Origin of the sequence: Variovorax sp. N23, assembly GCF_025486315.1 — a bacterium.
Lineage (GTDB): Bacteria > Pseudomonadota > Gammaproteobacteria > Burkholderiales > Burkholderiaceae_C > Variovorax.
In genome coordinates, this window is sequence record NZ_JAOOPY010000018.1 from 55,786 (window position 1) to 112,049 (window position 56,264).

Annotated in this window: 56 protein-coding genes, 2 tRNA genes and 1 pseudogene (2 of these 59 only partly in view); 32 read left to right on the plus strand and 27 right to left on the minus strand. The window is 66.7% G+C overall.

Going from position 1 to position 56,264, the window contains the following annotated elements:
* Both N8A90_RS22210 and N8A90_RS22215 read left to right on the plus strand, forming a co-directional pair.
* Positions 1–249: the 3' portion of a VOC family protein gene (locus tag N8A90_RS22210; protein WP_262077399.1), read on the plus strand. Its footprint begins 120 nt before the window's first position; only the last 249 of its 369 coding nucleotides appear in the window; the start codon falls outside the window, past its left edge; the stop codon is at positions 247–249.
* A 59-nt stretch (positions 250–308) separates the two neighbouring features.
* Positions 309–1,010 carry a helix-turn-helix transcriptional regulator gene (locus N8A90_RS22215; RefSeq protein ID WP_262077400.1) on the plus strand — a complete coding sequence of 234 codons (702 nt, stop codon included), beginning with the start codon at positions 309–311 and terminating at the stop codon, positions 1,008–1,010.
* Here the strand turns inward: N8A90_RS22215 and dnaB are convergent.
* The 7 genes from dnaB to ppsA form a co-directional block, all read right to left on the minus strand.
* Entirely contained in the window at positions 1,004–2,413 is a 1,410-nt protein-coding gene (gene dnaB / locus N8A90_RS22220) for a replicative DNA helicase (RefSeq protein WP_262077401.1), read from the minus strand. The two genes, N8A90_RS22215 and dnaB, sit on opposite strands and share 7 nt — an antisense overlap.
* Before the next feature lie 163 nt (positions 2,414–2,576).
* Positions 2,577–3,029, minus strand: a complete 453-nt coding sequence (gene rplI, locus N8A90_RS22225; protein WP_262077402.1) for a 50S ribosomal protein L9 — start codon at positions 3,027–3,029, stop codon at positions 2,577–2,579.
* Between the two features lie 12 nt (positions 3,030–3,041).
* Positions 3,042–3,323, minus strand: coding sequence for a 30S ribosomal protein S18 (rpsR, locus tag N8A90_RS22230; protein WP_007830781.1), 282 nt, complete (start codon positions 3,321–3,323; stop codon positions 3,042–3,044).
* Between the two features lie 21 nt (positions 3,324–3,344).
* Entirely contained in the window at positions 3,345–3,650 is a 306-nt protein-coding gene (priB, locus tag N8A90_RS22235) for a primosomal replication protein N (protein WP_262077403.1), read from the minus strand.
* Between the two features lie 4 nt (positions 3,651–3,654).
* Positions 3,655–4,029, minus strand: coding sequence for a 30S ribosomal protein S6 (gene rpsF / locus N8A90_RS22240; RefSeq protein WP_153285067.1), 375 nt, complete (start codon positions 4,027–4,029; stop codon positions 3,655–3,657).
* A 126-nt stretch (positions 4,030–4,155) separates the two neighbouring features.
* On the minus strand, positions 4,156–4,638 hold the full coding sequence (locus tag N8A90_RS22245; RefSeq protein ID WP_262077404.1) for a hypothetical protein: 483 nt from the start codon (positions 4,636–4,638) through the stop codon (positions 4,156–4,158).
* Positions 4,639–4,797: 159 nt separating this feature from the next.
* Positions 4,798–7,191, minus strand: a complete 2,394-nt coding sequence (gene ppsA, locus N8A90_RS22250; protein WP_262077405.1) for a phosphoenolpyruvate synthase — start codon at positions 7,189–7,191, stop codon at positions 4,798–4,800.
* A 200-nt stretch (positions 7,192–7,391) separates the two neighbouring features.
* Between ppsA and N8A90_RS22255 the strand changes: the two genes are divergently transcribed.
* Positions 7,392–8,213, plus strand: coding sequence for a pyruvate, water dikinase regulatory protein (locus N8A90_RS22255; RefSeq protein WP_262077406.1), 822 nt, complete (start codon positions 7,392–7,394; stop codon positions 8,211–8,213).
* A gap of 56 nt (positions 8,214–8,269) precedes the next feature.
* On the opposite strand, the gene ahpF is transcribed toward N8A90_RS22255, so the two are convergent.
* Together ahpF and ahpC are read right to left on the minus strand one after the other, a co-directional pair.
* On the minus strand, positions 8,270–9,868 hold the full coding sequence (gene ahpF / locus N8A90_RS22260; RefSeq protein ID WP_262077407.1) for an alkyl hydroperoxide reductase subunit F: 1,599 nt from the start codon (positions 9,866–9,868) through the stop codon (positions 8,270–8,272).
* Between the two features lie 92 nt (positions 9,869–9,960).
* Entirely contained in the window at positions 9,961–10,524 is a 564-nt protein-coding gene (ahpC, locus tag N8A90_RS22265; RefSeq protein ID WP_262077408.1) for an alkyl hydroperoxide reductase subunit C, read from the minus strand.
* Between the two features lie 247 nt (positions 10,525–10,771).
* Between ahpC and bfr the strand changes: the two genes are divergently transcribed.
* The 13 genes and pseudogenes from bfr to hemP all read left to right on the plus strand — a co-directional run bounded on the left by bfr (position 10,772) and on the right by hemP (position 21,938).
* A complete protein-coding gene (gene bfr / locus N8A90_RS22270) occupies positions 10,772–11,248 on the plus strand; it encodes a bacterioferritin (RefSeq protein WP_262077409.1) in 477 nt (158 codons plus the stop codon).
* A 190-nt stretch (positions 11,249–11,438) separates the two neighbouring features.
* A pseudogene (locus N8A90_RS22275) lies at positions 11,439–12,088 on the plus strand (PepSY-associated TM helix domain-containing protein).
* 22 nt (positions 12,089–12,110) lie between these two features.
* Positions 12,111–12,638: a DUF2271 domain-containing protein gene (locus tag N8A90_RS22280; RefSeq protein ID WP_262077410.1), complete on the plus strand. Its 528-nt coding sequence runs from the start codon at positions 12,111–12,113 to the stop codon at positions 12,636–12,638.
* Between the two features lie 35 nt (positions 12,639–12,673).
* The gene (locus N8A90_RS22285; RefSeq protein ID WP_262077411.1) at positions 12,674–13,480 is read left to right on the plus strand and encodes a DUF4198 domain-containing protein; all 807 of its coding nucleotides are present in this window, start codon (positions 12,674–12,676) and stop codon (positions 13,478–13,480) included.
* 74 nt (positions 13,481–13,554) lie between these two features.
* Positions 13,555–14,511 (plus strand): FAD:protein FMN transferase, encoded by a 957-nt coding sequence (locus tag N8A90_RS22290; protein ID WP_410087731.1) that lies wholly within the window; start codon positions 13,555–13,557, stop codon positions 14,509–14,511.
* A gap of 41 nt (positions 14,512–14,552) precedes the next feature.
* On the plus strand, positions 14,553–15,902 hold the full coding sequence (locus N8A90_RS22295) for a sulfite reductase subunit alpha (protein ID WP_262077413.1): 1,350 nt from the start codon (positions 14,553–14,555) through the stop codon (positions 15,900–15,902).
* Positions 15,903–16,168: 266 nt separating this feature from the next.
* On the plus strand, positions 16,169–18,499 hold the full coding sequence (locus tag N8A90_RS22300; RefSeq protein ID WP_262077414.1) for a catecholate siderophore receptor Fiu: 2,331 nt from the start codon (positions 16,169–16,171) through the stop codon (positions 18,497–18,499).
* An 88-nt stretch (positions 18,500–18,587) separates the two neighbouring features.
* A complete protein-coding gene (locus tag N8A90_RS22305) occupies positions 18,588–19,268 on the plus strand; it encodes a Fe2+-dependent dioxygenase (RefSeq protein WP_262077415.1) in 681 nt (226 codons plus the stop codon).
* Positions 19,269–19,379: 111 nt separating this feature from the next.
* Entirely contained in the window at positions 19,380–19,652 is a 273-nt protein-coding gene (locus N8A90_RS22310; protein ID WP_262077416.1) for a bacterioferritin-associated ferredoxin, read from the plus strand.
* Between the two features lie 97 nt (positions 19,653–19,749).
* A complete protein-coding gene (locus N8A90_RS22315; RefSeq protein ID WP_410087732.1) occupies positions 19,750–20,472 on the plus strand; it encodes an energy transducer TonB in 723 nt (240 codons plus the stop codon).
* 18 nt (positions 20,473–20,490) lie between these two features.
* A complete protein-coding gene (locus N8A90_RS22320) occupies positions 20,491–21,201 on the plus strand; it encodes a MotA/TolQ/ExbB proton channel family protein (RefSeq protein WP_262077418.1) in 711 nt (236 codons plus the stop codon).
* 5 nt (positions 21,202–21,206) lie between these two features.
* Entirely contained in the window at positions 21,207–21,623 is a 417-nt protein-coding gene (locus N8A90_RS22325; protein WP_262077419.1) for an ExbD/TolR family protein, read from the plus strand.
* 102 nt (positions 21,624–21,725) lie between these two features.
* Positions 21,726–21,938 (plus strand): hemin uptake protein HemP, encoded by a 213-nt coding sequence (gene hemP, locus N8A90_RS22330; RefSeq protein ID WP_262077420.1) that lies wholly within the window; start codon positions 21,726–21,728, stop codon positions 21,936–21,938.
* A gap of 189 nt (positions 21,939–22,127) precedes the next feature.
* Here hemP and N8A90_RS22335 read toward each other — a convergent pair whose 3' ends face one another.
* Positions 22,128–22,535, minus strand: coding sequence for a GlcG/HbpS family heme-binding protein (locus N8A90_RS22335; RefSeq protein WP_262077421.1), 408 nt, complete (start codon positions 22,533–22,535; stop codon positions 22,128–22,130).
* A 167-nt stretch (positions 22,536–22,702) separates the two neighbouring features.
* Between N8A90_RS22335 and N8A90_RS22340 the strand changes: the two genes are divergently transcribed.
* On the plus strand, positions 22,703–23,404 hold the full coding sequence (locus N8A90_RS22340) for a Bax inhibitor-1/YccA family protein (protein WP_262077422.1): 702 nt from the start codon (positions 22,703–22,705) through the stop codon (positions 23,402–23,404).
* Between the two features lie 46 nt (positions 23,405–23,450).
* Here N8A90_RS22340 and rlmD read toward each other — a convergent pair whose 3' ends face one another.
* The 4 genes from rlmD to surE form a co-directional block, all read right to left on the minus strand.
* Positions 23,451–24,896, minus strand: coding sequence for a 23S rRNA (uracil(1939)-C(5))-methyltransferase RlmD (gene rlmD, locus N8A90_RS22345; protein WP_262077423.1), 1,446 nt, complete (start codon positions 24,894–24,896; stop codon positions 23,451–23,453).
* 74 nt (positions 24,897–24,970) lie between these two features.
* Entirely contained in the window at positions 24,971–25,861 is an 891-nt protein-coding gene (locus N8A90_RS22350) for a peptidoglycan DD-metalloendopeptidase family protein (RefSeq protein WP_262077424.1), read from the minus strand.
* A gap of 11 nt (positions 25,862–25,872) precedes the next feature.
* Positions 25,873–26,655, minus strand: a complete 783-nt coding sequence (locus N8A90_RS22355; RefSeq protein WP_410087730.1) for a protein-L-isoaspartate(D-aspartate) O-methyltransferase — start codon at positions 26,653–26,655, stop codon at positions 25,873–25,875.
* 37 nt (positions 26,656–26,692) lie between these two features.
* Positions 26,693–27,451: a 5'/3'-nucleotidase SurE gene (gene surE, locus N8A90_RS22360; protein ID WP_262077426.1), complete on the minus strand. Its 759-nt coding sequence runs from the start codon at positions 27,449–27,451 to the stop codon at positions 26,693–26,695.
* A 124-nt stretch (positions 27,452–27,575) separates the two neighbouring features.
* Between surE and N8A90_RS22365 the strand changes: the two genes are divergently transcribed.
* The gene (locus tag N8A90_RS22365) at positions 27,576–28,562 is read left to right on the plus strand and encodes an NADPH:quinone oxidoreductase family protein (protein ID WP_262077427.1); all 987 of its coding nucleotides are present in this window, start codon (positions 27,576–27,578) and stop codon (positions 28,560–28,562) included.
* 76 nt (positions 28,563–28,638) lie between these two features.
* Here the strand turns inward: N8A90_RS22365 and N8A90_RS22370 are convergent, their stop codons facing one another.
* The 7 genes from N8A90_RS22370 to N8A90_RS22400 all read right to left on the minus strand — a co-directional run bounded on the left by N8A90_RS22370 (position 28,639) and on the right by N8A90_RS22400 (position 33,713).
* Positions 28,639–28,974, minus strand: coding sequence for an H-NS histone family protein (locus tag N8A90_RS22370; protein WP_262077428.1), 336 nt, complete (start codon positions 28,972–28,974; stop codon positions 28,639–28,641).
* A 121-nt stretch (positions 28,975–29,095) separates the two neighbouring features.
* A tRNA-His gene (locus N8A90_RS22375) sits at positions 29,096–29,171 on the minus strand.
* A gap of 29 nt (positions 29,172–29,200) precedes the next feature.
* Positions 29,201–31,111, minus strand: coding sequence for a SurA N-terminal domain-containing protein (locus N8A90_RS22380; protein ID WP_262077429.1), 1,911 nt, complete (start codon positions 31,109–31,111; stop codon positions 29,201–29,203).
* Positions 31,112–31,186: 75 nt separating this feature from the next.
* Positions 31,187–31,262, minus strand: a tRNA-Val gene (locus tag N8A90_RS22385).
* Between the two features lie 16 nt (positions 31,263–31,278).
* Entirely contained in the window at positions 31,279–31,551 is a 273-nt protein-coding gene (locus tag N8A90_RS22390; RefSeq protein ID WP_140842779.1) for an HU family DNA-binding protein, read from the minus strand.
* A gap of 216 nt (positions 31,552–31,767) precedes the next feature.
* Entirely contained in the window at positions 31,768–32,853 is a 1,086-nt protein-coding gene (locus N8A90_RS22395; protein ID WP_262077430.1) for a tartrate dehydrogenase, read from the minus strand.
* Between the two features lie 26 nt (positions 32,854–32,879).
* A complete protein-coding gene (locus N8A90_RS22400; RefSeq protein WP_262077454.1) occupies positions 32,880–33,713 on the minus strand; it encodes an alpha/beta fold hydrolase in 834 nt (277 codons plus the stop codon).
* Between the two features lie 119 nt (positions 33,714–33,832).
* Here N8A90_RS22400 and N8A90_RS22405 point away from each other — a divergent pair, with 119 nt between their 5' ends.
* Positions 33,833–34,759: a LysR family transcriptional regulator gene (locus N8A90_RS22405; protein ID WP_262077431.1), complete on the plus strand. Its 927-nt coding sequence runs from the start codon at positions 33,833–33,835 to the stop codon at positions 34,757–34,759.
* Here N8A90_RS22405 and N8A90_RS22410 read toward each other — a convergent pair.
* The 3 genes from N8A90_RS22410 to uvrC are packed head-to-tail and all read right to left on the minus strand — an operon-like array spanning position 34,756 to position 38,208.
* On the minus strand, positions 34,756–35,640 hold the full coding sequence (locus tag N8A90_RS22410; protein ID WP_262077432.1) for a DMT family transporter: 885 nt from the start codon (positions 35,638–35,640) through the stop codon (positions 34,756–34,758). The two genes, N8A90_RS22405 and N8A90_RS22410, sit on opposite strands and share 4 nt — an antisense overlap.
* Positions 35,637–36,203 carry a CDP-diacylglycerol--glycerol-3-phosphate 3-phosphatidyltransferase gene (pgsA, locus tag N8A90_RS22415; RefSeq protein WP_262077433.1) on the minus strand — a complete coding sequence of 189 codons (567 nt, stop codon included), beginning with the start codon at positions 36,201–36,203 and terminating at the stop codon, positions 35,637–35,639. Before pgsA ends, N8A90_RS22410 begins: the two co-directional genes overlap by 4 nt.
* Positions 36,204–36,255: 52 nt before the next feature.
* On the minus strand, positions 36,256–38,208 hold the full coding sequence (uvrC, locus tag N8A90_RS22420; RefSeq protein WP_262077434.1) for an excinuclease ABC subunit UvrC: 1,953 nt from the start codon (positions 38,206–38,208) through the stop codon (positions 36,256–36,258).
* 139 nt (positions 38,209–38,347) lie between these two features.
* Between uvrC and N8A90_RS22425 the strand changes: the two genes are divergently transcribed.
* Both N8A90_RS22425 and earP read left to right on the plus strand, forming a co-directional pair.
* Positions 38,348–40,342, plus strand: coding sequence for a gamma-glutamyltransferase family protein (locus N8A90_RS22425; protein WP_262077435.1), 1,995 nt, complete (start codon positions 38,348–38,350; stop codon positions 40,340–40,342).
* Positions 40,343–40,418: 76 nt separating this feature from the next.
* Positions 40,419–41,516, plus strand: coding sequence for an elongation factor P maturation arginine rhamnosyltransferase EarP (earP, locus tag N8A90_RS22430; protein ID WP_262077436.1), 1,098 nt, complete (start codon positions 40,419–40,421; stop codon positions 41,514–41,516).
* Here the strand turns inward: earP and N8A90_RS22435 are convergent.
* The 3 genes from N8A90_RS22435 to N8A90_RS22445 are packed head-to-tail and all read right to left on the minus strand — an operon-like array spanning position 41,479 to position 44,340.
* The gene (locus N8A90_RS22435) at positions 41,479–42,252 is read right to left on the minus strand and encodes an HpcH/HpaI aldolase family protein (RefSeq protein WP_262077437.1); all 774 of its coding nucleotides are present in this window, start codon (positions 42,250–42,252) and stop codon (positions 41,479–41,481) included. The two genes, earP and N8A90_RS22435, sit on opposite strands and share 38 nt — an antisense overlap.
* The gene (locus N8A90_RS22440; protein ID WP_262077438.1) at positions 42,249–43,670 is read right to left on the minus strand and encodes an FAD-binding oxidoreductase; all 1,422 of its coding nucleotides are present in this window, start codon (positions 43,668–43,670) and stop codon (positions 42,249–42,251) included. The genes N8A90_RS22435 and N8A90_RS22440 overlap by 4 nt, the downstream gene beginning before the upstream one ends.
* A gap of 1 nt (position 43,671) precedes the next feature.
* Positions 43,672–44,340, minus strand: coding sequence for an aspartate/glutamate racemase family protein (locus N8A90_RS22445; protein ID WP_262077439.1), 669 nt, complete (start codon positions 44,338–44,340; stop codon positions 43,672–43,674).
* Positions 44,341–44,472: 132 nt separating this feature from the next.
* On the opposite strand from N8A90_RS22445, the gene N8A90_RS22450 reads away from it, so the two are divergent.
* From N8A90_RS22450 to hydA, 11 genes are all read left to right on the plus strand, one after another.
* Positions 44,473–45,426 (plus strand): LysR family transcriptional regulator, encoded by a 954-nt coding sequence (locus N8A90_RS22450; RefSeq protein ID WP_262077440.1) that lies wholly within the window; start codon positions 44,473–44,475, stop codon positions 45,424–45,426.
* A gap of 196 nt (positions 45,427–45,622) precedes the next feature.
* A complete protein-coding gene (locus N8A90_RS22455) occupies positions 45,623–46,558 on the plus strand; it encodes a dihydrodipicolinate synthase family protein (RefSeq protein ID WP_262077441.1) in 936 nt (311 codons plus the stop codon).
* A gap of 62 nt (positions 46,559–46,620) precedes the next feature.
* Positions 46,621–48,213 carry an ABC transporter substrate-binding protein gene (locus tag N8A90_RS22460; protein ID WP_262077442.1) on the plus strand — a complete coding sequence of 531 codons (1,593 nt, stop codon included), beginning with the start codon at positions 46,621–46,623 and terminating at the stop codon, positions 48,211–48,213.
* Between the two features lies 1 nt (position 48,214).
* A complete protein-coding gene (locus tag N8A90_RS22465) occupies positions 48,215–49,246 on the plus strand; it encodes an ABC transporter permease (RefSeq protein ID WP_262077443.1) in 1,032 nt (343 codons plus the stop codon).
* Positions 49,243–50,091, plus strand: coding sequence for an ABC transporter permease (locus N8A90_RS22470; RefSeq protein WP_262077444.1), 849 nt, complete (start codon positions 49,243–49,245; stop codon positions 50,089–50,091). Before N8A90_RS22465 ends, N8A90_RS22470 begins: the two co-directional genes overlap by 4 nt.
* Entirely contained in the window at positions 50,088–51,785 is a 1,698-nt protein-coding gene (locus tag N8A90_RS22475) for a dipeptide ABC transporter ATP-binding protein (protein WP_262077445.1), read from the plus strand. The genes N8A90_RS22470 and N8A90_RS22475 overlap by 4 nt, the downstream gene beginning before the upstream one ends.
* Entirely contained in the window at positions 51,782–52,774 is a 993-nt protein-coding gene (locus N8A90_RS22480; protein ID WP_262077446.1) for an NAD-dependent epimerase/dehydratase family protein, read from the plus strand. The genes N8A90_RS22475 and N8A90_RS22480 overlap by 4 nt, the downstream gene beginning before the upstream one ends.
* Positions 52,775–52,776: 2 nt before the next feature.
* Entirely contained in the window at positions 52,777–53,532 is a 756-nt protein-coding gene (locus N8A90_RS22485) for an SDR family oxidoreductase (protein WP_262077447.1), read from the plus strand.
* Positions 53,529–54,956 (plus strand): NAD(P)-binding domain-containing protein, encoded by a 1,428-nt coding sequence (locus N8A90_RS22490; RefSeq protein WP_262077448.1) that lies wholly within the window; start codon positions 53,529–53,531, stop codon positions 54,954–54,956. The genes N8A90_RS22485 and N8A90_RS22490 overlap by 4 nt, the downstream gene beginning before the upstream one ends.
* Before the next feature lie 5 nt (positions 54,957–54,961).
* Positions 54,962–55,741 carry an SDR family oxidoreductase gene (locus N8A90_RS22495; RefSeq protein WP_262077449.1) on the plus strand — a complete coding sequence of 260 codons (780 nt, stop codon included), beginning with the start codon at positions 54,962–54,964 and terminating at the stop codon, positions 55,739–55,741.
* 11 nt (positions 55,742–55,752) lie between these two features.
* Positions 55,753–56,264, plus strand: the beginning of a protein-coding gene (gene hydA, locus N8A90_RS22500) for a dihydropyrimidinase (RefSeq protein ID WP_262077450.1). 949 nt of this gene lie beyond the right edge of the window; 512 of the gene's 1,461 nt are visible here — the first part of the coding sequence; its start codon is at positions 55,753–55,755; its stop codon lies off the right edge, out of view.

The following is a 56,264-nucleotide window of genomic DNA, read 5'->3' on the forward strand; positions in this document are numbered from 1 at the left end:
GCCGTGTTCAAGTACGAGCGGCCCGGCGTCGGCGGCGCGCTGCAGGCCAACGCCAAGGGAAGCGCTCCGCTGGGCTGCGGCATTCGCATCTATCTGAGCTGCACGCAGTTGGATGCCGTGCTCGAGCGCATCGCACCCGCCGGAGGCGCCATCGTCTCCCCCAAGGAAGCGCTGCCGCAGGGGATGGGCTTCATCGCCCACTTGCGCGACACCGAGGGCAACGCCGTCGGCCTGCACTCGCTCGATTGACGGCCAAGACACATGCAGCCCTGACACACCCAAAGCTCTAGACCAAGAAAATCGATCTGATGCGCCGCGCCGACCGCCTGTTCCATATCGTGCAGCTCATTCGCGGACGACGGCTCACCACGGCGGCGTTCCTGGCGCAGCGGCTCGAAATCTCGGAGCGCACGGTGTACCGCGACGTGGCCGACCTGCAGCACCAGGGCGTGCCCATCGAGGGCGAAGCGGGTGTCGGCTATCGCTTGGGCGACGGCTTCGAATTGCCGCCGCTGATGTTCACCCAGGAAGAAGCGACGGCCCTCGTCGCCGCAGCGCGCGTGGCACAGACATGGGTCGACCCGGCGATGGCACGCGCCATCGAGACCGGACTTGGCAAGATCCTGTCGGTGCTGCCCCCGGCCGCGCGTGTGTCGGCCGAGGCGCTCACGATGTATGCGCCCGCCATGGCCCTCGACGATTCCACTCGCAGGCAATTGCAGACACTGCGTGAAGCGGTGCAGGCGCGCAGCAAGCTGCGCATGTCTTACCGCGACCTGGCGGGCGGCGCGACCGAGCGCACCGTGCGGCCGCTCGGCTGCCTCTACTGGGGCAAGGTGTGGACGCTGTCGGCCTGGTCCGAATTGCGCGGTGACTTCCGCGGCTTTCGTGTCGACCGCATGAGCAGCGTCACGGTGCTCGACGAACGTTTTCGCGACGAGCCCGGCAAGACGATGGCCGACATGCTGCGCCGGGTCGAGGCCGAGCGGCGAGAACGCCCCGCTCAATAGTCGTCGCTGCCTCCGAAGCTCGCCAGGTTCTCGAACTTGGTGAGCGGCTTGAGGAAGGCCAGCTTCACCGTGCCGGTGGGGCCGTTGCGGTGCTTGCTGATGATCACCTCCGCCACGCCCGGTTCCTTGCTGTTCTTGTCGTAGTAGTCATCGCGATAGATGAACATGATCAGGTCCGCGTCCTGCTCGATCGCACCGGACTCGCGCAGGTCGCTCATCATCGGCCGCTTGTCGGTGCGGCTTTCCACGCCGCGGCTGAGCTGCGACAGTGCGATCACCGGGCACTTGAGTTCCTTGGCCAGCATCTTCAGGCCACGCGAAATTTCGCCGACTGCCGTCGCGCGGTTCTCGTCGTTCATGCTGCTCGACACGCTCATGAGCTGCAGGTAGTCGACCACGATCAGGCCGAGCTTGCCGTACTGACGCGCCAGGCGGCGCGCATTGGCGCGCAGTTCGCTCGTGGTCAGGCCCGGCGTCTCGTCGATGTGCAGCGAGATCGTTCGCAGCTTCTCGATGGCCTCCGTCAGGCGTGGCCATTCTTCGTCGGTCAGCTTGCCGGTGCGCAGGTGGCCCTGGTCAATGCGGCCGATGGAGCCCACGATACGCACCGCCAACTGCGAAGCCCCCATTTCCATCGAGAACACCGCCACGGGCAGACCTTCGTTCAGCGCCACGTGCTCGGCGATGTTGATCGCCAGCGAGGTCTTGCCCATCGACGGACGCGCCGCCAGCACGATCATGTCGCCGGCCTGCAGGCCGGAGGTCATCTTGTCGAACTCGTAGAAGCCGGTGCGGATGCCGGTGATGTCGTTCGGGTTGTCCGCCATCTCCGTCACACGATCGAGAAGTTCGACCACCAGCGAGTCCATGCTCTGGAAGCCCTGCTTCATCCGCGAGCCTTCCTCGCCGATGTTGAAGATCTTCTGCTCGGCCTCGTCGAGGATCTTGTCGACGGCCTTGCCCTGCGGATTGAAGGCGTTCGTCGCAATTTCGTCGGCCGCGCTCACCAGCTTGCGCAGAATGGAGCGCTCACGCACGATCTCCGCGTAGCGGCGGATGTTGCTCGCACTCGGCACGTACTGCGCCAGCGAGTTCAGGTAGACCAGGCCACCCATCTCGTCGGCCTTGCCCAGGTTCTGCAACTGCTCGTAGACGGTGATCACGTCCGCGGGCTTCGAGGCATTGATCAGCGTGCCGATCGCCGCATAGATGAGCTTGTGCTCATACCGGTAGAAGTCGGCGTCGACCAGCAGGTCGCCCATGCGGTCCCAGGCGCCGTTGTCGAGCAGCAGGCCGCCGAGCACGCTCGATTCCGCCTCGATCGAATGGGGCGGAATGCGCAACTGGGCGATCTGGCGGTCGGGCGACGGGTCGTTTTCGGCGTAGGAGAAGACAGCGGACATGGATTTCCTGAAGGAGCGCCCATGCTACGGCGCAGACGCTGCGCCGTCATGGGATAAGGCTGTGGATAAGCAGTGGCTTGCCGGTGCAGCAACAGGGACAACACCAAAAAGAAAAAGCCGCCCGAAGGCGGCTTTCGCGACGCGCCGAGGCGCGCGGGCAGACTTAGGCGCTTTCGCCGTAGACCGTCACGGTGATGTCGACCACCACATCGGTGTGCAGTGCAACGCTCACCGTGCTGTCGCCGACGACCTTGATCTGGCCGTTGGGCATGCGCACTTGCGACTTCACGATCTTGTAGCCTTGCTTGTTGAGCTCTTCAGCGATGTCGCTGTTGGTGACCGAACCGAACAGGCGGCCGTCGACGCCGGCCTTCTGCGTGATCTTGACCGCCGTGCCAGCGAGCTTCTCGCCCTGGGCTTGCGATTCGGCCAGCTTGGCGGCCGCAGCCTTTTCGAGTTCGACGCGCTTGGCTTCGAATTCGGCCTTGTTGGCTTCGGTGGCGCGGCGGGCGCGGCCCGAGGGAATCAGGAAGTTGCGTGCGTAACCGTCCTTGACCTTGACGATTTCGCCGAGGGTGCCGAGGTTGACGACCTTGTCCAGAAGAATGACTTGCATGGTGTCTGCTCCTTAGACGCGGTGCTGGTCGCTGTACGGGACCATGGCCAGGAAGCGCGCGCGCTTGATGGCGGTGTTGAGTTGGCGCTGATAGATCGCGCGCGTGCCGGTCAGGCGTGCGGGAATGATCTTGCCGTTTTCGCTGATGAAGTCACGCAGCGTGTCGATGTCCTTGTAGTCGATCTCTTCGACGCCAGCGACGGTGAAGCGGCAGAAGCGCTTGCGCTTGAACAGCAGCGACTGGGTGTTGCGCTTCGGGCGCTTGTCTTTGTTGAATTTCTTGAACGTGGCCATTTCGGGACCTCTCTTCGAAAATTAATCTTGCTGAAAATCCTGGATGTGCAGCACCGGATGCTTCGCCGTCCCCGGCGTCGCCAGGAAGCCCCTGAACAACCAGAGACTGCCCAACGCCTGCTTCGCGAGCCGCTCGGCCACTGCGCCGAAGGCCACGGCCTTGAGGGCCGCCTTCACCTGACGGGGCTTGCCGGCTTCGTCGACCGTCGACTCGTGTTCGAGTCGCAGATCGAGGGCAGGCAGACCGGCAGGCGTGAAGCGCAAGGCGCCGAGTTCGGCAACGCAGGCCGTCAGCAACAGCTGATTGGCCGCGGCAGCCGGGCTCACACCATCAGTTGTTGTTGGCGGCGTATTCGGCCTGCTGAGCCTTGCGGGCTTCTTCGCGCTCGACCGTCTTCATCATCGACGAAGGACCGGTGTCGGCCTTCTTCTTCTGAACGGTCAGGTGGCGCAGCACAGCGTCGTTGAACTTGAACGCGTGTTCCAGCTCGGCCATCACGGCTTGTTCAGCCTCGATGTTCACGCACAGGTAGTGCGCCTTGTTGAGCTTGTTGATCTGGTAGGCCAGCTGACGACGGCCCCAGTCTTCAACGCGGTGGACCTTGCCGCCGCCGGCCGTGATCAGGCCCTTGTAGCGTTCCAGCATGGCCGGAACCTGCTCGCTCTGATCCGGATGGATCAGCAAAATGATTTCGTAATGACGCATGGCACTCCTTGTGGATCTTCCGTAGAAGGGATAAAGCCACCCGCAGCGTCGGCGCAGTGTGGCAAGGCAAAGCCGGCGATTATAGCAGTGCCGCTGGCTCGACCCACAAGTGCGCAGACCAAAAGCTCAGATGCCCAACGCGCGATCCAGCACGGCGGCCTTCTCGGGGCCGACTGAAGCGCGAATCTTGGGTGCGAGGGCGAGGAGATCCTCGTAGGAACTCGTCCCCTCGACTGCAAGGTTGAGCCGGAATCCTCGCAACCCCAAGCTGCCGGTCAACTGCGTGGCGACCGGGTACGCATCCTTGTAACGCTGCTGCAAGGATCGGCCGGCATCCGAGGCGCCGACCTCAAGCGCAGGCGCAGCCACGGCGACCGACTGCGGCGCCGATGGCACGGCCTGCCCGGTTGTTTGGCCCGTTTGGCCCAGCAACCCCAGTTCGATCATCTGATCGACGTCCTGCGCTGTCACGCCCTCGCAGGCTGTCAGGATGTCGCCGACCGAGCGGCGGCCGTCGAAGAGGATGAAGGCGGAGCGTTGCCGCGGTGTCAGCCGGATCGAACGGTCTTTGAAGACCTGTTGGCCGGTCTCTGTCTTGACAAGAATCATGGCGCCCTCGACAGGAGTGTCTCGATCGGCCAGTTTGACAGCAAAAACGCAATTTGTTGCAAATATAACCGGCTGACGCAGGAATTACGCCGAACATCAAGCCCGTGCGCGCGTTGCGCAGATTCGACATCTGCGCAACGCCCTGCCCAGCCCGGCCGCTCAGCGATTGGCCAGCTGCTGCCAGGTGTCGATCACGCTGTCGGGATTCAGAGAGATCGACTCGATGCCCTCGTTGGCCAACCACAGCGCAAAGTCCGGATGATCGCTGGGCCCCTGGCCGCAGATGCCGACGTACTTGCCTTGCGCCTTGCAGGCCTTGATGGCGCGGCTGAGCATGGCCTTCACCGCCGGGTCGCGCTCGTCGAAGTCGGCCGCCAGCAGTTCGAGACCCGAGTCGCGGTCCAGGCCCAGCGTGAGTTGGGTCAGGTCGTTCGATCCGATCGAGAAGCCGTCGAAGAACTGCAGGAATTCGTCGGCCAGGATGGCGTTGCTCGGCACCTCGCACATCATGATGATCTTGAGTTCGTTGTCACCGCGCTTGAGGCCTTCCGCAGCCAGAAGATCGGTCACGCGCTCTGCCTGCTTCAAGGTGCGCACGAAGGGCACCATGATCTGCACGTTGGTCAGCCCCATGTCGTTGCGCACCCGCTTGAGCGCCTCGCACTCCATCAGGAACGCCTCGCGAAATTCCTCGCTCACGTAGCGCGCCGCGCCGCGGAAACCGAGCATCGGGTTCTCTTCTTCCGGCTCGTAGCGGCTGCCGCCGATCAGCTTGCGGTACTCGTTCGACTTGAAGTCCGACAGGCGCACGATCACCGGCTTGGGCCAGAAGGCGGCGGCGATGGTCGCAATGCCTTCGGCCACCTTGTCGACATAGAACGCCCGCGGCGACGCATGGCCGCGCGCCACCGATTCGACCGCCTTCTTCAGATCCGCATCGACGTTCGGGTAGTCGAGGATCGCCTTGGGATGCACCCCGATGTTGTTGTTGATGATGAACTCGAGCCGCGCCAGGCCCACGCCGTGGTTGGGCAACTGCGCGAAGTCGAAGGCGAGCTGCGGATTGCCGACGTTCATCATGACCTTCAGGTCGATCTCGGGCATGGCGCCGCGCTTGACCTCGGTCACCTCGGTTTCGAGCAGCCCGTCGTAGATGAAGCCGGTGTCGCCCTCGGCGCAGCTCACGGTCACCAGCGTGCCGTCCTTCAGCCGATCGGTGGCATCGCCGCAGCCGACCACGGCCGGAATGCCCAGTTCGCGCGCGATGATCGCCGCGTGGCAGGTCCGGCCGCCGCGGTTGGTGACGATGGCGCTGGCGCGCTTCATCACGGGCTCCCAGTTCGGGTCGGTCATGTCGGTCACCAGCACGTCGCCGGCCTGGACGGTGTCCATTTCGCTGATGTTGTAGACCAGGCGGACCGGACCGGTGCCGATCTTCTGACCGATGGCGCGGCCTTCGGCCAGCACCGCACCGCGCCCGAGCAGCTTGTAGCGCTGCTCGGCCTTGCCCTGCTGCTGGCTCTTCACCGTTTCGGGACGCGCCTGCAGGATGTAGAGGTGGCCGTCGGTGCCGTCCTTGCCCCATTCGATGTCCATCGGGCGGCCATAGTGTTCCTCGATGACCAGGGCGTATTTGGCCAATTGCTCGACATCGGCATCGCTCAGCGAATAGCGGTTGCGCAGTTCGGTCTTGACGTCGGTGGTCTTCACCAGCTTGCCGGTGGCGGCTTTTTCCTCGGGCGAGGAGAACTCCATCTGGATCAGCTTGGAGCCCAGGTTGCGGCGGATCAGCGCGCGCTTGCCGGCCTTGAGCATCGGCTTGTGCACGTAGAACTCGTCGGGGTTGACGGCGCCCTGCACCACCGTTTCGCCCAGGCCGTAGCTGGACGTGATGAACACGACGTCTTCGAAGCCGGACTCGGTGTCGATGGTGAACATCACGCCGGCCGCGCCCAGGTCGGAGCGCACCATGCGCTGCACGCCAGCCGACAGCGCGACAACGTCATGTGCGAAGCCCTTGTGCACGCGGTAGCTGATGGCGCGGTCGTTGTAGAGGGAGGCGAACACCTCCTTCATCTTGTGCAGCACCTCGTCGATGCCGACCACATTCAGGAAGGTCTCCTGCTGCCCGGCGAAAGAGGCGTCGGGCAGGTCTTCGGCCGTGGCCGAGGAACGCACGGCGAAACTCGCCTGCGGGTTGCCCGCGCTCAGGGTGGCGAAGGCGTCGCCGATGGCTTTCTGCAGATCGGCCGGAAACGGCTGGGCTTCGACCATGGCACGGATTTCGGCACCGGCGGCGGCCAGGGCGCGCACGTCGTCGGTGTCGAGCGCGGCCAGGCGCTTGCTGATCTTGTCGGCCAGGCCGTCGTGCGCCAGGAACTGGCGGAAGGCATGCGCCGTGGTGGCGAAGCCCGTGGGCACCCGCACACCCTGCGGCAACTGGGAAATCATCTCGCCGAGGCTGGCGTTCTTGCCGCCGACCGACTCGACGTCGGTCATCCTCAGGTTTTCAAACGGTACGACCAGGGCGGTCGCGTCGAAAAGTGCAGACATGGGAAAGCTCCAGAAGTTAAAACTTGCGGCCCATGCGGACGGCGCTGCACGATCGTTCTCGTTGCTGTGGGTGCGGGCGCGGTGGGCATGGGGAAATTCGGGGTGCGAGAAATGCGGTTGGTGGGGGCCGGAATCTCGATAATGGCCCGGATTGTAGGCGCGCACCCGCCGGGCGTGCCGAAGGACAAAACCGCCAAACCATGACCACACGCTCCGTTTTCTTCGTCTCCGACGGCACCGGAATCACCGCCGAAACCTTCGGCAACGCCGTGCTGGCGCAGTTCGAGATCAAGCCGCGCCACATCCGGCTGCCCTTCACCGACACGGTGGACAAGGCCCACCAGGCGGTCCGGCAGATCAACCACACGGCCGAGATCGAGGGGCGGCGTCCCATCGTCTTCACCACCCTGGCCAACATGGACGTGCTGGAGGTGATCGAGACCGGCTGCAAAGGCATGCTGCTCGATATGTTCGGCACCTTCGTGCGGCCGCTCGAGATCGAGCTGGCGATGAAGTCGAACCACCGCATCGGCCGTTTCAGCGATGTCAGCAAGAGCAAGCAATACAACGACCGGATCGCGGCAATCGACTTCAGCCTGCAGCATGACGACGGCCAGAGCAACCGCGACCTGCAGGGCGCCGATGTGATCCTGGTGGGCGTCAGCCGCAGCGGCAAGACGCCGACGTCGCTGTATCTGGCGATGCAGCATGGACTGAAGGCGGCGAATTACCCGCTGATTCCGGAAGACTTCGAGCGCCTCCAGCTGCCGCCCGCGTTGCTGCCCCATCGCAAGAAGATCTTCGGCCTGACCATCCTGCCGGAGCGTCTGAGCGAAATCCGCAACGAACGTCGCCCCAATTCGCGCTATGCCAGTCTCGAGAACTGCCGCCACGAGGTGAGCCAGGCCGAGGCGATGATGCGCCGCGCCGGCATTCGCTGGCTCAGCACCACGACCAAATCGATCGAAGAAATCGCCACGACCATCCTGCAGGAGCTGCAGCCGCAGCGGCTGACCTACTGACAAAAAAAGAGCCACCGCAAGCGGTGGCCTTTTCGTCGGATGCGTGTCGCGTGCCCTCAGGCGGCCACAGCTTCCGCGTCGATCTTCGCAGTGTCGACGGCAGGCGCTGGCGTGCGGATCAGGTGGTCGAAGGCGCTCAGCGCAGCCTTGGCGCCGTCGCCCGCGGCGATGATGATCTGCTTGTACGGCACGGTCGTCGCGTCACCGGCCGCGAACACGCCCGGCACCGAGGTCTGCCCCCGCGCATCGATCACGATCTCACCGTGCTTCGACAATTCGACCGTGCCCTTGAGCCAGTCGGTGTTGGGCACCAGGCCGATCTGGATGAACACGCCTTCGAGCGGCACGGTGCGGCTCTCGCCGGTCGCGCGGTCCTTGTAGACGAGACCATTGACCTTCTGCTGATCGCCGGTGATCTCGGTCGTCTGCGCGTTGGTGTGGATGGTCACGTTCGGCAGGCTCTGAAGCTTGCGCTGGAGCACCGCGTCGGCACGCAACTGCGTGTCGAACTCGATGAGCGTCACATGGCCAACGATGCCGGCCAGGTCGATCGCCGCCTCCACGCCGGAGTTGCCGCCGCCGATGACAGCGACGCGCTTGCCCTTGAAGAGCGGGCCATCGCAGTGCGGGCAGTAGGCGACGCCCTTGTTCTTGTACTCCTGTTCGCCGGGCACGTTGATGTTTCGCCAGCGCGCACCGGTCGAGATGATCACGGTGCGGCTCTTCAGCGACGCGCCGCTCTCCAGCTTGACCTCGACATAGTCCTTGCCGGGCACCAGCGCGGCGGCGCGCTGAAGGTTCATGATGTCCACGTCGTAGGCGCGTACGTGCTCTTCGAGCGCCATCGCGAACTTCGGCCCCTCGGTTTCCTTGACCGAGATGAAGTTCTCGATGCCCATGGTGTCGAGCACCTGACCGCCGAAGCGCTCCGAGGCGACGCCGGTCCGGATGCCCTTGCGTGCGGCGTACACGGCCGCCGCCGCACCGGCGGGGCCGCCACCGATGATCAACACGTCGAACGGGGCCTTGGCGGCGATCTTCCTGGCTTCGCGCTCCACACCGCTGGTGTCGATCTTCGCGAGGATCTCTTCGAGGCTCATGCGGCCCTGGCCGAACTCGGTACCGTTGAGGAACACGGTGGGCACCGCCATGATCTGGCGTTCCTTGACCTCGTCCTGGAAGGTACCGCCCTCGATCATCGTGGTGCGGATGCGCGGGTTCTGTACCGCCATCAGGTTCAGCGCCTGCACGACGTCCGGGCAGTTGTGGCAGGTCAGCGAGACATAGATCTCGAACTCGAAGTCGCCGTCGAGTGCGCGGATCTGGTCGAGCACTTCTTGCTCGACCTTCGGGGGATAGCCGCCGATCTGCAGCAGGGCGAGGATCAGCGACGTGAATTCATGGCCCATCGGCAGGCCGGCGAAGCGCGGGCCATGGTTTTCACCCGGGCGATTGACCGAGAACGAAGGCTTGCGATGGTTGTCGTCGCGGCTTTCGGTCAGCTTGACCAGTGGCGATGACTCGGCGACGTCCTTCAGCAGCGACAGCAGCTCGCCGGAGGCCTGGCTGTCGTCGAGCGACGCGACGATCTCGATCGGCTGCGTGGCGCGTTCGAGGTAACTCTTCAGTTGGGCTTTAGTGGCTGCGTCGAGCATGGCGGACTCACTTTCGATATTCAAAAACTATCAAACAGGGATAAAAAGACCCGGGGCCTCGTGAGCGCCCGGGGCCTTCTGGCGCAGGGCGCTTAGATCTTGCCGACGAGGTCGAACGACGGGGCAATGGTCTTGTCGCCATCGTTCCACTTGGCCGGGCAGACCTCGTTAGGGTGCGCGGCGGTGTACACAGCGGCCTTGAGCTTGCGCAAGGTTTCCTTGACGTCACGCGCGATCTCGTTGGAGTGCACTTCCATCGTCTTAATGATGCCGTCGGGGTTGATCACGAACGTGCCGCGCAGCGCCAGACCTTCTTCGGGGATGTGCACGCCGAAGGCGTTGGTCAGCGTGTGGGTCGGGTCGCCCACCAGCGGGAACTTGGCCTTGCCGACGGCAGGCGACGTGTCGTGCCACACCTTGTGGGAGAAGTGCGTGTCGGTGGTCACGATGTAGACCTCGGCACCCAGCTTCTGGAACTCGGGGTAGTTGTCGGCCGCGTCTTCGACTTCGGTCGGGCAGTTGAAGGTGAAGGCCGCCGGCATGAAGATCAGGACAGACCACTTGCCCTTGAGTGTTTCGTCGGAAACCTCGATGAACTTGCCATTGAGGTAGGCCTGGGTCTTGAACGGTTGGACTTGGGTGTTGATCAGGGTCATGGTGCTTCCTTGGCGGTGCAGATGAAGAAAAGGGTGAGCCATGATTATAGCTACCAAATTTTGCTAATCGATAGCAAAGAACTATCAATTGCATCGGGTCCACCTATGAATCCACGAGCGGTACAGCCCCCATCGAACACGAACGCCTATCACCCTCACCCGCATACAGACCGGCTGCGCATGGGATTGCTTGCGTGCCCCTGCGAGCCACACAGACAATCGTTGTTTCAAGAACAAGGAAGAACACATGAAGGGCGACCCACAGGTCATCGAACACCTCCAGGCGCAGCTCAAGAACGAGCTCACCGCGATCAACCAGTACTTCCTGCATTACCGCATGCTGAAGCATTGGGGCTTGGACAAGCTGGCCAAGAAGGAATACGCGGAGTCGATCGGCGAAATGAAGCACGCCGACTGGCTGATGGACCGCATCTTCATGCTGGACGGTCTGCCCAACCTGCAAGACCTCGCCAAACTGAACGTGGGCGAGGACGTCCCCGAACTCCTGGCCTGCGACCTCAAGGCGGAATATGGCGCGCAGGCCACCATCAAGGCCGGCATGGCCCACTGCGAGACGGTGCGTGATTACGTGTCGCGCGACCTGCTGCAGAAGATCCTCGACGACACCGAGGAACACATCGACTTCCTGGAGACGCAGATCGATCTGGTCGGCAAGGTGGGTCTGCAGAACTACTTGCAGTCGCAGATGGGCGAGTTCGAGTAAATCAGCACGCGGCGAATCCAAGAGCGGGACTTCGGTCCCGCTTTTTTTGCACTTTACGCAACTTCACATGCTATCGAATATATAGCATGAGAATGCCACGCAACGGTCCTTTCGGACATTTCATGCGGTGAAGGGCACCAACGCAAATAGCAGTGATTCTCATTTGTAAGGCTAGAATTCTCGCCTTCAAATGACCTCCACCGCCTCCCCCGACAACCGCCGCCGCGCCTATTGGCTCAAGACCCTGCACGAATGGCATTGGGTGAGTTCGGCGCTTTGCCTGATCGGCATGGTCCTTTTCAGCGTCACGGGCCTCACGCTGAACCACGCCTCGCAGATCGAAGCCAGGCCTGAGGTCACCACCCTGCGCGGCGAGGTCGACGACAGGCTGCGCGCACACCTCGAACAACAGGCCGTCGAAGTCCGAACGAGCCGCAAGGGCAAGGCGGCGCTGCCGTCCGAGCTTCGGGCCTGGGTCGACAAGACCTGGCAGATCGACACCGGCGACGGCGAAGCCGAATGGTCGGAAGACGAGGTCTATCTCTCGCTCCCCGCCCTGGTGGCGATGCCTGGCTGCGGGTAAGCCTCGGCGATGGGGACATCGAATACGAACGCACCGACCGCGGCTGGATTTCCTATCTGAACGACCTGCACAAGGGCCGCCACACGGGCGCGGCCTGGAGCTGGTTCATCGACATCTTTGCAGCTGCGGCGCTGGTGTTCTCTATCACCGGCCTCTTCATTCTGAAGATGCACGCCGGCAACCGCCCCTTCACCTGGCCAATGGTCGGCATGGGTCTGGTCATCCCGGTGCTGCTCGCGCTGCTGTTCATTCACTAGTTCGTCCCAAGAAAGGTTTCCCGTGCAAGTCCGCTACTCCCTGGCCATTCCCGCGCTCGCGGCCCTGTTCGGCGTTCCCGCCGTCGCCGCCGGCCTCGGCGCGAGCATCGAGGTGCCGCGCCTGAACGCCTCCGAATACCACCGCCCCTACGTGGCCGCATGGATCGAACGGGCGGACAACAGCGTCGCCGCCACCGTGGCTGTCTGGTACGACGTTCGCACGCGGACGAACAACCCCGAAGGTGAAGGCACCAAGTGGCTCAAGGACCTGCGCCAATGGTGGCGCCGCACGGGCCGCGAACTGCAGGTACCGATCGACGGCGTGACCAGTGCGACCAAACCCGCCGGCACCCATGCGGTCAGTCTCCCCGACGCCGCCGCCGCGAAGCTCGCACCGGGGGCCTACAAGTTCGTGGTCGAGGCCGCACGAGAAGTCGGCGGTCGCGAGGTCGTGTCCGTCCCCTTCCAATGGCCGCCCACCAAGGCCGACCAGCAGCGCGCCAGCGGCAGCACCGAGCTGGGTGACATCAAGCTCGACCTCAAGCCCTGAGCGTCCACCCGATCCCCCTCACCGGAAAGTCCATCATGACCTTGTCTCTCCGCACCCTCGCTTTCGCCACCGCCTTGACGGCCGTCGGCATGGCCCACGCGCACAACGCCTGGCTGCTGCCTTCGACAACGGTACTGTCCAAGCCCGACACCATCTCGGTCGACGCCGCCGTCTCGAACGACCTCTTCGTCGCCAACCACGCCGCGATGCGTCTGGACAACCTGCTGATCACCGCACCCGACGGCAGCACGGTCAAGCCCGAGTCGGAGGCCAAGCTCAAGCACCGCAGCGTGTTCGACGTGAACGTCGGCGCACCGGGCACCTACCGCATCGCGGTCGTCAATGCCGGTGGCTTCGCGAGCTGGAAGGACAAGGCCACCGGTCAGCAGAAACGCGCCCGCGGCACACCCGAGTCGCTCGCCAAGGAGATCCCGGCCGATGCGCAGGACGTGACGGTCACGCAATCGGTGGGCCGCATCGAGACCTTCGTGACGGTGGGCAAGCCCTCGGCACCGAAGCCGATCGGCCAGGGCCTCGAGATGGTGTCGACCGGCGGCGCGTTCACCGATCTCGCCAAGGGCGAGAAGGCCACCTTCGCGCTGCACATCGACGGTCAGCCCGCCAAGGACCTCGAAGTGACCGTGACGGCCGGCAACACGCAATACCGCGACCAGCTCGCAGAAACGAAGGTCAAGACCGACGACAAGGGCCAGTTCAGCGTGACCTGGCCCACCGCCGGCATGTACTGGATCGACGCCAGCACCATGGACAACAAGACGACGATGCCGCAGGCCAAGGAGCGCCGCCTGAGCTATGCGGCGACCGTGGAAGTGATGCCCTGAGCCTGCCGGCAGTGCGTTCGCAGGTACCTCTCTCCTTCGCCACCTGGCGCGCCGGCGGCTATGCGAACGCGGCCATGCCGCGCGTGGCCGACCCTTCCCGCCTCCAGTCGCTGGCCGGCCGTACCATGGGCACCATCTGGTCGCTCCGGTTCGACAACCCGTCGATGCGGTCGCACGACGCGGTCCGCGCCGCCGTGACCGACGCGCTCGACCGGGTGGTCGCGCAGATGAGTACCTGGGAGCCGGCGTCCGACATCAGCCGCTACAACGCGGCCGCAGCCGGCACCCGCCAGGCGCTGCCCGCTGCGTTCGCCGATGTGCTGGCCTGTGCGCTGTACTGGGCCGAGGCAAGCGGCGGCGCCATCGACCCGACGGTTGGCCCGTTGGTCGCGTTGTGGGGCTTCGGCGCGCAGGCCGCGAATGATCACCGTCCCCCTGCCCGGGCCGCCCTGGCCGGCGCCCGCGCACGCACGGGCTGGCAACGACTGGCCTTCGATGCGGCCGACAGGCACATCACCCAACCCGGCGGCCTGCAACTGGATCTGTCCGGCGTCGCCAAGGGCTTCGCCGTGGACCAGGTGGCCGACGCTCTCGCCGCGATCGGTCTGCAGGACTTCCTGGTGGAGGTCGGCGGCGAATTGCGGGCCGCGGGCCGACGCCCCGACGGCCAACCTTGGCGCGTGCGGCTCGATACGCCGATCGACACCCTGCCTCCCGTGACACTGACCGACCTATCCATCGCCACCTCCGGCGACCGCTGGCACGCGCATGAACACGCCGGCCGTCGCTGGTCGCACACCATCGACCCGCGCAGCGGCAAGCCGGCCTCGCAGGCACTGACCTCGGTCACGGTGCTGCATGCGCACTGCATGCACGCGGACGCCCTCGCGACCGCCCTCACCGTGCTCGGACCGAGCGACGGCGCCGACTTCGCGGCGCGCCACGACGTCGCGGCGCTCTTCGTCTGCCGCACAGCCAACGCGGGTCACCGCGCCATCGCCACCCCCGCCTGGACGGCGCGTGTTTCATGACCGACCTCCCGCCGACGCGACGCCCTTTTCGCAGCTGATCGATGACAGCGCCTCTCCATCGCATCGGGGCTGCGGGCCTTCTCGTGCTCGCGTACGCGGCCATGTGCCTGGCGATCTGGTGGCGCCAGCGCCGTCGCCGTGCCGCGGCCGCCAGTGCCGCCGCGGTGCTGGCCTGCGACGGCGCGCCATCGACGGTGCTGGTCGTCTTCGCCACGCAGACCGGGCAGGCCGAGGCAATCGCCTGGCAGACCGGCCGTGCGCTGCATGCCCAGGGCACACCGGTGCGCGTGCTCTCGCTGAACGACCTCGACGTCACGACCTTGCGCGCCGCACAGCGTGCCCTCTTCGTGGTCAGCACCTACGGCGAAGGCGACGCGCCGGACGGCGCGAGCCTGTTCACCGAACGCTGTATGGGCACGGTCGAAGCGCTGCCGGCGCTGCGCTACGCCCTGCTCGCACTGGGCGACCGCCAATACGCCCATTTCTGCGGCTTCGGCCGCGCGCTCGATGCCTGGCTGCAATCCACCGGTGCCGTGCCCGTGGCCCCTCGCATCGAGGTCGACAACGGCGACCCCGTCGCGCTGGCGGACTGGCATGCGCAATGGGGCGGCGGCGCATCCGAGACCGATGACGACTTCGCGCCTTGGCGGCTGGTCACCCGCGAGCTGCTCAATCCGGGCAGCGAAGGCGGCCCGGTCTACCACCTCGGCTTCCAGGCGCCACACGGCGCGGCGCCCGACTGGCAGTCCGGCGACCTGGTGCAGGTCGCGCTGACCAGCGACCCGTCGCGACCGCGCGACTACTCCGTCGCCTCGATTCCGTCGGATGGCGAACTGCAACTGCTGGTGCGACAGGAACGCCATCCCGACGGCACGCTGGGTGCGGCCTCCGGCCTGCTGACTTCCACACTCGCACTCGGCGACACCGTCGCCATGCGCCTGCGGCCGCACCCGAACTTCCGCCTCGGCGACAACGCCGAGCGGCCGTTGATTCTGATCGGCAACGGCACGGGCCTGGCGGGCCTGCGCGGTCACCTTCGCGCCCGGGCAGCGGCCGGCCAGCACGAGAACTGGCTCGTCTTCGGTGAACGCCGCGCGACCCACGACGCTCTGTGCCGGGGCGAACTCGACGCATGGCAGGCCAGCGGCGTGCTGCGTCGGCTCGACATGGCCTTCTCGCGCGATCAGGCGGAATCCGTTTATGTGCAGCACCGATTGCTGCAGGCGGCCGACGAGGTTCAGGCATGGCTGGCGCGCGGCGCGGCGGTCTATGTGTGCGGCAGCCTGCAAGGCATGGCCGGCGGCGTCGATGCCGCGCTGCGCCAGATCGCCGGCGAGCGACAGATGCGCGAACTGATCGGCAGCGGGCGCTATCGCCGGGACGTCTACTGAGCGCGCGGTCAGCCGCTTGAAGTTGGCGAAGCCATCGCCGCAAGGCGCGGCCGGCAAGTTGTCTCGCAGCAACATCCAGAGGAAATTTGTCATCCCGTGAGAGGGCGTGCAACAAAAGGTATTGATAGTCATTATCATTCCTGGCGCTCCCGCGTCGCGTTTTCGCCCCGGGCGTCTCCACCCAGCCAATCCGCCCGACGCGCCCGCGCGTCTGAAGCCGGACCCGCCAGTCGAGTTCTCAATTGCCGCCCAACTCGGAGAATTCCATGGCACACATCAGAAGCCGCAAGCATGCCGTCGCGCGCACGGCCCCGCCCTTGAGCAGCGCCGCCGCCGCAGCCCTCGTCGCATTTGCACTGCCTGCGGCAGCACAGACCACCACCGCCAACACACTTCAGGAAGTGCGCGTGCAGGACAGTGCAGCGCCCGACTACAAAGCCGACAACTCCGCCAATACGAAATTCACGGCGCCGTTGGTCGACACCCCGCAGACCATCTCGGTGATCAAGGAACAGGTCCTGCGCGAACAAGGCGCAACGACGCTGACCGAAGCGCTGCGCAACACGCCCGGCGCCAGCACCTTCTTCCTCGGCGAGAACGGCAACACCAGCACCGGCGACGCGATCTACATGCGCGGCTTCGACAGTTCCAGCAGCATCTTCGTCGACGGCATCCGCGACCTGGGCTCCGTCTCGCGCGACACCTTCAACATCGAGCAGGTCGAGATCGTGAAAGGCCCGGCCGGCACCGATGTCGGACGCACGTCGCCGACCGGCTACATCAACATGATCACCAAGAAGCCTACGCTCGAAGACAGCTTCTCGGGCTCGGTCGGCTTCGGCAGCGCCGACTTCAAGCGCGGCAGCATCGACTGGAACAAGTCGCTGAGCGGCGAGAACGGCATCGGCGCCGCCTTCCGCCTGAACGCCGTGGTCGAAGACTCGGACGTGGCGGGGCGCGACGACGTCAAGAACAAGCGCAGCGCCTTCGCGCCGTCGATCGCCCTCGGCCTCAACAGCCCCACACGCCTGTACTTCGACTATGTGCACGTGGACCAGGACAACGTGCCCGACGGCGGCGTGCCCACCATCGGCCTGCCGGGCTACCGCGCGCCGGACGGACGCAGCTACCTCAGCAGCGCCGCACGGGTGAACTCGTCGAACTTCTACGGCACCACCTCGGACTTCGACAAGGTCAAGTCCGACATGTTCACCGCACGCGTCGAGCATGACCTCACCCCCGACGTGACCCTGCGCAACACCACCCGCTACGGCAAGACCTCGCAGGACTACATGCTGAGCGCCTTCATGGGCAACACCGCCAACCTGAACACCACGACCGGCGGGGCCACGCCCGGCAATCCCGCCAGTTGGACGATCGCGCGCAGCCTGCCGACCAACAAAGACCAGGTCAACAAGATCTTCACCAACCAGACCAATGTCAGCGCCAAGTTCGACACCGGCAGTCTGAGCCACTCGCTCAACGCCGGCATCGAACTGACCCACGAGGAGCAGGACAGCAATGGCTACTTCGGGGCCAATGCAACGGCCAACGGCACCGCGGTGGGCAATGGCTCCTGGCCCGCGGCCAACCTCTACAACCCCAACCCGAATGTGAGCGGCTACCGCCGCATCCGCAACGGCGCCGACAGCAAGGGCAGCACCGACACGGCGGCGCTCTACGTGTTCGACACCATCAAGCTCAATGAGAAATGGCAGTTGACCGGCGGGCTGCGCTTCGATCACTACAGCACCGACTACCAGGCCGCCACCCGGTCGACCGCGGCGAGCAACCCGACCCTGCCGGTCGGCACGCTGGTGTCGTCGTCGCTGCACACGGGCGACAACCTGGTGACCGGCAAGCTCGGCGTGGTCTACAAACCGGCCGAGAACGGCAGCATCTATGCCGCCTACGGCACGGCCGCACAGCCACCGGGCGGCGCCAACTTCTCGCTGAGCACGTCGGCCAACAGCGCGGCCAATGTCAACTACGAGCCGCAGAAGGCCAAGACCGCCGAGGTGGGCACCAAGTGGGACCTGATCGACAAGAAGCTGGCCGTGACGGCCGCGCTCTATCGCACCGAGGTCACCAATGAAGTGGTGCAGGACCCGACCAACACCGCCGTGTACTACCAGACCGGCAAGAAGCGCGTGCAGGGCATCGAGTTGGGCCTGTCGGGTGCGATCACGCCGAACTGGGGCGCCAGCGCGGGCTTCACCACCATGAACACCAGGGTGGCGAGCGGGCCGACGGTGCTGGCGGACGGCGGTACGGCACTGGCCTACACACCCAAGAACGCCTTTACGTCCTGGACCACCTACCGACTGCCCTTCGGCCTGACCATCGGCGCCGGTGCGCGCTTCAACGGCAAGCTGCTGCGCGGCAGCGACGGTGCCGTGGGTACGCCCGCTTCGGTCGATTCGTACTGGGTGGTCGACGCCATGGCTTCCTATCGAATCAGCAAGAACGTCGACCTGCAGTTCAATGTGTACAACGTGTTCGACAAGGAATACGTCGCAGCCATCAACAAGAGCGGCTACCGCTACACGCCGGGCGCCCCGCGCACGGCCCGCATCACCGCCAATTTCACTTTCTGAGCCTGATCAAAACGTCGCACTGCATGCGGTGCGACACTCGAGCCCCGGCCCTTCGGCCGGGGCTTTTTCCTTTGGAAAGCCTCACCTCATGATGCTGCATGTCCCCGACGTATTGAGTTCCGCCGAAGTGCGCGGGTTGCGCGACGCGCTGGAGGCCGCCGAGTGGGTGGACGGCCGCGAAACAGTGGGCGCGCAGGGCGCACAGGTCAAGCACAACCGGCAGTTGCCTGAGCACTCCCCCGTCAGCCAGGAACTCGGCCGAAGCGTACTGGCCGCCCTGGCACGGCACCCGCTCTTCTTCTCCGCCGCACTGCCTCTGCGCTTCGTGCCGCCTCTCTTCAATCGCTACGAGGGTGGCGAAAACTACGGGCTGCACATCGATGGTTCGGTACGCACGGTGCCGGGCACCGGCGTGCAGTTGCGCACCGACCTGTCGTGCACGCTCTTTCTCTGCGATCCGGACGACTACGAAGGGGGTGATATCGAAGTGGTGGACACCTACGGCACGCACGAGGTGAAGCTGCCGGCCGGCGACCTGATCCTGTACCCGTCGAGCAGCCTGCATCGGGTGCACCCCGTCACCCGCGGCGCGCGAATCTGTTCTTTCTTCTGGCTCCAGAGCATGGTCCGTGACGACCAGCGGCGCGGGATGCTCTTCGAGCTCGACCAGTCGATCCAGAAGTTAAGGGGCCGCCTGGGTGACACCGAAGAAACGGTGGCACTCACAGGCCACTACCACAACCTCCTCCGGATGTGGTCGGAGTTGTGAGCCGCAAGGCCGACCGGCCGTCAAGGGCAACGCCATAACAATTGCAAATGCGACGAATTCGTATTTATAATCGGACTCCTTCAACCAGCCAGCCAAAGCGCCCTCACTGCCATGATCGTCTGCGTGTGCCGCCGAGTGTCCGACCGGGAAATCGCCCGCCATGCGCGCGCCGGCATGACCTTCGACGAAGTGCAGTTTGAACTGGGGGTGGCCACGCAGTGCGGCCAATGCGAGGGATGCGCCCGCGACGTGGTCGCGCAGTGCAGCGCCTCGCATCCTGTCGCAGCGCTTCACCGCGGCGACGGGACCCGGGCCATCCAGCTTGCCACTTCCATTCAGGAGAGCAACGCATGGAATTCCTCACGGCACTCGCTGGCAGCCTGATTTTCGTCGCCGGCTCGGTCTGGTGGATCTTTCGCAAGTAGACAGCGGTTTGAGCTGCAAGTAGGGTGTGCCCTGGCATGCTCCGATCGATGGGTAAATCGTGTCCGACCGCTTTTCTTCGTCTCCCCCCACCGTGCTGGGCCTGTCGCGCAACGCGGTCATCGCCGGCAGCGTGGTGCTGTTCCACGTGGCTGCGCTCTGGGCGCTGCAGAGCGGACTGATCCGCAAGGCCGCCGAAGTGGTGATTCCCGTGGAAATCCTGAGCGAGCTCATCGAGCCGCCCAAGCCCAAGGACCCGCCGCCACCACCGCCTCCGCCTCCTCCGGCCCCCAAGCCCAAAGAAGTCCGGACGCCGCCACCGCCGCGTCAGATGGCCATCCGCACGCCGGCACCTGCGCCGGATGCGCCCATCGGCGTCATTGAACCGCCTCCTCCGTCACCCGCACCACAAGTGCCTCCGGCACCGCCAGCACCGCCAGCACCGCCGGCACCTCCACCTGCACCCCCAGCACCGCCTGTCTTGAAGCAGGTCGAGTTAACCGAGGGACAGACGCGATACATCCACGAGCCAAGAGCCGTATTCCCGGTCATGAGCAAGCGCTTGGGCGAAACCGGTACCGTTATCGTCTCGGTCTACTACAACGCGCAGGGCATTCCTAAGCGCGCAGAGATTTTCAAGTCGAGCGGTTATGACCGACTCGACCAAGCGGCGCGCGAAGCCGTGATGTCTTCACAGATCACGCCCATCAGGCAGCCGGGGATTGACGAGTCCACTGTCTTCGTGTTCAAGGCGCCGATCAGATTCGTACTTTCTCAATAACCTCTTGGAGCTGCAGCAATGGATTCCCACTTTGGCCTGATGAACCTATGGAGTCAGGGCGACATCGTCACCAAGGCCGTCGCCGTGCTGCTGATCGGCATGTCGCTCGCGTCCTGGATCGTGATCTTCATCAAGGCGCTGGACGTCATCAAGTACAAGCGCCTGGCGAAGCACTCGCAGGATTTCTGGCACAGCGAGGACTTCGCCACCGCGCTGAACAAGCTCGGCAAGGACGAAAGCAACCCTTTCCGCGCGCTGGCCCTCGAAGGCCGCGAAGCCGCGGCGCACCATCGCAACACCAAGGTGCATCTGCACGACGCGCTCGACGTGAGCGACTGGATCACGCGTTCGCTGCGCAACGGCATCGACGAATTCACCGCGCGCCTGCAATCCGGCCTGGCCGTGCTGGCCTCGGTCGGCTCGACCGCGCCGTTCATCGGCCTCTTCGGCACGGTGTGGGGCATCTACCACGCACTGATGAGCATCAGCTCGGCCGGCCAGGCCACCATCGACAAGGTCGCCGGCCCGATCGGCGAGGCGCTCATCATGACGGCGCTCGGCCTCGCGGTCGCCATCCCCGCCGTGCTGGGCTACAACGCGCTGGTGCGCGGCAACAAGTTCGTGCTGACCAAGCTCAACAGCTTCGCGCACGACCTGCATGCCTACTTCGTGACCGGCGCGCGCGTGCAGTCGACCGACGCGACCATCGTGCCGCTCAAGAAGGGGTAACCGCCATGGCCTTCGGAACCCAAGACGAACCCGATGAGGTGATGAACGAGATCAACATGACGCCGCTGGTCGACGTCATGCTGGTGCTGCTGATCATCTTCATCATCACCGTGCCGGTGATGAAGCACGCCGTGAACATCGACCTGCCCCAGGCCACCAGCGAGCCGGAACAGACCAAGCCGCAGAACATCCTGTTCACCGTGGCGGCCGACGGCACCTATTACTGGAACGAGAACAAGATCGAGGACAGCGCGCTCAAGACACGGCTGGCCGCCGAGGCGGCCAAGGATCCGCAGCCCGAACTGCACATCCGCGGCGACAAGGCGGTGCGCTACGAGCGCGTCGCGCAGGCGATGTCCGCTGCGCGCGAAGCCGGCGTGCGCAAGATCGGGTTCATCACCGAGCCCGACGCGGCGAAGTAACGGGCCCTCGACCGGCGGCTGAAACAAATAAATCGATCGCGCCGATTGACTTTTTTATTGAGAATAAATATCATTCAATAATCGTTCGCCAAAGGAACCCAGATGCCCGCAACACCCAACGCCTTCTCCGTTCTGAGCCATCCCTCGCTCGACCAGTCGGGCAGTGGCACGGGGTCGTTACCTGTCGCCCGGCCAGCGCCCCTGGTCGAAAGCACCGAATTGCTGCGTGGCAGCAAGACCGTGGGCATCATGCACAACGGCTCGCTCTACCGCCTGCAAGCCACCAAACTCGGCAAGCTGATCCTCACCAAGTGATCGCGATCAGCCCGCCCCTCGCGCAAGTTTCATCGTGGGGCGACTCGAGGAGATCACTCTCCGAAGGGTCGTTTTTTGCTAGCCAACGGTTCGCCGACTAGCCAAGCTTTTTTTCCACCTTGACACCGCTTCAACGAAAACGCCGACCCTCAGGTCGGCGTTTTGCTTTGCAACGGCCGGTTGCGAATCTCAGAGACCGAGCGCTGCGATGCCGGCCTTGGCGATCTGTGCGTCTTCGTTCGACTTCACGCCGCTCACACCCACCGCCCCGATCACGTGGCCGTCCTTCATGATCGGCACACCGCCCTCGAGCAGCCCCTGCACCACCGGTGCCGTCAGGAACGCGGTGCGTCCGCCATTGATGATGTCTTCGTAGACCTTGCTGTCGCGACGGCCCATCGCCGCCGTGTGGGCCTTGGCCGGCGCGATGTGCGACGACAGCGCTGCGGCGCCATCCAGACGCTGCAGCCACAGCAGGTTGCCTGCGTCGTCCGAGATCGCGATCGTCACGGCCCAGTTGTTCTTGAGCGCTTCGGCTTCGGCAGCTGCCGCGATGGCCTTGACGTCGGCGAGTTCGAGAAAGGACTTGGTCTTCATGGCTGGAACGGGTGGTTGGAAAAGCCTGCAAGCATAGCGCGCGCATCCGCTTGGCCGTTTTCCGGATGCCGGAACAGGGGCATGCGCTTTTTGTCACGAACCGGCTGGCCCGCGTCCTAAAATGAGCGCTGACCTGCAGTCCGCAGCCAACCCCAGGAGTTTCAGCAATGAACGACCGCGTCAACACCCTCGACACCGCCGTCGGCTATGGCCAGACCCTGCCTCAGGCGGAGCGCCAGCGCGTCCTGCGCAACACCTACTGGCTGCTGGCCCTGAGCCTGCTGCCCACCGTTCTGGGCGCCTGGATGGGCGTGGCCACCGGCATCACCCGTTCGCTCACGGGCGGCCTCGGCCTCATCGTGTTCATGGGCGGCGCCTTCGGCTTCATGTTCGCCATCGAGAAAACCAAGAACTCGGCCGCCGGCGTGCCGGTGCTGCTGGCCTTCACCTTCTTCATGGGCCTGATGCTGTCGCGGCTGATCGCCATGGTGCTGGGTTTCAAGAACGGCTCCGACCTCATCATGATCGCGTTCGGCGGCACAGCCGGCGTGTTCTTCGCGATGGCGTCGCTCGCCACCGTCATCAAGCGCGACCTGTCGAGCATGGGCAAGTGGCTCTTCGTCGGCGCCATGGTGCTGATGGTGGGTGCGGTCATCAACATCTTCGTCGGATCGAGCGCGGGCATGATGGCGATCTCGGTGGCTGCCATCGCGATCTTCTCGGCCTACATGCTGTACGACCTGAAGCAGATCATCGACGGCGGCGAGACCAACTACATCAGCGCGACACTGGCGCTTTACTTGGATCTCTTCAACGTGTTCCAGAGCCTGCTGGCGCTGCTCGGCATCTTCGGCGGCGAGCGCGACTGACCGGTTCGCCCGCTCCATACAAGAAAGGCCCCGTCGGGGCCTTTCTTCATGGCCGGTCGAAGACGGCGATCGATTCGACGTGCGCCGTGTGCGGAAACATGTTGACCACGCCGGCCGCCGTGCAGCGGTACCCGGCCTGATGCACCAGCAGGCCGGCGTCGCGCGCCAGCGTCGACGGGTTGCAGCTCACGTAGACGATGCGCTTCGGCGCCGTCCAGCCTGAGGGCAGTCCACCTTCCTGCTGATGCAGGTCGGCCAAGGCCTTGGCCAGCGCGAAGGCGCCTTCGCGCGGCGGGTCGACCAGCCATTTGTCGGCGGCGCCATCGGCCACCAGCATCTCCGGCGTCATCTCGAACAGGTTGCGCGCCACGAAGCGCGTGGGCGCCAGCGCGCCGCGCGGCGGCACGGCCGGGCGGTTGCGCTCGAAGTTGTCGGTGGCCCGGCCGACCAGCGTGTCGCTGCCCTCGATACCCAGCACCTCGCGCGCACGCGTGGCCAGTGGCAGCGTGAAATTTCCCAGGCCGCAGAACCAGTCGATCACGCGCTCGTCGGCCTGCACGTCGAGCAGCCGGAGGGCGCGCCCGACCAGCACGCGGTTGATGTGCGGGTTGACCTGCGTGAAGTCCGTCGGTTTGAATGGCATCGTGACGCCGAAAGCAGGCAGGGCATAGGACAGCACCGGGCCGCCCTCGTCGAGCAACTTGACCGTGTCCGGCCCCTTGGGCTGCAGCCACCACTGCACGCCAGGGTTCAACGACGCGAAGTCGCGCAGGCGCTGCAGGTCAGCGGCGGACAGCGGCTCCAGATGGCGCAGCACCAAAGCGATCACGCCCAGCCCGATGCCGTCCGGCGCATCGCCGCAGGCCAGTTCGATCTGCGGACACGTGTCGTGGGCGTCGAGCGAACCGATGAGCGCGCGCAGCGGCATCAGCATGTCGCTCACCGGCGCGGGCAGCACCGGACACACTTGCATGTCGGCGAGGTAGCGGCTCTTGCGCTCGTGAAAGCCGATCAGCACCGTGCCCTTCTTCACCACGTGACGCACCGACAGCCGCGCCCGATAGCGGTAGTGCCAGGCCGGCCCTTCCAGCGGACGCAACACGTTCTCGGGCTTCACCTTGCCGAGGTGCCACAGGTTGTCTTCCAGCGCCCGCTGCTTGACCGCCACCTGGGCCACCGCGTCGAGGTGCTGCATCTTGCAGCCGCCGCAGGCGCCGGTGTGCAGCCCGAAGTGCGGACAGCCGGGGCGCACGCGCTGAGACGACTCGCGGCGGATCGCGCTGACCGTACCCTGGGCCCAGTTGTTCTTCTTGCGATGCTGGTTGAACTGCACTTCCTCGAAGGGCAAGGCGCCTTCGATGAACACCACCATCCCGTCTGCCTTGTGGGCCACGCCCTGGGCCTCGAGGTCGAGCGACTCGACGGTCAGCCATTCATCGCGGGCATCGGGGGCAGCCGGGGCCGTGCCGCCTTTTTCTGTCTTTTCGGTCATGCTGGATTGTCTCAGGCGGCCCGATGCCGCACGGCGCGCGCTGGGGCGCGCCGTCGTCGTGGGGATGCGGCGGGCTACTGGCGCGAGGGCAGATAACGCGCCGGGTCGACCGGCTTGCCCTGGCGGCGGATCTCGAAGTGGAGCTTCACACGGTCGGCATCGCTGTTGCCCATTTCCGCGATCTTCTGCCCCTTCTGCACCGACTGGTCTTCCTTCACCAGCAGCGCCTGGTTGTGCGCATAGGCGGTGAGGTAGGTGTTGTTGTGCTTCAGGATGATGAGGTTGCCGTAGCCGCGCAATCCGGCGCCGGCGTACACCACACGCCCATCGGCCGCGGCGAGCACCGAATCGCCCGCCTTGCCGCTGATGTCCAGGCCCTTGTTCTTGGCTTCGTCGAAACCGGCGATAAGCGTGCCGTGCGCAGGCCAGATCCAGCCGAGGTCGTCGTCACCCGACGCCGCAGCAGGCGGCGTCGCCGGCTTGGCCGGGGCACTGGCCGCCGCCCCGGGTGCCGACGGCGTCACGGTGGCTTGCGGCGCGACCGGCCGCGTCACGACGCCGTTGGGCTCTACCGTGGCCGCCGCCGCGACGCTGGCGCCCGGCGCGATCACCCGCAGGACCTGCCCGACTTCGATCAGGTCCGGATTGTCGAGGTTGTTCCAGCGCGCGATGTTCTGCCAGGTCTGGCCGGTCTCGCTGGCAATGCGGCGGATGGTGTCACCGGGACGCACGGCGTAGTAGCCCGGCTTGCCGTAGTTCTCGATGCCCGGCAGCGGTTTGCCGGACGCGTCGGTGGTGATGGGTGGAAGACCCGGCGCAAGCGGGGTGGTACTGCCGTTGCCGCGGGCCATGATGCCGCGGTCTTCGACCGGCACGGGACCGCTCGGCGAAGCACACCCTGCAACCACGAGCACCGACGCCAACATCAAACCAGCCGCCCAGCGCCGATTGCCAAAACCCTGCATGTGTTCGTCCTTCAAGCAATCCCCGATTTTAGGGGGACAAAATGAACCGCCTCAAGAACGCGGCGTTGCAGTCCCGTGACGGTTTTATCGATCACGACCAATGCCTGTCCGCCGCCGGGCGAATGGGTCGGCGCCACGATGCGCCCGCCGACCGCCAACTGCTCGACCCAGGCGTCGGGCACGGCCTCGCCGCCCGCCGCCGCAATGATGCCGGCGTAGGGTCCGCCCTTGGCATAGCCCACCATGCCGTCGCCGAGCAGGAGGTGCACCGTCGCCAGCCGGAACGGCCGCAGGTTCGCCCGGGCGCGCTCGTGCAACCCGCGCAGCCGTTCGATGCTGTAGACCTCGCTCGCCACGTGGCTCAGCACGGTGGCCTGATAGCCGCATCCGGTGCCGATCTCCAGCACCCGGCCCAGCCTTTCGTTCGGCTTGCCGGCCAGCGCCGGTGCCCCGAGCAGCAGTTCGATCATGCGCGCCACCACGTTGGGCTTGGAGATCGTCTGGCCCAGGCCGATCGGCAGGCTGGTGTCCTCGTAGGCCTGGTTGACGAGCGCGCTGTCGACGAAACGATGCCGCTCGACCGCGCCCATGGCCCGCAGCACGCGCGCATCGGCCACGCCTTGCGCGGCCAGACGCTGCACCATCCGTGCACGGATGGCGTCGGAAGCCATCGATGGCGCGGTCGGCACCAGAGGGCGAACCGGGACGGCGGGTTGACGGCCTCGGGTGACGGCGGATGCCGTGGGCGTCAGACGCACCGGGAACCCCGGCCTCGAAGGCGGCTTGGATGACATCAGCGGCAGCTCCCGCTGCGCGACAGGGGGCGCACGGTCACCGCAGCAGACGCGTCACGGTGTCGCGCCATTGGCCGAGATTGGCGTGGTCCGTCAAATCGATCTGCAAGGGCGTGAGCGCCACATGGCCTTCGGACGTGGCATGGAAATCGGTGCCTTCGCCGCTATCCTTGGCGCCCCCGGCACCGGCGATCCAGTACATGGTTTCGCCGCGCGGACTCTCCTGGGTGATCACCTTTTCCGCCGCATGCCGGCGACCGAGACGACAGACCTTGATGGGCTTCAACGCGTCGAAAGGCCGGTTCGGAATGTTGACGTTCAACAGCCACGCCGGCCCTTCGAGCATGCGCTCGCGCTCGATGCGTTCGACTAGGCGGCGTGCGACCTGCGCAGCCGCATCGATATGCGCCCAGCCCTTTTCGATCTGCGAGAAGGCGATGGCCGGAACGCCGAAGAGGTAGGCCTCCATCGCCGCGCCGACGGTCCCGGAATAGATGGTGTCGTCGCCCATGTTGGCGCCGTTGTTGATCCCCGACACGACCAGGTCGGGCCTGTAGCCGAGCACCCCCTTGAGCGCGATGTGCACGCAATCGGCGGGCGTGCCCGTGACGTAGCGAAATCCGTTGTGGGCCTGGTGAACGTACAGCGGTGCGGCCAGCGTCAGCGCATTCGACTTGGCGCTGTTGTTGTGCTCCGGGGCGATCACCTCGACATCGGCGAGGTCCTTGAGCGCATCGTTCAGGGCGACGATGCCGGGAGCCTGGAAGCCGTCGTCGTTGGAAATGAGTATCTTCATGGCATCTGGGAGTGCGCGCGATTGTAGGCCGCGGGCCGGTCGCCGCAGGGACAAGAAGCGCATCCCGTGCCCCCTATCATGGGCCGCACCCCGGTCCGAGCGACCCATCGAAGGAGACATCTGCATGCATGCCTGGCTTTGCGACAACCCGACCGGCGTCGACGCGCTGAACTGGAAGGAACTGCCCACGCCCACCCCCGGCCCGGGGCAGGTGCTGATCGAGATCAAGGCCGCGAGCCTGAACTTCCCCGACCTCTTGATCGTCCAGAACAAATACCAGATGAAGCCGCCGCTGCCCTTCGTGCCGGGTTCGGAGTACGCAGGCGTCGTGCAGTCCGTCGGCGACGGCGTCACCCACCTCGAGCCCGGCCAACACGTGGCCTGCCTCTCCGGCACCGGCGGCTTCGCCACGCACGTGATCGCGCCAGCCGCGCTGTGCATGCCCTTGCCCGCGGGCTTCGACCTGATCGACGCGGCCGCCTTCATCATGACCTACGGCACGTCGTGGCACGCGCTCATGGACCGGGCACAACTGAAGGCCGGAGAAACGGTGCTGGTCCTCGGTGCGGCGGGCGGCGTTGGCACGGCCGCAATCCAGATCGCCAAGGCCGCCGGCGCGACGGTAATAGCCGCCGCATCGACCGACGAGAAATGCGCGCTCTGCGAATCGCTCGGCGCCGACCGCAGCATCAATTACACGACGCACGCCCTGCCGACCGGCTTTCGCGATGCGATCAAGGAAGCCACCGGCGGCCAGGGGCCCGACGTGATCTACGACCCGGTCGGCGGCGACTTCGCCGAACCGGCATTCCGCTCCATTGCATGGCGCGGTCGCTATCTCGTGGTCGGATTCGCTGGAGGCGCCATTCCCGCGCTTCCGCTCAATCTGACGCTGCTCAAGGGTGCATCGATTGTCGGCGTGTTCTGGGGCGACTTCGCCCGGCGCGAACCGAAGGCGAATGCACGAATGATGTCGGAATTGGCGACGTGGTATGCGCAGGGAAAGATCAAGCCGGTGATCGACAGCACCATGCCCATGGCCGAATTGAAAGCGGCCTATGCCCACATGGGTTCGCGGAGCGTCAAAGGCAAGCTGGTGATGGTGAACTGACCACGAGACAACGCCAACGAAAAAGGCCCGCATCTGCGGGCCTTTTGCACGGCGCCGTCGGCGCAAAACGCGTTACTTAGATCTCGTAATCGGAGAGCGACTTGCCCGCTGCGAGCACCTCGGTGACCCAGCGCGGCTTGCGGCCACGGCCACCCGACCACGTCTCGCCCGACGGACCGCGGTACTTGGCAGCTTTCGCAGGTGCCGCGCTCACGCTGCGCTTGCCTGCAGCCCGCGTCGACAGCTTGAGGTCCGCAGCCGTCAAACCGAATTCCGCAATCTTCAGGCGAATCTCCTCGATCACCCCGGCGCGTTCGTGATTGCGCAGCTCCTCGGCTTGCTTGCGCAATTGCGCAATGTGCTCTTCGTTCTTTTTGATCTGCGAATTGATGTCGGCGAGAGTAGATGCCATTTGAGCGTCCCAGAGTCGGTTTGAGAAAAGTGGAATTTTAATTCAGAACGCAATAGCCACAAGTACCCAAAACAAAAAAAGCGCCCGTCTTACAACGGGCGCTTTTCTTATACGAAGCAGTTGGGGTGGCTGATGGGACTCGAACCCACGACGACCAGAATCACAATCTGGGACTCTACCAGCTGAGCTACAGCCACCGCAGAGCCGTCGATTATAGCGTCAGAAGTCAGCGGGCCGCCAGCTGATTCAGATCCGGCCGGGGCACCAGGATCTCCGCCTTGTAACGTGCCTTCAGCACGTTGTAGTAGGCGAGGTTCTCGGCGGCGGCCACGGCCTGGGCGAACTGCTCGCTCTCCTGCTTGGCCGCATCCGCGGCGGGTGCCGTGCGGCCCAGGCGCTTGACGACGCGCAGCACGGCATAGCCGTCTGCCCCCAGATCGACGCCTGCCAGCGCCGGCAATTGGGTCGCATCTGCACGCAGCGCGGCCTCGACGATCGGTTGCGGCTGCGCTTGCGGGTCGATGCGCGACAGTGTCACCGGCGCCCCCAGCGTGGCGCCGGCCGGGTTGCTGCGCCAGGCTGCCAGCTTGGCTTCGCCATCGGCCTTGGCGAGCGCTGCCGCCTTCTCGGCCACCAGCTGCGTTCGCACCTTGTCCTTGAGCTCCGCCAGGGGCACGGTGCGCGCCGGTGCGTATTGCACGATGCGGCCGGACGCGAGCTGGTTCGGGCCGATCTCGATGGCCTCCGTGTTGTGCTTGCGCTCCAGGGTGTCGGCGGCGAACAGCGCCTTCAGGAAGTTGGCGCTGGCCAATGCACCCGTGGCACCGGGCGCCGGCGTGCGCGTGACGTCGCTGGCCTTGCGAATGGTGAGCTTGAGCTTGTCGGCCGCCGGCTGCAGGCTGTCCGGCTGCTGGTACACGGCGTCGGTGAAGGCCTCGGCGGCCTTCGCGAACTCCTGCGTGGCCTGCTGAGCGCGCACCTCGTTCTCGATCGTGGCGCGCGCCTGTTCGAAGGGCTGCACCACACCGGGCTTGATATCGTCGAGCTTGATGATGTGATAGCCGAATTCGGTTTCGACGATATTGCTGATCTCGCCCTTCTTCAGCGCGAACATCGCGTCCTCGAAGGGCTTGACCATCGCACCACGCGACACGAAGTCGAGGTCGCCGCCCTTCTCCGCGGACCCCGGGTCCTGCGAGTTCTTGCGGGCCACCGCGGCGAAGGTGTCGGGGGCCTTCTTCACCTCGGCGAGCAACTGCTCGGCCTTGGCGCGCGCGGCATCGCGCTCGGCCTTCGGTGCGCTGGCCGGCGCCGTGATCAGGATGTGGCTGGCGCGTCGCTCTTCGGGCGTGCCGAAGCGCGCGCTGTTCTGCTCGTAGTAACTCTTGAGGTCGGCGTCGCTCACCGAGATGTTCTTCTTCGCTGCGTCCAGATCGAGCACCAGGTACTCGACGCTCGCCTGTTCGGGCGCCTGGAACTGCGCGGTGTGATCCTTGTAGTAGGCCTCGATGTCCGCGTCGCTCACCGTCACCTTCGCTGTGTAATCGGCCGGGTTGAAGCGAGCGATCTGCACCTCGCGTCGGTCGAAGAAGGCGTCGAGCGTGAGCTGCGCCTGGGCCGGTGTCGCGAAGGCGGTGCCCGTCACGCCCAGCAGCACCTGCTGCGTCGCCATGCTGCCGCGCACGGCCGCTTCGTACTGCTCGGGGGTCTGGCCGGTGGCCATCTGGAAACGCTCGCGATCGAAGCGGCCGTCCGCGGTGCGGAAGGACGCCAGGCCGGTGTCTTCGGCGAACAGGCGTGTCAGCCGTTCCTCCGACACCGTCATGTTCGTCTTCGCGGCCGCAGCGGCCAGCACGCGGTCACGCACCATGCGCTCGAGCGTCGCGTAACGCGCGGCGTCCGAATCGAGCAGGGCCGGATCGACGTTGGGCGACTGGCGGCGGATGCGATCGACCTCATTGCGATGCTGCACGTCCCATTCCGGGCGCGTGATGTCGTGGCCGTCGACGCGAGCGACCTTCTCGCCCTTCTGGTCGCCCTGGTAACGGTCCACACCGAACAGGACGAAGGACGGAATGATCAGCACGAACAAGACGCCCATGACGATCTTGTTGTACTTGCGGAAGAACTCGAACATGCTTGAACGCTCTCTCTGTGACGGTTGCCGAAGGCAAAACAAAAAAGGCGAACTCGTGTTCGCCTTATTGCCGGGTGGTGGGTGCTGAGGGGCTCGAACCCCCGACCTACGCCTTGTAAGGGCGCCGCTCTACCAGCTGAGCTAAGCACCCCCGAGGAAGAAGTATCTCAGTTCAGCGCGTCTTTCAGCGCCTTGCCGGGACGGAACTTCGGGATCTTGGCGGCCTTGATTTTAATCGCGTCGCCGGTGCGCGGATTGCGACCGGTGCGCGCAGCGCGCTTGCCCACTGCGAAAGTCCCGAAACCGACGAGCGACACGGAGTTGCCCTTCTTGAGCGTGGTACGAATGGCGCCGATGGTGGACTCGAGTGCGCGCGTGGCGGCGGCTTTGGAGATGTCGGCGTTTTTTGCGATGTGCTCAATCAGTTCGGTCTTGTTCACAAGAAGGGCCCCTCAGAGGAAAAGTGGATCGGGCGTCAGATGCGGTGGCAGGCCCCGCGACGGAACCCATGGCACGCGAATGGATGGCAGAGCTGACGTGTCGGCAGCAGACTGCCGACGACGATTACAACCACAGGGCTACGGAGTGTCAATAAGTCACAAGGCCGCGCGCCCGGCGGGGAGCGCGATTTTAGGGGCCTTTTGTGAACTCGTTTTTCAGAGGGCCTGCGCGATCGCGTGTCCCAGATCGGCCGTGCCCGCGGTTCCACCGATGTCGCGCGTGCGCGGTGCGCCGCTTTGGGGCGCAAGCACCTTCTCGATGGCCGCGAGGATCGCGTCGTGTGCGTCCTTGTGGCCGAGAAACTCCAGCATCATCGCGCCGCACCAGATCTGGCCGATGGGGTTCGCAATGCCCTGCCCTGCGATGTCGGGCGCCGACCCGTGAACCGGCTCGAACAGCGACGGAGTCGTGCGCTCGGGGTTGAGGTTCGCGCTCGGCGCGATGCCGATCGTGCCGGTGCAGGCCGGGCCGAGGTCCGACAGGATGTCGCCGAACAGGTTGCTGGCCACCACCACGTCGAAGAAGTCGGGCCGCTGCACGAAGTGTGCGGTGAGGATGTCGATGTGGAACTTGTCGAGCGTGATGCCGGGATAGTTCTTCGCCATGGCCGCCACCCGTTCGTCCCAGTACGGCATGGTGATCGAGATGCCGTTCGACTTCGTCGCGCTGGTCAGGTGCTTCTTCGGCCGCGACTGTGCCAGTTCGAAGGCGAACCTCAGCACGCGGTCCACGCCGATGCGCGACATGACCGTTTCCTGCACGACGATCTCCCGCGACGTGCCTTCGTACATGCGGCCGCCGATGCTCGAGTACTCGCCCTCGGTGTTCTCGCGCACGATGTACATGTCGATCTCGCCCGGCTCGCGCGGCGTGCCGTCACGACGCACCACCGGTGCCACGATGCCGGGCATGAGGCGCGCCGGACGCAGGTTGATGTACTGGTCGAACTCGCGGCGGAACAGCAGCAGCGAACCCCACAGCGAGATGTGGTCGGGGATCTTCTCGGGCCAGCCGACCGCGCCGAAGTAGATGGCATCGTGGCCGCCGATCTGGTCCTTCCAGTCGTCGGGCAGCATCTTCCCGTGCTTCTCGCAGTAGTCCCAGCTCGAGAAGTCGAAGTGGTCGAACTGGAGATCGATGCCGAACTTGCGTGCCGCGGCATCGAGCACGCGGATGCCCTCGGGCATGGTCTCCTTGCCGATGCCGTCGCCGGCGATGACTGCGATGCGATGGGTGCTCATGTGAAAGTCCTTGGAAGGTTTTTGTCTCAGGATCGGAAGAAAGAAAGGGCTTCGCGCACGACGTCGTCCGGCGCCTCTTCGGGAATGTAATGGCCGCACGGCACCGTGCCGCCCGACACGTCGTCGGCGCGCTCGCGCCACAGCGCGAGGACGTCGAAGCACTTCCCCACCACGCCGTGCGCGCCCCACAGCACGCGAATCGGCTGCGTGAGACGACGCGCCGCCGCGATGTCTTCGCGGTCGTGCACGAGGTCGATGCCGGCGGAGGCGCGGTAGTCCTCGCAGACCGCCTCGGCAGTGCCCGGAATCGCCGCGCAGCGTTCGTACTCGCCCAGCGCCTCCGGCGCGAAAGGCGCCAGACCCGCATGCCGCCCGCCCATCACGCTGCGCACGTAGCGCGACGGGTCGGACGCAAGCAGCGCCTCCGGCAAGGGCGGCGGCTGGATCAGGAAAAACCAGTGCCAGTAGGCACGCGCGAAGGCTTCGGAGGTGTTCTCGTACATCGCGAGCGTGGGCGCGATGTCGAGCAGCAGCATCCGCTCGACGGCCTGCGGATGATCGGCCGCCAGGCGATGCGCCACGCGCGCGCCGCGGTCGTGCGCCAGCACCTGGAAACGATCGAAGCCGTGGTGTTGCATCACCGCCATCGCATCGGCCGCCATCTCGCGCTTGCTGTAGACGCGGTGCTCGGCATCGGGCGTCGGCCGGCCAGAATCGCCGTAGCCGCGCAGGTCCATCAGGACGACCGTGAATCGCTCGGCCAGCAAAGGCGCAACGCGGTGCCAGATCACATGGGTCTGCGGATGCCCATGCAGCAGCAGCAACGCGGGGCCTCGGCCACCGATACGACCATGAAGCATGACGCCGCCGCGCACCACGTCGAAAGGAGTGAATTCATTCAGCACCGCGTGATTGTGCGTTGCTGCTTCCCAGGCTTCAAGCAACAATCATCGAATTGATTATTTCCACCGAGGCAGGAATGGAGCGCAGCGATCTCGAACTCGTCACCACCGTGCACGCGCGCGGCAGCCTCTCTGCCGCCGCCGTGACGCTGGGCGTCGCGCCCTCGGTCGTGACCAAGCGGCTGGCGGCGCTGGAAGCCCGGCTCGGGCAGCGCCTGTTCGAGCGCACCACGCGTCGCCTGCACCTCACGCCCGAGGGCGAGGCGGTGTGCCTGCACGCGGAGAAACTGCTCGAAGGCTTCGCGGCCCTGGAAGCCGAACTGAGCGACCGCCAGACCGCCCTGCGCGGCCCCTTGCGCATCGCGGCCACGCTGGGTTTCGGCCGCCGCTGGCTCGGGCCGGCGCTGGCCGAATTCCAGCAGCGCCATCCCGCGCTGCAGATCGATCTGGCGCTGAGCGAGCGTCTGCCCGACCTCGGGGCCGACGGCTACGACGGCGCCCTGTGGTTGTGGTCGGTGCAAGGCGCGCGCAGTTCGCAGTGGACCTCGCGCCGCCTCGCGCGCAACCAGCGCATCGTCGCCGCCTCGCCGGACTACCTGGCGCGCCACGGCACGCCGCGCGAACCGGTCGACCTGGCGAGCCATGCCTGCCTGGTCGTGCACGAGAACGCAGAAGCCCACAGCACCGCCCCCGCGCACTGGACGCTCAGGCACGACAAGGACAGCGCGCTGGTGCGGGTGCGCGTGCAAGGCCCGCTGTCGAGCAATTCGGGCGAACTGGTGCGCGACTGGTGCCTGGCCGGCCGCGGCGTGATGCTGCGCAGCCTGTGGGACATCGCACCGCAGATCGCGTCGGGCGAACTGCGCCGCGTTCTGCCGCAGTACGCGATGCCCGATGCGGACATCCACTGGGTCGCGCCCTGGCGGCCCAAGACGCCGCGTCGCGTGCGCCTGCTGGTGGAGTTCCTGGCCGAGCAGTTCCGCGGCGAGCCCTGGAAGCCTTAGCCTTTGGGCGCGCGCACGACCAGGCTGACGCCGATCGCCGTGATCGCCGTGCCGAGCAGCGTCAGCGCCGTGATCGGCTCCGAGAACAGCAGCCACGCCATGATCGCGGTGGTGGGTGGCACCAGGTACAGCAGGCTGGTAACGGCGGCGGCAGAACCGCGCTGGATCAGGATGTAGAAGAGCGAGCTGCCACCCAGCGACAGCACCAGCACCGACCAGGCCATGGCGCCGATCGACTGCGCATTCCAGACGATTGGCGCTGTCTCCAGCAGCGCCAGTGGCAGCGTCGCCACCAGGGCCGCAGCGAACTGCACCACGCTCGCACTGCGCACATCACAAGGCGCCACGAAGCGCTTCTGGTAGAGCGTGCCGACTGTGATGGACAGCAGCGCTGCCACGGCCAGCGACATCGTCTGGAGACTCACCTCGCCGCCGTCGCCAAACTTGCGCGACACCACCAGCACGAGCCCAGTCAGGCCCAGCAGCAGCCCGGCCCACTGACGCCGCGTGATGCTGCCGCCGCGCATCGACAGCCACACGCCGGTGAGCACCGGCTGCAGCCCCACCAGCAGCGCGACCAGGCCGGAACCCATGCCGATACGCACCGCGGCCCAGACACCCGCGAGGTAGCCGGCCTGCACCAGCACGCCGGTCACCATCAGGTGGCCCCATTGCGCACGGGTGGCCGGCCAGGCGACGCGCGCGAGTACCGCCCACAGCCCGAAGGCGACGAAGGTCAGCGCATAGCGCACGGCGAGGAATTTGAGCGGCGGCGCATACGGCATGCCGTAGCGCGCCACGATGAAGCCGGTCGCCCAGATGAGGACGAACACGCCCGGCATCACGCGCAGCCAGCCGGCGGCGCGCGCCGCCGACGTCATTTCGCGCGGGCCCGGATCTCGGGAATCGCCTTTTGCAGGTAATACACCATCGACCAGACGGTGAGCACGGCAGAAATCCAGATCAGCCACTGGCCCCACACCCCGGTCTCGATGACGCCGAACAGCACGCCATCGAACAGCAGGAAGGGAATGGCCACCATCTGCACCACGGTCTTGACCTTGCCGATCATGTGAACCGCCACGCTCTTACCGGCACCGATCTGCGCCATCCATTCGCGCAGCGCCGAGATGGCGATCTCGCGGCCGATGATGATGAGTGCGACGAACACGTCGGCGCGGTTCAGGTGCACCAGCACCAGCAGGGACGCGCAAACCAGGAACTTGTCGGCCACCGGGTCGAGAAAGGCGCCGAAGGCCGAGGTCTGGTTGAGCTTGCGCGCCAGAAAGCCGTCGAGCCAGTCGGTGGCCGCGAACACGATGAACATCACCGTGGCGATGAGGTTGCGCATCGGCTCGGCGATGGGCAGGTAGAAGACCCCCACGATCAGCGGAATCGCGACGATGCGCGTCCAGGTCATGATGGTGGGGAGCGTCCAGAACATGCGGCTGATTGTGGCATGGCCCCATGACGGCCCGGCCCGACGGCAGCGCGCGTCAGTGCAGCGCGCGGTAGATCTCTTCGGCCAGGTCCGCGGCGATTCCTTCGACCGACGCGATGTCCTCGACGCTGGCCGCCGCCACGCCTCGAATACCGCCGAAGCGCTGAAGCAGGCGAGCCCGGCGCTTGGGCCCGATGCCCGGAATGTCTTCCAGCTGGCTGCCGCCCACGCGCACCTTCGCGCGCTTGGCGCGCATGCCGGTGATGGCGAAGCGGTGCGCCTCGTCGCGGATTTGCGCGACCAGCATCAGCGCGGCCGAGTCCTTGCCCAGATAAACCTTCTCGCGGCCGTCGGCGAACACCAGTTCTTCCAGGCCGACCTTGCGGCCCTCGCCCTTCTCGACGCCGACGATCAGCGACAGCGGCAGGCCCAGCTCGCCGAACACCTCGCGCGCCATCGACACCTGGCCCTTGCCGCCATCGACCAGCACCAGGTCGGGCATGCGCGCGGCCTTGGTGGCGGGCGGCGCGTCGCTGCCGGCGCCGTCGGCATCGCCTGGGGGCGGTGCATCGGTCTCGGCGGCGATCACCTCCGCGAGCTTGCCGTAGCGGCGGTGCAGCACCTGGCGCATCGCCGCGTAGTCGTCGCCCGGCGTGATGCCATCGATGTTGTAGCGGCGGTACTCGCGGTTCTGCATCGCGTGGTGCTCGAACACCACGCACGACGCCTGCGTCGCCTCGCCGGCCGTGTGCGAGATGTCGAAGCACTCCACGCGGAAGCTGTCGAGGTCGTCGGGCGCCAGCTCGAGCGCGTCGACGAGGGCACGCGTGCGCGCCTGTTGCGAGCCCTCTTCGGCCAGCAGCCGCGCCAGTTGCAACTGCGCGTTCGTCTGCGCCATCTCCAGCCAGTGGCGGCGCTGCTCGCGCGGCTGGAACACCGCGGTGATGCGGATGCCGGCCTGCTGGGAGACCGCCTCGATCAGCTCGCGGCCGACCTGTTCGCTCAGCACCAGCGTGGCAGGGACGGGGACATCGAGGTAGTGCTGCGCGATGAAGGCCTCGAGCACCTGCGACGCGACCGACACGGCATCGGGGCTGCCTTCGGATTCGCGTTCGCTGTCGTACATCTGCGCAGCATCGTCGACGTGCACCGGGAAGTACGCCCGGTCCCCCAGGTGGCGCCCGCCGCGCACCATGGCCAGGTTGACGCAGGCGCGCCCGCCCTGCACCTGCACGGCCAGGATGTCGACGTCCTTGTCGGAAGCGATCTCGATCGACTGCTGGTGCAGCACGCGCGACAGGGCCGACATCTGGTTGCGCAGCTCGGCCGCCTGCTCGAACTGCAGCTTCTCGGCATGCATCGTCATGCGCGATTCGAGCTGGCTCAGCACCACCTGCGTGTCGCCCATCAAAAAGGCCTCGGCATTGGCAACGTCATGCGCATAGGCCTCGGGCGTGATGTAGCCCACGCACGGCCCGGTGCAGCGCTTGATCTGGTAGAGCAGGCATGGACGCGTGCGGTTGGTGTACACCGTGTCTTCGCAAGTGCGCAGCTTGAACACCTTCTGCAGCAGCTGGATCGACTCCTTGACCGCCCAGGCGCTCGGGTACGGCCCGAAGTAGCGGTGCTTGCGGTCGGTCGCGCCGCGGTAGTAGGCCAGGCGCGGAAAGGTATGCGCGGCGATCTTCAGGTAGGGGTAGCTCTTGTCGTCGCGAAACAGGATGTTGTAGCGCGGCTTCAAGCTCTTGATGAGGTTGTTCTCGAGCAGCAGCGCCTCGGCCTCGGAGCGCACCACCGTCGTCTCCATGCGCACGATCTTGCTGATCATGTGGCCGATGCGGGTGCCGCCGTGGCTCTTCTGGAAGTAATTGGCGACCCGCTTCTTCAGGTTGCGCGCCTTGCCCACATACAGCACGGCGCCGGCCGCGTCGAAATAGCGGTAGACGCCAGGCAGGTTGGGCAGGGCGGCGACTTCGCTGAGCAGTTGATCGGAATGCACGTCGGACATGGGGCTATTGTCTCGCGCGTCGCGATTCACCCACTTGCACGACATCGGGCGGCTTCGACTGGCACAACCTATGCTCACAGCAGGCCCGTTCGTGAAATTATTCACGACAAACCCAACTAATAACGATTCGATAACATTTATGAAGCGAAATATCTCCTGGTGGGCCCTGACCCCGACCGCCCTTGCGTTGACGCTGCTCGCCTGCGGCGGTGGTTCGGACAACGGCAGCACGCCGACACCGACGCCGGTCGAGACGACGCCGCCCGTCGCCGTCGACAACAGCTGCCTCACCAGCACCACTGGCACGCCGGTGGTGGTCGGCTCGGGCGACGCCGGCGACCCGGCAGCGCCGGAGCCTGCGTCCGGCTACGTCATCGGCCACAAGGTCGTCACAGCCAAGACGTACATGGTGGTGGCGAACCATCCGCTCGCCACCAAAGCCGGTTGCGACGTGCTCAAGGCCGGCGGCAGCGCTGCCGACGCCGCCATCGCGGTGCAGGCCGTGCTCGGCCTGGTCGAGCCGCAGTCGAGCAGCCTGGCAGGTGGCGCCTTCATGCTCTATTACGACGCCAAGACGAAGAAGGTGCAGGCCTACGACGGGCGCGAAACCGCACCGGCCGCGGCCACCGCCAACTACCTGCGCTACGTCGATGACACGACCGACCAGACGCTGCCCAAGCCCAGCGCGCGCGGCAGCGGCCGCTCGATCGGCACGCCGGGCGTGATGCGCATGCTCGAGATGGCGCACGGCGACCACGGCAAGCTGCCATGGAAAGACCTGTTCGGCGAAGGCACCCGCCTGGCCAGCGACGGCTTCAAGGTCGGCGGCCGCATGGCCGCGGCGATCGCCTCGTCGGCATCGAACCTCAAGCGCGACGCGGAGGCGGCCGCGTACTTCCTCGATGCGGCCGGCAACCCGAAGCCGCTGGGCACCACGCTCACCAACCCGGCCTATGCCGAGGTGCTGAAAGCGATGGCCAGCCAGGGCGCCGATGCGATGTACACCGGCACGATCGCCCAGGACATCGTGGCCAAGATCCAGGTCACCACCGGCGCCGACGGCTCGGTCATCACGCCCGGCAAGACCACGCTGGACGACCTGAAGAACTACAAGCCGGTGCGCCGCGAGCCGGTGTGCACCACCTACCGGGCCTACTACGTGTGCAGCATGTCGCCGCCGTCCTCGGGCGGCATCGGCGTGCTGTCGACGCTGGGCATCCTGGAGAACTTCAACATGGGCCTGCATGCACCGTCGCAGGTCGACCTCGAAGGCGGCAAGCCGTCGGTGATGGGCGTGCACCTGGTGGCCGAGGCCGAGCGCCTGGCCTACGCCGACCGCGACAAGTACGTGGCCGACACCGACTTCGTGCCGCTGCCCGGCGGCAGCGCCGACACGCTGCTCAACAAGACGTACATGCGCTCGCGCGCCAACCTGATCGACTTCAGCAAGAGCATGGGCACGGCCGTGGCCGGCGACTTCGGCGTGCCGCCGGTCGGCATCGACAAGACGGTCGAGAATGGCACCACGCACTACTCGATCGTCGACAAGGACGGCAACGTGGCCTCGATGACCACCACGGTGGAATCGACCCTCGGCTCGTACCACATGAGCCACGGGATCATGCTGAACAACCAGCTGACCGACTTCAGCGCCAACCCGATCGACGCCGTGACCAATGCCCCGGTCGCCAACCGCGTCGCGCCGGGCAAGCGCCCGCGCAGCACGATGGCGCCCACGCTGGTGTTCAACGGCAACCAACCCGGCGACTTCCTGATGGCCACCGGCTCGCCGGGCGGCGGCACCATCATCCAGTACGTGGTGAAGACCGTGGTGGGCGCACTCGACTGGAGCCTCGATGCACAACAGGCGACCTCGCTGGTCGACTTCGGTGCGACCAACAGCCCGACCACCAACGTGGGCGGCGAGCATCCGAACATCGACATCACGAACGGCGGCAACAACGACCCGCTGATCCTCGGCCTGCGTGCGCTCGGCCACACGGTGTCGACCGGCTCGCAGTCGAGCGGCATCAGCACCATCATCCGCAAGCCGGCCAGCGGCGGCCTGGTGCTCACCGGTGGCGCCGACCCACGCCGTGAAGGCATCGTGCTCGGCGATACTTTCACGCCCTGACGACCACACGCCGTTCCGGCGCCGTGAAGCCCCCGAGGTCGCGAGGCCGCGGGGGCTTTTTCATGATGGGATGCGCATGCGCTGGGACATCTTCTGCAAGGTCATCGACAACTTCGGCGACATCGCGATCAGCTGGCGGCTGGCCTGCCAGCTGGCGCAGCGCGGTGCGCCGGTGCGGTTATGGGTCGACGATCCGTCGGCGCTGGATTGGCTGGCGCCACAGGGGTGCGACGGTGTCGTCGTCATCCCCTGGTCCGACCCGGTCGCCGTGGCGCTGGCCGCCGCCGAAGCGGTGCCCGACGTTCTGATCGAAGCCTTCGGCTGCGACCCGGCACCGGAACTGCTCGCTCGCTTCGCCGCCTGCGGCCGCCGGACCTGGATCAACCTCGAATACCTGTCCGCCGAACCCTACGTGGAGCGCCTGCACCGGCTGCCCTCCCCCGTCTTCCGCGGCCCCGGTGAAGGGCTGAACAAGCATTTTTTCTATCCCGGCTTCACCCCCGCCACCGGCGGCCTGCTGCGCGAGGACGATCTGGCCATGCGCCGCGCGGCGTTCGACCGCGGCGCCTGGCTGAGAGACCATGGCATTGCGTGGCAAGGGGAGGGCCTCGTCTCGCTGTTCTGCTACGAACCCAAGGCGCTCGGGCGCCTGCTCGACCAGCTGGCCGCAGCACCGGTGCCGCAGCGCCTGCTGGTCACCGCCGGGCGCGCGACCGCCGCGGTGCGTGCCGTGTGGCCATCGCCGGACAGCCAGCACGGCGCCCTGTCGGTGTCCTTCCTGCCGATGCTGTCGCAGCGCGACTACGACGAGCTGCTGTGGGCCTGCGACTTCAACTTCGTGCGTGGCGAAGACTCGGTGATCCGCGCACTCTGGGCCGGCCGCGCCTTCGCCTGGCAGATCTACCCGCAGGACGACGACGTGCACCACGTCAAGCTCGACGCGTTCCTGGACACGCTGGATGCGCCGACGGCATGGCGCACATTTCACCGTGCCTGGAACGATGCCGACGATGCCGCGCTCAGCTGGCCAAACGCGGCGACGCAGGATGCATGGACCGCTGCGACGCAGCAGGCCCGGTCCCGCCTGCTCGCGCAGGACGACCTGGCCACCCAGCTCGCGCGCTTCGTCGACGCGCTCAGCGGCCCTGCAGCGCCACGTCGCGCAACGCCTTGAGAATGATCCCCGCCGTGTTGCTCGCGACATAGCGCGCGCCCCAGCTGGCGTAGCGCGCCTCTTCTTCCGGCGTGAGCGCCAGGATGCCGGGGCACTTGCCCGCGGCCGAGACCGCCTTCAGGGCGCTTTCGATGGCTGCCTGCACCGGCGCCTCATTCCAGCGGTTGTCGAAGCCCATGCTGTGCGCCAGATCGTTCGGCCCGAGGAACACGGCGTCGACACCCGGCACCGCCGCGATCGCCGCAGCGTTGGCCACGCCTTCGGGGGTCTCGATCATGACGATCAGCGCAACGCCGTCGTTGCTCAGCGCCGTGTGCGCCGTGCCGCCGAAGGCGCCGTAGCCGGCCGCCCGCGTGGAGAAAGCCGCGCCGCGCAGGCCCGGCTGCCCGCGCGTCGGGTACTTCACGCGCTGCACCAGCGAAGCGGCATGCGCCGCGGTGTCGACCATCGGAATCTGCACCGCGCTCGCGCCCAGGTCGAGCGTGCGTGCCATGTCGTGTTCGAGGCAGCGCACCACCGTCGGGATGCCGCTGGCGCGCGCGGCGCGCAGCATGTGTTCGGTGGTCTCCAGACCCGCGCTTCCGTGCTCGTTGTCGAGCAGCACGAAGTCGAAGCCCGCGAAGGCGCACATCTCGACGATGGCCGGCGACGGGATGCCGTTGAACACGCCGCGCAGCAGGCGCCCGCTGCGCAGCATCGCCGGCAGCCGGGTGTCGATCGGGTGCTGCGCGCTCACAGCAGCTTGCCCGGGTTCATCAGGTGGTTCGGGTCCATCGCCTGCTTGATGCGCAGCATCAGCTCCATCTCGACCGGCGACTTGTAGATACGCAGCTCGTCGCGGCGCAGCTGGCCCACGCCATGCTCCGCACTGATGCTGCCGCCGTAATCGGTCACCAGCTGGTGCACCACGGCATTGAGTTCGTGCGTGCGCTGCTTGAGCGCGTCGTAGTCGGCGTCGGGCGGCATCAGCACGTTGTAGTGCAGGTTGCCGTCGCCGAGGTGGCCGAAGTTGATGATGCGGGCATCGGGCATGCAAGCCAGCACGTCCTGCTCGGCCTGTGCGACGAAGGACGCGAGCGACGAGATCGGCAAGGCGATGTCGTGCTTGATCGCCTTGCCCGCACGCACCTGCGCCTGCGAGATGCCTTCGCGCAGCTTCCACAGGGCCATCGTCTGCGCCTCGCTGGTCGACAGCATCACGTCGTTGGTCAGGCCGGCCTCCATCGATTCGCCGAGCGATTCCTCGAGCAGTTCGCGCAACCCCGCCTCGTCGTCGGTGTCGCTCAGTTCGATCAGCGCGTTGAAGGGCGACGGCTGCGCGAGCGGCGCGCGCGTGTCGGTCACCTGGTCGAGCACCAGCTGCAACGACGCGGCGGTCATCATCTCGAAGGCGCTGAGGCGTTCGCCGCAGCGCGTGCGCATCAGGCTCAGCAGGTCGACCAGCTTCCCGAGCGACTCGGCGCCGACCCAGGCCGTGGCATGCGCCCTGGGCTGCGGAAACAGCTTGAGCACGACGCCGGTGATGACACCCAGCGTGCCTTCGGAGCCGATGAAGAGCCCCTTGAGGTCGTAGCCGGTGTTGTCCTTGCGCAGCCCGCGCAGCCCGTGCCAGATGCGGCCGTCCGGCAGCACCACTTCGAGCCCCAGCACCAGGTCGCGCGTGTTGCCATAGCGCAGCACCGCGATGCCGCCGGCGTTGGTCGCGACGTTGCCACCGACCGTGCAGCTGCCCTGCGCGCCGAGGCTGAGCGGGAAGAAGCGGTCGACGCTGCGCGCCGCGTCGTGGGCATGCGCGAGGATCACGCCGGCGTCCACGGTCAACGTGTTGTTGATGGGGTCGATGGCGCGGACCCGGTTCATGCGCGTGGTGCTCAGCACCACCTGCGCGCCGCTGGCGTCCGGTGTCGCCCCACCGCTCATGCCGGTGTTGCCACCCTGCGTGACGATGGGCGTATGGGTTTCGCTACACAGCTTGACCACGGCCGCGGTTTCGGCCGTGTTGGCGGGGCGCACGACGACAGGCGTGGCGCCCGTCCATTTGCCGAGCCAGTCGGTGAGGTACGGGGCTTGCGCCTCGGCATCGGTCAGCAGTCCGGCCGGGCCGACGAGCGCGTGCAGCTTGTTGATCAGGCGCTGGATGGCGACTTCCGACATGTCAGCAGCCTTCCCAGCCGAGCTGCACCCGCGCGATCGCCATGCCGACCGCCGCCTGTGTCGGCTCCACCACCGCGATGCCCAGCGCCTGCTGCAGCGGCGCACGGTAGGCGGCCATGCCGGCGCAGCCCATGACGATCACGTCGGCGCCGCGCTCGTCGCGCAGGCGGCGACCGACTTCCGTCATGCGCGCCAGGGTGCGGTCGTATTGCGCGAGCTCCTGCACGTTGAGGCCGATGGCCAACTCGCCAGCGAAGCGGCCCATGACGCCCATCGCGCCATAGCTGCGCAGGTGGCGTGGGATCGACGGGTCGAGGATGGCGATCACGCCAAAGCGCTCGCCCAGCGTCAGCGCAGTCAGCACGCCGCACTCGCCGATGCCGAGCACCGGCTGCTTCACGCGCTCGCGCAGCACGTACAGGCCCGGGTCGCTGTAGCAGGCGATGACGAAGGCCGACGCCTCCGCGGCCAGCGCGTCGGCGCGCCGCGCCAGCGGCTGCGCCACCGACTGCACGTCGAGGTGCGTCACGATGCCCGGGGGCCCTTCGGCCAATGTCAGACAGCGGATCTCCGGGCCGCCCGCCATGCGCAGCGGGGCCATGGCCGCGTCGATGCCGGCCGTGACCACTTCGCTGCTGTTGGGGTTGATGACGTAGATGGGCGGTTTCATGCGGGCGCGCTCCTGAGGGTGCATTCCAGTCTAGGTGCGGCCCAGGGGCACGCTCCTTGCTTTTTCATGGGCCACCCTTAACGTTTGGTTATGCACTGCGCGCCTTGATCCCCGCGCGCAGCAGCCGCCGCCATGTCCCTCAATCTGCGTCAAATCGAAGTCTTCCGTGCCGTCATGACCACCGGCTCGATCCGCGGCGCGTCGGAGCTTCTCTTCGTCTCGCAACCCGCCGTGAGCCGGTTGCTGTCGCACACCGAAAGCCGCGTCGGCTTCGCGCTGTTCGAGCGCATCAAGGGCCGGCTCTACGCCACGCCCGAGGCCAAGAAGCTGTTCCATGAGATCGAGCGCATGTACCAGGGCGTGCAGCGCGTGAACGAACTGGCGCAGGAGCTGGCCGAGAACCGCGAAGGCATCCTCAACATCGTGTCGAGCCCGAGCATCGGGCAGATGATGATCCCGCAAGCCATCGCCGCCTTCCGCGAGGCGCACCCGCAGGTCAAGCTCACCTTCCAGTACCTCGGCTACGCGCCGTTGAAGGAGAGGCTCCTCCACCACCAGGCCGACCTGGGCGTGACCATCCTTCCGGTCGACCACCCGAACCTCGACGTGACGCCGCTGGCGCAAGGCCAGCTGGTGTGCATCTGCCCGTACAACCATCCGCTGTCGCGCCTCTCCACGCTCACGCTGGCCGACATGCGGCCTTACCCGCTCATCTCGTACGACCGCGCCACACCCTTCGGCGTGATCGTCGAGCGCATGTACGAGGTCGCCGACGAGGTGCTCAAGTCCGCCATCGAAGTGGGCTCGCCGCAGAACGCCTGTTCGCTGGTGCAGGCGGGCGCGGGCATCGCCCTGGTCGACGAGTTTTCGGTGCGCAACTGGCCGACCCACCAGCTCATCGTGCGGCCCGTGGTCAACGCGCCGGTGCTGCAGGCCAACCTCGTGCACCCGCGCTTCGACCCGCTGTCGACGCTGGCGCAACGCTTCGTGCGCGTGCTGCGGGAGCTGATGCAGCGCCAGGGCTTCGAGAGCCCGCACGACACCGGCCCCGCACTGGGCACCGCGCTCGCGGAGGCGGCGCACTGAGGTCCGCCGCGCACCAGCTTCGCCAACGGCGCCACCGTGTTGGTGCGCGCCGCGCACCGCTTCGGCCCCAAGACCGATGCACTTAACCGCAGGTTAAGGATGCCGCACACAAAGGCACGCGACATGCGCGGAGCCGACATCAAGAATGCGCACGACCCCGGTCATCCCGTGCGATGACCGACGCCACGGAGCCTTCATGACTGTCAATGCCCCCGCCAACGCTTCTCTCGCCGCGCCCTCGGGCGTCTACGTGATCTGCCCCACGCCCTTCCAGGCCGACGGCGCGCTCGACCTCGCCAGCATCGGCACGCTGGTCGAATTCCAGGTGCGCGCGGGCGTCGCCGGCCTGGCCATCCTCGGCTTCCTGGGCGAGGCGCACAAGCTGTCGAGCCAGGAGCGTCGCACGGTCGTCGACACCTTCGTGCGCTGCGCGGAAGGCCGCCTGCCGGTGTGGGTAGGCGTGCGCGCGCTCGGCCTGGCCGGCGCCATCGAGCAGGCGCTCGAAGCGCAGGAACTGGGCGCCACGGCCGTCTTCGCGGCCCCGCTCGACGGCGCATCGGATGCGATGCAGTTCGAGTACTACGCGACGCTGGCCAAGTCGGTCGGCATCCCCGTGATCATTCACGACTTCCCCGATTCCTTCGGCACCGAGATCAAGGCCGAGGTCGTCGCCAGGCTGGGGCGCGAAGGCGGCGTGGGCATGATCAAGATGGAAGAGCCGCCGGTCGGCCAGAAGATCACGCGCATCCGCGAACTCGCCGGCGACAGCATGCGCATCTTCGGCGGCCTGGGCGGCGTGTACCTGCTCGAAGAGCTGCAGCGCGGCGCCGTCGGCACCATGACCGGCTTCGCGTTCCCCGAGATCCTCGCGGCCATCTACGCGCGCTTCGCGGCCGGCGACGAAGCCGGTGCGGCCGCGGTGTACGACAAGTACTGCCCGCTGATCCGCTACGAGTTCCAGCCCAAGATCGGCCTGGCCCTGCGCAAGTACATCTACATGCGCCGTGGCGCCATCGCCTGCAACGCGATCCGCTCGCCGGGTATGCGCATCGACGACATCACCACGCGCGAACTCGAAGCCGTGGTCCAGCGCGTCGGCCTCGCGGTCGATGCGCCACCGCTCAAGTTTTGACCTCCTGCCACCTCCACCCTTCCTAGATCGAGAGCGAAATCATGATGACTCAGCGACTCCCCTTGTTTGTTGCCTCCGCGATCGCCCTGTCCGTGGCCCTGCTGAGCGCGCCCGCGTCGGCCCAGTCCCGCGCCGAGACGATGCGCTTCGTCACCGGCGGCACCGTCAACACGCTCGACCCGACCATGCTCGGCACCACGCGCGAGGCCTTCACCGTGGGCATGAGCACCTACGACCGCCTCGTCTCCTTCGGCAAGAAGAAGCAGGGCGACAACTGGGTGTTCGACCTGGAGAACATCCGCGGCGAACTGGCCGAGCGCTACGTCATCGCGCCCGACGGCCTGAAGATCACCTTCTACCTGCGCAAGGACGCGAAGTTCCAGGACGGCACGCCGGTGACGGCCGACGACGTGAAGTGGTCGCTCGACCGGGCCGTCAGCGCCAAGTCGCTGGCCGCCGCGCAGCTGCTGACCGGCTCGATGACCAAGCCCGAGCAGTTCAAGGTGATCGATGCCAGCACCTTCGAGGTCACGCTGCCCAAGCCCGACCGCCTGGCACTGTCGAACCTGGCCACGGTCTACCCGATCATCATCAACTCCAAGGTCGCCAAGTCGCACGCCACGGCCGAAGACCCGTGGGCGCAGACCTGGCTCAAGGAAAACACCGCCGGCAGCGGCGCCTACAGCGTCGAGACCTTCAAGCCGGGCGAGCAAATCATCCTCAAGCGCAACGACGCCTGGACCCGCAGCGCCGACGGCAAGCCGGCGCCCTTCAAGCGCGTGATCGCGCAGACGATTCCCGAAGCCGCGACGCGCGCCAACCTGGTCGAGCGCGGCGATGCCGACCTGGCCATCGACCTGCAGGCCAACGACGCCGCCTCGCTCGCCACCAAGGGCAAGGTCAAGGTCATCTCGACGCCGCAGTACAACGCGGTCAGCTTCATCTCGTTCAACACGCAGATGGCCCCCTTCAACAACGTCAAGGTGCGCCAGGCCATCGCCTATGCGCTGCCCTACGACGACATGTTCAAGGCGGCGCTCTTCGGCCGCGGCAAGCCGCTGTTCAACGCGACCTGGAAGGACGGCCCGCCAAGCGCCGAGTTCCCGATCCCGCAACCGGTGAAGCTCGACCTGGCCAAGGCCAAGCAGTTGCTGACCGAGGCCGGCTTCCCGAACGGGTTCGAGACCTCCTTCGCCTTCAACCTGGGCCAGGCCAACATCGCCGAGCCGATGGCCGCGCTGATCAAGGAGTCGCTCGCCAAGATCGGCATCAAGGTCGACATCCAGAAGCTGCCCGATGCGCAAATGTCCACGCTCATCAACGAGAAGAAGGCACCCTTCTTCACCGAGAACATCGTGGCCTGGTTGCCGTCGAACGACTACTTCTATCGCAACTTCTACACCGGCAACCAGCGCTGGAACTACAGCTCGCTGAACGACCCCAAGCTGGTGGAAATCGCCGAGAAGGCGCGCTTCGAGACCGACCCGGCCAAGTACGCGGCCTACGCCAAGCAGCTCAACGCGATGGCCTTCGACCTGATGCCGCAGATCCCGATCTGGCAGGCCAGCCAGGACGCGGTGATGGTCCCGTCGCTCGACGGCTACGTCTACCAGTTCCACCGCCAGGTCGACTTCCGCGACGTGCGCCGCAAGTAACGTGAGCCTGCTCGCCACCACCCTGCGCCGCACCGGCCGGCGCTTCGTCTCCTCGCTACCGGCGCTGTTCGGCGTGCTCGTCTTCACTTTCCTGCTGATGCGCGTGCTGCCCGGCGACCCGGCGGTGTTCTTCGCCTCCGGGGCCAACTCGGGCCAGGAAGAAATCGAGATGGTGCGCAAGCAGATGGGGCTGGACAAGCCGGTGCCCGAGCAACTCTTTCTGTACCTGAAGGACGTGGGCACGGGCAAGCTCGGCCGCTCGCTCACCACCGGCCAGCCGGTGGTGGCGGACATCCGGCAGCGACTGCCCGCGTCGCTCGAGCTCACCTTCACCGCCCTGCTCATCGCGCTGGTGAGCGCGGTGCCGCTGGGCATCCTGGCCGCGCTGCGCGCCGGCTCCTTCATCGACCACGCGGTGCGCATGTTCTGCGTGATCGGCGTGTGCGTGCCCACCTTCGTGTCGGGCCTGCTGCTGGTGTACGTCTTCTATTACATGTTCGGCATCGCACCCGACCCGACCGGGCGGCTCGATGTCTTCACCAGCGCGGCGCCGCGCGTCACCGGCTTCCTGCTGATCGACTTCCTCCTCGCCGGCGACATGGCCGGCTGGTGGGCCGCCGCCAAGCAGCTCGTGCTGCCCGCGCTCACGATGGCGCTCTTCGTGCTGGCGCCCATCGCCCGCATCACGCGCGCCTCGATGCTGGCCGCGCTGGGCAGCGACTTCGTGCGCACCGCGCGCTCCATCGGCCTGCCGGCCTGGCGCATCGTCGTCACCTACGCGCTGCGCAACGCGGTGCTGCCGGTGCTCACCATCCTGGGCATCGTGTTCTCCACCATGCTGGGCGCCAACGTGCTGGTCGAGAAGGTCTTCTCGTGGCCGGGCGTGGCGTCGTATGCGCTCGACGCGCTGCTCGCATCGGACTACGCGCCGGTGCAGGGCTTCGTGCTGCTGATGGCCTCGATCTTCGTGATGGTCAACCTGACGGTCGACATCCTTTACAGCATCTCCGACCCCCGCATCTCCATCGAATGAGCACCGCAACCTTGAACCACGTCGCGTGGGTGCTGCGCGGCAACCCGCTGACGGCCGTGGCCGCCGTCGGCGTCGCCATCCTCTGCGTGCTGGCCGCCATCGGGCCGTGGATCGTGCCGTACGACCCGATCGCGTCGAACGTCGCGATCGCGCTGCAGGCGCCGAGCGCGCTGCATTGGGCCGGCACCGACCAGCTGGGGCGCGACGTGTTCAGCCGCACCATCGTCGCGGCGCGGCTCGACCTGATGATCGCCGCCTCGGCCGTGAGCCTGTCCTTCGTCGTCGGGGCCGTCATCGGCAGCATCTGCGGCTACGTCGGCGGTCGGCTCGACCGCATGGTCGGGCGCTTCGTCGACGTGCTGATGGCCTTCCCGCTCTTCGTGCTGGCGATGGCGATGGTGGCGGCGCTGGGCAACCGCGTCGAGAACATCGTGATCGCCACGGCCTTCATCAACCTGCCCTTCTACATCCGCTTCGCGCGGGCCGAGGTCAACGTCCGGCGCAACGCCGGCTGGGTGGAATCGGCCCGCGCCTGCGGCGACTCGCACCTGTCGGTGATCCTGCGCTTCCTGCTGCCGAACATCCTGCCGGCGATGGCGGTTCAGATCTCGCTGAACCTGGGCTGGGCGGTGCTGAATGCGGCCGGCCTGTCCTTCATCGGCCTGGGCGTGCAGCAGCCGACGCCGGAGTGGGGAATCATGGTCGCCGAGGGCGCGCGCTTCATCTCCACCGGCAACTGGTGGCTGGTGGCTTGCCCCGGCTTCGCGCTGATGATCGCCGTGCTCTTCTTCAACCTGTTGGGTGACGGCCTGCGCGACATCCTGGACCCGAGGATGCGGACATGAGCGCAGCACCAAAGAGCGCCGAACGTCTGCTCGATATCGAAGACCTGCGCGTCAGCTTCTCCACGCGGCGGGGCATGGTCGAGGCGGTGCGCGGCGTGAGCCTGTCGCTCGACGTGGGCCAGACCCTGGGCATCGTGGGCGAAAGCGGCTCGGGCAAGTCGGTCACCGCCTTTGCCGTGACGCACCTGCTCGAAGCGGCCGGCCGCATCCTCGGCGGGAAGATCCGCTACCGCGGCCAGGACATCACGCACGCGACCTGGAAGACGCTGCGCTCGACGCACGGCGCAGCGATCTCGATGATCTTCCAGAATCCGCGCGCGGCGCTCAACCCGATCCGCACGGTCGGCCTGCAGATCGCCGATGCGCTGAAGGTCCACACGAACCTCACGCCCGCCGAAGCGCGTTCGCGAGCTTTGGATCTGCTGAAGGACGTGCTGATCCGCGAGCCCGAGAAGCGGCTGGACGCCTACCCGCACGAGCTGTCGGGCGGCATGTGCCAGCGCATCATGATCGCGATGGCGATCGCCAGCGAGCCGGCGCTGCTGATCGCCGACGAGCCCACCACTGGCCTCGACGTGACCACGCAGAAGACCGTGATGGACCTGCTGGCCGCCATCACCGCCAAGCGCGGCATGGCGACCATCCTCATCACGCACGACCTTGGGCTCGCGGCCAAGTACTGCAGCCGCGTGGTCGTGATGGAACGCGGCCAGGTGGTGGAAGACGCGCCGCCGCTGCAACTCTTCAGCGCGCCAACGCACCCGTACACGAAGCGGCTGGTGGCGGCGTCGCCGACGCTGACCTCGACCATCGCGGACCTCGTGGTCGACGGTGGCGAGGCACTGCCGCCGATCGTCGAAGCACCCAAGGCGCCGCTGCCGCCAGGCACGCCACTGCTGCTCGAAGTGCAGGGGCTGTCGAAGCACTATCCCGGCGGCATCACGGCGGTGAACCGCGTGTCGTTCCGCCTCGCGCGCGGCGAGAGCCTCGGGCTTGTGGGCGAATCGGGCTCGGGCAAAAGCACCATCTCGCGCATGCTGTGCCGGCTGATCGACGGGAGCGAGGGCGACATCCTGTTCGACGGCGGCAGCATCGGCCAGATCAAGGCCAACGACTTCCACAAGTCCGCCCTGCGCAAGGACATCCAGATCGTCTTCCAGGACCCGCACGACAGCCTCAACCCGCGCTTCAGCGCCTTCGACTGCATCGCGCACCCGCTGCGGCGGCTTGCGGGCATGTCCTCGGGCGCCGCACTGACCAAGGCCGTGAACGACTGCGCGGTGCGCGTCGGCCTGCCGCTCGAACTGCTCGACCGCTTTCCGCACCAGCTTTCCGGCGGCCAGAAGGCACGCGTGGGCATCGCGCGCGCCATCGCCTGCAAGCCGCGCCTCCTGGTGCTCGACGAGCCCACGGCCGCACTCGACGTGTCGGTGCAGGCGGTGATCCTGCAGTTGCTCGACAAGCTGCGCCGCGAGGAAGACCTGGCCTTCCTGTTCGTGAGCCACGACCTGAACGTGGTGCGCATGATGTGCGAGCGGACCATCGTGCTGCGCAACGGCGAGGTGGTAGAAGAAGGCCTGAGCGCCGACCTGTTCCGTGCGCCAAAGTCCGACTACACCAAGGCGCTGCTGGCCGCAATTCCGCACTTCGAGCCGAATGCGGCCCCGGTGGCCTTCGAGGCGGTGCCGGCATGAGGAAGACGCTGGTCTTCGGCGGCGTCGGCTTCGTCGGCCTCAACATCGCCGAACGGCTGCTCGCCGAGGGCGAGGCCGTGGTGCTGTTCGACCGGCTGCCGCTGCCGGCGGCGGCCAATGCCGCATTCGCGGCGTTGCCTGGCTCGCTGGAAGTGCTGCAAGGCGACGTGACGGACGTCGACGCCATCACGCGTGCGATGACGGACGAGATCGATACCGTGGTCCTCGGCTCCGCGGTCACGGCCGACGCCGCGCGCGAGACGCGCGACCCGGAGACGATCCTGCAGGTCAACCTGATGGCGCTCACGCCCATCCTGCGGGCCGCACGCGATGCGAAGGTGCGCCGCATCATCAACCTCAGTTCGGCCGCCGCCTACGGCCGTGCCGCCATGGGCGTGGCCGCCGTCGACGAAGACACGCCGCCCCAGCCCACCGGCCTGTACGGCATCACCAAGTTCACCTCGGAAATGATCGGCGGGCGCCTGGCCGATCTCTGGTCGCTGGACTTCGTGAGCCTGCGCCTGAGCGGCGTGTTCGGCCCGTGGGAGCGCGCAACCGGCGTGCGCGATACGACCAGCCCGCAGTTCCAGATCACCGAGGCGGCGCGTCGCGGCACGCCCGCCCTGCTGGCACGGCACGGCCTGCGCGACTGGGTCTACGCGCCCGACGTGGCGCGCGCCGTGCATGCCGTTGCGCATGCCGCGACCTTGAACCACCGCCTCTACAACGTGTCGGCGCCGCAGAGCTGGACGGCACTCGCCTGGGGCGAGCGGCTCGCCGCGCTGCGGCCCGGCTTCGAATGCCGCCTGGCCCGCGAGGGCGAGGCACCGACCATCGACCTGCATGCACCGGCCGACCGCGCGCCGCTGTCCGTCGCGCGGCTGCAGGCCGAGTTCGGCTGGCAGGCCGGCTTCGGCATGGACGCGTCGGCCGATCACCTCGAGGCCTGGTGCCGGCACCACGCATCGTCATCCAAGGAAGTTCCGTGAGATTGAAAGAACAAGTCGCCATCGTCACCGGTGGCGGATCGGGCATCGGCCAGGCATCGGCCCTGCTCTTCGCGCGCGAAGGCGCCCGCGTGGCGATCGTCGACCGCGAGCTGGCGGCCGCGGAAGACACCGCCGCCCGCATCCAGGCCGAGGGCGGCGAGGCGCTGGCCTTCGGCGCCGACGTGGGCGCGCCCGGCACGGCGGACGCCAACGCCGCCGCGGTGCTCGCACGTTGGGGCCGCATCGACGTGCTGATATGCGCCGCGGGCTTCTCCTGCGGCGGCACCGTGCTCACGACGGCACCGGACGACTGGGACGCCGTGTTCCGCACCAACGTCGGCGGCACCTGGCTGTGGGCGCGCGCCGTGGTCCCGGCCATGCAGCGCCAGGGGCGCGGATCGATCATCACCTTCGCGTCGCAACTGGCCCTGGCCGGTGGCCGCGGCAACAGCGCCTACATCGCCGCCAAGGGCGCGATCATGAGCCTCACGCGCACCATGGCGCTGGACTTCGCGGCCGACGGCATCCGCGTCAACGCGATCGCGCCCGGCGCCATCGACACGCCGATGCTGGCACGCGGCTTCGGCCGGCAGGCCGACCCCGACGCCGCGCGCGAGGCCTCGCGCCAGCGCCATGCGCTGGGCCGCTTCGGCCGCGCGGAAGACATCGCCCATTCGGCGCTGCACCTGGCCAGCGACGCGTCGGCGTTCACGACCGGCACCACGATGGTGGTCGACGGCGGATGGCTGGCCGCATGAGCACGCTGGAGGCGCTGGAAGCCCGGGTCGCGCGCGATCTGGCCAGCATCGCCCACCCGCACCAGCCCTGGCTCACGCCGCGCACCGGGCCCGACGGGCAACCGGCCCTCGACGTGCTGATCGTCGGTGCCGGCCAGTCGGGCAGCGCGACGGCCTTCGGCCTGCTGCGCTCCAAGGTCGACAACATCCTCGCCATCGATGCGGCGCCGCTCGCCGGCGAAGGCCCGTGGAACACCTACGCGCGCATGCACACGCTGCGCAACCCGAAGGACTACACCGGGCCCGACCTCGACATCCCGAGCCTGACCTGCCGCGCCTGGTACGAGGCGCGCTTCGGCGAGGCCGCGTGGGACGCGCTCGACATGCTGCCCAAAGGCTTGTGGGCCGAGTACCTGCTGTGGGTGCGCCGCGTGACCCAGGTGCCGGTGCAGAACGACACGCGGCTGCTGCGCATCGCGCCGGTCGAGGGCAGCGACCTGCTCGCGGCCGAAGTGGCGTCGGGTGGCCAGGGCCGCACGCTGTACGCCCGCAAGATCGTGCTGGCCACCGGCCAGGAAGGCGTGGGCCGCTGGGCCATGCCGTCGACGCTCGCGGGCCTGCCCGCCGACCGCTGCGTGAATTCGTCGCAGCCCTTCGACTTCGACCGCGCGCGCGGCAAGACGGTGGTGGTGATCGGTGCCGGCGCCTCGGCCTTCGACAACGCGGCAACCGCGCTGGAAGCCGGCGCGGCCGCTGTGCACCTGCTGTGCCGCCGGCTCGAACCGCAGGTGGTGCAGCCCTACCGCTGGCTCACCTTCCGCGGGTTCCTCCGGCACCTGTCGGACCTCGACGACGCCTGGCGCTGGCGCTTCATGCGGCACATCCTGAGCCTGCGCGAAGGCTTTCCGCAGCCGACCTACGACCGCTGCGCGATGCACGCCAACTTTTATCTGCACACCGGCCGCAGCGTGACGGGCAGCCGCTTCGACGACGCCGAGCAGCGCATCGAACTCGACACGACGCAAGGCGCGATGCACGCCGACTTCGTCATCAGCGCGACCGGCATCGACGTCGACTTCGCGGCCCGCCCCGAGCTGGGAGAATTCGCGCACAACATCGCCACCTGGGCCGACCGCTACCTGCCGCCCGCCGACGAGCAGGACGCGCGGCTGGCCGCCTTCCCGTACCTCGCGGACGACTACGCCTTCAGCGAACGCACAACCGGCACGACGCCGTGGCTGCGCAACGTGCATCTCTTCGCGATCGGCTCGACGATGAGCTTCGGCGCATCGGGCTCGTCGATCAACGCGCTGACGACGGCCATCCCCAAGCTGGTGTCTGGCATCACCCGCGGTCTCTTCCGCGACGATGTCGAACAGCACTGGGCCTCGCTGCGCGCCTACGACGTGCCGCAGGCCATCATCACGCCACGCCAACCAGGATAGACACCATGGATCTCGGACTCTCGACACGCACGGCGCTGGTCTGCGGCGCCAGCAAAGGGCTCGGCCTCGGTTGCGCGCAGTCGCTCGCACGCGAAGGCGTGGCGGTGACGATCGTCGCGCGCGGCGCCGAAGCACTCGAAGCCGCCGCTGCGGCCATCCGCGCGGCAACCGGTGCCACGGTGACAGCCGTGGCCGCCGACATCACCACGCCCGCCGGCCGTGCCGCCGCGCTGGCCGCCTGCCCGGCGCCGGACATCCTGGTGACCAACGCCGGCGGCCCGAAGCCCGGTGACTTTCGCGACTGGGACCGCGACGTGTGGATCGCGGCGCTCGACGCCAACATGCTCACGCCCATCGAACTGATCCGCGCCACGGTCGACGGCATGATCGCGCGCCGCTTCGGCCGCATCGTCAACATCACCTCCGGCGCGGTGAAGGCGCCCATCGACATCCTGGGCCTCTCGAACGGTGCGCGCTCCGGGCTCACCGGCTTCGTCGCCGGGCTGGCGCGCAAGACGGTGGCGCACAACGTGACGATCAACAACCTCTTGCCCGGCCCCTTCGAGACCGACCGCCTGCGCGAGACGGCGCGGCAATGGTCGAAGCAGACCGGCAAGAGCGAAGAGACGGTGCTGGCCGAGCGCCGCGCGGCCAACCCTTCCGGCCGCTTCGGCACGCCAGCCGAGTTCGGCGACGCCTGCGCCTACCTGTGCAGCACACAGGCCGGCTTCATCACCGGCCAGAACCTGCTGATGGATGGCGGCCACTACCCGGGGACCTTCTGATGACGAGCGACATGCCATTCGACCTGACGGTGCGCAACGGGCGCATCTCCACCGACACCGAAACCTTCGAGGCCGACATCGGCATCAAGGACGGCGTCATCGTTGCCATCGAGAAGAACCTGCCGCCGGGCCGCGAGGACATCGACGCCGCCGGCCGCTGGGTGCTGCCGGGCGGCATCGACAGCCATGTGCACGTCGAGCAGCTCTCGGGCATGGGCGTGATGTGCGCCGACGACTTCCATTCGGCGACGGTGTCGGCCGTGTTCGGCGGTACCACCACGATCATCCCGTTCGCGGCGCAGCACCGCGGCATGAAGATCCCCGAGGTGATCGCCGATTACGCAATGCTCGCGCGCGAAAAGGCCGTGATCGACTACGGCTTCCACCTGATCCTGGCGAACCCGGACCAGACCGCGCTGACGGTCGACCTGCCCGAGGCGATCCGCAACGGCATCACGTCGCTCAAGGTCTACATGACCTACGACAAACTCAAGCTCGACGACTACCAGCTGCTCGACGTGCT

Bases quoted from the DNA above. Each gene is read 5' to 3' on its own strand.
- N8A90_RS22450 (WP_262077440.1), top strand. From the start codon at position 44,473: ATGTCCCTCAATCTGCGTCAAATCGAAGTCTTCCGTGCCGTCATGACC.
- N8A90_RS22215 (WP_262077400.1), top strand. From the start codon at position 309: ATGCGCCGCGCCGACCGCCTGTTCCATATCGTGCAGCTCATTCGCGGA.
- N8A90_RS22335 (WP_262077421.1), bottom strand. From the start codon at position 22,535: ATGAAGACCAAGTCCTTTCTCGAACTCGCCGACGTCAAGGCCATCGCG.
- N8A90_RS22495 (WP_262077449.1), top strand. From the start codon at position 54,962: ATGGATCTCGGACTCTCGACACGCACGGCGCTGGTCTGCGGCGCCAGC.
- N8A90_RS22445 (WP_262077439.1), bottom strand. From the start codon at position 44,340: ATGAAACCGCCCATCTACGTCATCAACCCCAACAGCAGCGAAGTGGTC.
- hemP (WP_262077420.1), top strand. From the start codon at position 21,726: ATGCCCGCAACACCCAACGCCTTCTCCGTTCTGAGCCATCCCTCGCTC.
- N8A90_RS22380 (WP_262077429.1), bottom strand. From the start codon at position 31,111: ATGTTCGAGTTCTTCCGCAAGTACAACAAGATCGTCATGGGCGTCTTG.
- surE (WP_262077426.1), bottom strand. From the start codon at position 27,451: ATGAAGATACTCATTTCCAACGACGACGGCTTCCAGGCTCCCGGCATC.
- N8A90_RS22395 (WP_262077430.1), bottom strand. From the start codon at position 32,853: ATGAGCACCCATCGCATCGCAGTCATCGCCGGCGACGGCATCGGCAAG.
- N8A90_RS22340 (WP_262077422.1), top strand. From the start codon at position 22,703: ATGAACGACCGCGTCAACACCCTCGACACCGCCGTCGGCTATGGCCAG.
- N8A90_RS22255 (WP_262077406.1), top strand. From the start codon at position 7,392: ATGACCACACGCTCCGTTTTCTTCGTCTCCGACGGCACCGGAATCACC.
- N8A90_RS22475 (WP_262077445.1), top strand. From the start codon at position 50,088: ATGAGCGCAGCACCAAAGAGCGCCGAACGTCTGCTCGATATCGAAGAC.
- ppsA (WP_262077405.1), bottom strand. From the start codon at position 7,191: ATGTCTGCACTTTTCGACGCGACCGCCCTGGTCGTACCGTTTGAAAAC.
- N8A90_RS22400 (WP_262077454.1), bottom strand. From the start codon at position 33,713: ATGCTTCATGGTCGTATCGGTGGCCGAGGCCCCGCGTTGCTGCTGCTG.
- N8A90_RS22405 (WP_262077431.1), top strand. From the start codon at position 33,833: ATGGAGCGCAGCGATCTCGAACTCGTCACCACCGTGCACGCGCGCGGC.
- N8A90_RS22455 (WP_262077441.1), top strand. From the start codon at position 45,623: ATGACTGTCAATGCCCCCGCCAACGCTTCTCTCGCCGCGCCCTCGGGC.
- earP (WP_262077436.1), top strand. From the start codon at position 40,419: ATGCGCTGGGACATCTTCTGCAAGGTCATCGACAACTTCGGCGACATC.
- rlmD (WP_262077423.1), bottom strand. From the start codon at position 24,896: ATGACCGAAAAGACAGAAAAAGGCGGCACGGCCCCGGCTGCCCCCGAT.
- N8A90_RS22320 (WP_262077418.1), top strand. From the start codon at position 20,491: ATGGATTCCCACTTTGGCCTGATGAACCTATGGAGTCAGGGCGACATC.
- rplI (WP_262077402.1), bottom strand. From the start codon at position 3,029: ATGCAAGTCATTCTTCTGGACAAGGTCGTCAACCTCGGCACCCTCGGC.
- N8A90_RS22245 (WP_262077404.1), bottom strand. From the start codon at position 4,638: ATGATTCTTGTCAAGACAGAGACCGGCCAACAGGTCTTCAAAGACCGT.
- pgsA (WP_262077433.1), bottom strand. From the start codon at position 36,203: ATGTTCTGGACGCTCCCCACCATCATGACCTGGACGCGCATCGTCGCG.
- uvrC (WP_262077434.1), bottom strand. From the start codon at position 38,208: ATGTCCGACGTGCATTCCGATCAACTGCTCAGCGAAGTCGCCGCCCTG.
- N8A90_RS22295 (WP_262077413.1), top strand. From the start codon at position 14,553: ATGACAGCGCCTCTCCATCGCATCGGGGCTGCGGGCCTTCTCGTGCTC.
- N8A90_RS22310 (WP_262077416.1), top strand. From the start codon at position 19,380: ATGATCGTCTGCGTGTGCCGCCGAGTGTCCGACCGGGAAATCGCCCGC.
- N8A90_RS22290 (WP_410087731.1), top strand. From the start codon at position 13,555: ATGCCGCGCGTGGCCGACCCTTCCCGCCTCCAGTCGCTGGCCGGCCGT.
- N8A90_RS22410 (WP_262077432.1), bottom strand. From the start codon at position 35,640: ATGACGTCGGCGGCGCGCGCCGCCGGCTGGCTGCGCGTGATGCCGGGC.
- rpsF (WP_153285067.1), bottom strand. From the start codon at position 4,029: ATGCGTCATTACGAAATCATTTTGCTGATCCATCCGGATCAGAGCGAG.
- bfr (WP_262077409.1), top strand. From the start codon at position 10,772: ATGAAGGGCGACCCACAGGTCATCGAACACCTCCAGGCGCAGCTCAAG.
- N8A90_RS22350 (WP_262077424.1), bottom strand. From the start codon at position 25,861: ATGCAGGGTTTTGGCAATCGGCGCTGGGCGGCTGGTTTGATGTTGGCG.
- N8A90_RS22305 (WP_262077415.1), top strand. From the start codon at position 18,588: ATGATGCTGCATGTCCCCGACGTATTGAGTTCCGCCGAAGTGCGCGGG.
- N8A90_RS22490 (WP_262077448.1), top strand. From the start codon at position 53,529: ATGAGCACGCTGGAGGCGCTGGAAGCCCGGGTCGCGCGCGATCTGGCC.
- rpsR (WP_007830781.1), bottom strand. From the start codon at position 3,323: ATGGCCACGTTCAAGAAATTCAACAAAGACAAGCGCCCGAAGCGCAAC.
- N8A90_RS22470 (WP_262077444.1), top strand. From the start codon at position 49,243: ATGAGCACCGCAACCTTGAACCACGTCGCGTGGGTGCTGCGCGGCAAC.
- N8A90_RS22440 (WP_262077438.1), bottom strand. From the start codon at position 43,670: ATGTCGGAAGTCGCCATCCAGCGCCTGATCAACAAGCTGCACGCGCTC.
- N8A90_RS22285 (WP_262077411.1), top strand. From the start codon at position 12,674: ATGACCTTGTCTCTCCGCACCCTCGCTTTCGCCACCGCCTTGACGGCC.
- N8A90_RS22355 (WP_410087730.1), bottom strand. From the start codon at position 26,655: ATGTCATCCAAGCCGCCTTCGAGGCCGGGGTTCCCGGTGCGTCTGACG.
- N8A90_RS22370 (WP_262077428.1), bottom strand. From the start codon at position 28,974: ATGGCATCTACTCTCGCCGACATCAATTCGCAGATCAAAAAGAACGAA.
- N8A90_RS22425 (WP_262077435.1), top strand. From the start codon at position 38,348: ATGAAGCGAAATATCTCCTGGTGGGCCCTGACCCCGACCGCCCTTGCG.
- dnaB (WP_262077401.1), bottom strand. From the start codon at position 2,413: ATGTCCGCTGTCTTCTCCTACGCCGAAAACGACCCGTCGCCCGACCGC.
- N8A90_RS22300 (WP_262077414.1), top strand. From the start codon at position 16,169: ATGGCACACATCAGAAGCCGCAAGCATGCCGTCGCGCGCACGGCCCCG.
- N8A90_RS22325 (WP_262077419.1), top strand. From the start codon at position 21,207: ATGGCCTTCGGAACCCAAGACGAACCCGATGAGGTGATGAACGAGATC.
- N8A90_RS22480 (WP_262077446.1), top strand. From the start codon at position 51,782: ATGAGGAAGACGCTGGTCTTCGGCGGCGTCGGCTTCGTCGGCCTCAAC.
- N8A90_RS22365 (WP_262077427.1), top strand. From the start codon at position 27,576: ATGCATGCCTGGCTTTGCGACAACCCGACCGGCGTCGACGCGCTGAAC.
- ahpC (WP_262077408.1), bottom strand. From the start codon at position 10,524: ATGACCCTGATCAACACCCAAGTCCAACCGTTCAAGACCCAGGCCTAC.
- ahpF (WP_262077407.1), bottom strand. From the start codon at position 9,868: ATGCTCGACGCAGCCACTAAAGCCCAACTGAAGAGTTACCTCGAACGC.